The 57671-nt window shown below is 43.9% G+C and carries 46 protein-coding genes and 1 pseudogene (1 of these 47 running past the window's edge); 23 read left to right on the plus strand and 24 right to left on the minus strand.

Going from position 1 to position 57671, the window contains the following annotated elements; all coding sequences use genetic code 11:
- Positions 1 to 158 precede the first annotated feature (158 nt).
- A complete protein-coding gene (locus AACQ75_RS01390; protein ID WP_170889344.1) occupies positions 159 to 1283 on the minus strand; it encodes a VarG family subclass B1-like metallo-beta-lactamase in 1125 nt (374 codons plus the stop codon).
- Between the two features lie 112 nt (positions 1284 to 1395).
- Here AACQ75_RS01390 and AACQ75_RS01395 point away from each other — a divergent pair, with 112 nt between their 5' ends.
- Positions 1396 to 2328 carry a LysR family transcriptional regulator gene (locus tag AACQ75_RS01395; protein ID WP_017044895.1) on the plus strand — a complete coding sequence of 311 codons (933 nt, stop codon included), beginning with the start codon at positions 1396 to 1398 and terminating at the stop codon, positions 2326 to 2328.
- Positions 2329 to 2517: 189 nt separating this feature from the next.
- On the opposite strand, the gene AACQ75_RS01400 is transcribed toward AACQ75_RS01395, so the two are convergent.
- Positions 2518 to 3258 carry an isochorismatase family protein gene (locus tag AACQ75_RS01400; RefSeq protein WP_017044894.1) on the minus strand — a complete coding sequence of 247 codons (741 nt, stop codon included), beginning with the start codon at positions 3256 to 3258 and terminating at the stop codon, positions 2518 to 2520.
- Between the two features lie 10 nt (positions 3259 to 3268).
- Positions 3269 to 5824 (minus strand): hypothetical protein, encoded by a 2556-nt coding sequence (locus AACQ75_RS01405; protein ID WP_170889345.1) that lies wholly within the window; start codon positions 5822 to 5824, stop codon positions 3269 to 3271.
- Positions 5825 to 6393: 569 nt separating this feature from the next.
- On the opposite strand from AACQ75_RS01405, the gene AACQ75_RS01410 reads away from it, so the two are divergent.
- Positions 6394 to 7422 carry a trypsin-like serine protease gene (locus AACQ75_RS01410; protein ID WP_170889346.1) on the plus strand — a complete coding sequence of 343 codons (1029 nt, stop codon included), beginning with the start codon at positions 6394 to 6396 and terminating at the stop codon, positions 7420 to 7422.
- A gap of 95 nt (positions 7423 to 7517) precedes the next feature.
- Here AACQ75_RS01410 and AACQ75_RS01415 read toward each other — a convergent pair whose 3' ends face one another.
- Positions 7518 to 9074, minus strand: a complete 1557-nt coding sequence (locus AACQ75_RS01415) for a methyl-accepting chemotaxis protein (RefSeq protein ID WP_170889347.1) — start codon at positions 9072 to 9074, stop codon at positions 7518 to 7520.
- A gap of 235 nt (positions 9075 to 9309) precedes the next feature.
- Between AACQ75_RS01415 and AACQ75_RS01420 the strand changes: the two genes are divergently transcribed.
- Positions 9310 to 12228, plus strand: coding sequence for an alkaline phosphatase family protein (locus tag AACQ75_RS01420; RefSeq protein WP_170889348.1), 2919 nt, complete (start codon positions 9310 to 9312; stop codon positions 12226 to 12228).
- 96 nt (positions 12229 to 12324) lie between these two features.
- Here AACQ75_RS01420 and AACQ75_RS01425 read toward each other — a convergent pair whose 3' ends face one another.
- Positions 12325 to 12855, minus strand: a complete 531-nt coding sequence (locus tag AACQ75_RS01425) for an RNA methyltransferase (RefSeq protein ID WP_370685849.1) — start codon at positions 12853 to 12855, stop codon at positions 12325 to 12327.
- A 196-nt stretch (positions 12856 to 13051) separates the two neighbouring features.
- Between AACQ75_RS01425 and AACQ75_RS01430 the strand changes: the two genes are divergently transcribed.
- The 5 genes from AACQ75_RS01430 to AACQ75_RS01450 all read left to right on the plus strand — a co-directional run bounded on the left by AACQ75_RS01430 (position 13052) and on the right by AACQ75_RS01450 (position 17449).
- Positions 13052 to 14380, plus strand: coding sequence for an endonuclease/exonuclease/phosphatase family protein (locus tag AACQ75_RS01430; RefSeq protein WP_170889349.1), 1329 nt, complete (start codon positions 13052 to 13054; stop codon positions 14378 to 14380).
- A complete protein-coding gene (locus AACQ75_RS01435; protein WP_249339391.1) occupies positions 14381 to 15328 on the plus strand; it encodes a hypothetical protein in 948 nt (315 codons plus the stop codon).
- Between the two features lie 83 nt (positions 15329 to 15411).
- Positions 15412 to 15933 (plus strand): DUF2058 domain-containing protein, encoded by a 522-nt coding sequence (locus AACQ75_RS01440; RefSeq protein ID WP_026027777.1) that lies wholly within the window; start codon positions 15412 to 15414, stop codon positions 15931 to 15933.
- A gap of 182 nt (positions 15934 to 16115) precedes the next feature.
- Positions 16116 to 17033: a CDF family Co(II)/Ni(II) efflux transporter DmeF gene (dmeF, locus tag AACQ75_RS01445; protein ID WP_170889350.1), complete on the plus strand. Its 918-nt coding sequence runs from the start codon at positions 16116 to 16118 to the stop codon at positions 17031 to 17033.
- Positions 17033 to 17449 (plus strand): MarR family winged helix-turn-helix transcriptional regulator, encoded by a 417-nt coding sequence (locus AACQ75_RS01450; RefSeq protein WP_129533202.1) that lies wholly within the window; start codon positions 17033 to 17035, stop codon positions 17447 to 17449. Before dmeF ends, AACQ75_RS01450 begins: the two co-directional genes overlap by 1 nt.
- A gap of 53 nt (positions 17450 to 17502) precedes the next feature.
- Here the strand turns inward: AACQ75_RS01450 and AACQ75_RS01455 are convergent, their stop codons facing one another.
- Positions 17503 to 18972, minus strand: coding sequence for a serine protease (locus AACQ75_RS01455; protein ID WP_170889351.1), 1470 nt, complete (start codon positions 18970 to 18972; stop codon positions 17503 to 17505).
- Positions 18973 to 19247: 275 nt separating this feature from the next.
- On the opposite strand from AACQ75_RS01455, the gene AACQ75_RS01460 reads away from it, so the two are divergent.
- Both AACQ75_RS01460 and AACQ75_RS01465 read left to right on the plus strand, forming a co-directional pair.
- Positions 19248 to 19799: a YbhB/YbcL family Raf kinase inhibitor-like protein gene (locus AACQ75_RS01460; RefSeq protein ID WP_088729779.1), complete on the plus strand. Its 552-nt coding sequence runs from the start codon at positions 19248 to 19250 to the stop codon at positions 19797 to 19799.
- Positions 19800 to 19813: 14 nt separating this feature from the next.
- On the plus strand, positions 19814 to 20656 hold the full coding sequence (locus AACQ75_RS01465) for a helix-turn-helix transcriptional regulator (protein ID WP_212755064.1): 843 nt from the start codon (positions 19814 to 19816) through the stop codon (positions 20654 to 20656).
- 13 nt (positions 20657 to 20669) lie between these two features.
- On the opposite strand, the gene AACQ75_RS01470 is transcribed toward AACQ75_RS01465, so the two are convergent.
- The 3 genes from AACQ75_RS01470 to AACQ75_RS01480 all read right to left on the minus strand — a co-directional run bounded on the left by AACQ75_RS01470 (position 20670) and on the right by AACQ75_RS01480 (position 26524).
- Entirely contained in the window at positions 20670 to 23510 is a 2841-nt protein-coding gene (locus AACQ75_RS01470) for an FAD-binding and (Fe-S)-binding domain-containing protein (protein WP_445285769.1), read from the minus strand.
- 69 nt (positions 23511 to 23579) lie between these two features.
- Entirely contained in the window at positions 23580 to 24716 is a 1137-nt protein-coding gene (lldD, locus tag AACQ75_RS01475) for an FMN-dependent L-lactate dehydrogenase LldD (RefSeq protein WP_129532960.1), read from the minus strand.
- A 107-nt stretch (positions 24717 to 24823) separates the two neighbouring features.
- Positions 24824 to 26524 carry an L-lactate permease gene (locus tag AACQ75_RS01480; RefSeq protein ID WP_170889353.1) on the minus strand — a complete coding sequence of 567 codons (1701 nt, stop codon included), beginning with the start codon at positions 26522 to 26524 and terminating at the stop codon, positions 24824 to 24826.
- Positions 26525 to 26744: 220 nt separating this feature from the next.
- On the opposite strand from AACQ75_RS01480, the gene AACQ75_RS01485 reads away from it, so the two are divergent.
- Entirely contained in the window at positions 26745 to 27644 is a 900-nt protein-coding gene (locus AACQ75_RS01485) for a LysR family transcriptional regulator (RefSeq protein WP_170889354.1), read from the plus strand.
- 442 nt (positions 27645 to 28086) lie between these two features.
- Here AACQ75_RS01485 and AACQ75_RS01490 read toward each other — a convergent pair whose 3' ends face one another.
- From AACQ75_RS01490 to budA, 4 genes are all read right to left on the minus strand, one after another.
- Positions 28087 to 30255, minus strand: coding sequence for an SEC-C metal-binding domain-containing protein (locus tag AACQ75_RS01490; protein ID WP_170889355.1), 2169 nt, complete (start codon positions 30253 to 30255; stop codon positions 28087 to 28089).
- 501 nt (positions 30256 to 30756) lie between these two features.
- Positions 30757 to 31515: an SDR family NAD(P)-dependent oxidoreductase gene (locus AACQ75_RS01495; protein ID WP_013868131.1), complete on the minus strand. Its 759-nt coding sequence runs from the start codon at positions 31513 to 31515 to the stop codon at positions 30757 to 30759.
- Positions 31512 to 33215 carry an acetolactate synthase AlsS gene (alsS, locus tag AACQ75_RS01500; RefSeq protein WP_170889356.1) on the minus strand — a complete coding sequence of 568 codons (1704 nt, stop codon included), beginning with the start codon at positions 33213 to 33215 and terminating at the stop codon, positions 31512 to 31514. Before alsS ends, AACQ75_RS01495 begins: the two co-directional genes overlap by 4 nt.
- Positions 33216 to 33312: 97 nt before the next feature.
- Positions 33313 to 34110, minus strand: a complete 798-nt coding sequence (budA, locus tag AACQ75_RS01505; protein WP_069212237.1) for an acetolactate decarboxylase — start codon at positions 34108 to 34110, stop codon at positions 33313 to 33315.
- A gap of 85 nt (positions 34111 to 34195) precedes the next feature.
- On the opposite strand from budA, the gene AACQ75_RS01510 reads away from it, so the two are divergent.
- Positions 34196 to 35080 (plus strand): LysR family transcriptional regulator, encoded by an 885-nt coding sequence (locus AACQ75_RS01510; RefSeq protein ID WP_170889357.1) that lies wholly within the window; start codon positions 34196 to 34198, stop codon positions 35078 to 35080.
- A 63-nt stretch (positions 35081 to 35143) separates the two neighbouring features.
- Here the strand turns inward: AACQ75_RS01510 and glpQ are convergent, their stop codons facing one another.
- Together glpQ and glpT are read right to left on the minus strand one after the other, a co-directional pair.
- Positions 35144 to 36205: a glycerophosphodiester phosphodiesterase gene (glpQ, locus tag AACQ75_RS01515; RefSeq protein WP_088733536.1), complete on the minus strand. Its 1062-nt coding sequence runs from the start codon at positions 36203 to 36205 to the stop codon at positions 35144 to 35146.
- 99 nt (positions 36206 to 36304) lie between these two features.
- Positions 36305 to 37681, minus strand: a complete 1377-nt coding sequence (gene glpT / locus AACQ75_RS01520) for a glycerol-3-phosphate transporter (RefSeq protein WP_026027688.1) — start codon at positions 37679 to 37681, stop codon at positions 36305 to 36307.
- Between the two features lie 494 nt (positions 37682 to 38175).
- Here glpT and AACQ75_RS01525 point away from each other — a divergent pair, with 494 nt between their 5' ends.
- Positions 38176 to 39351: a lytic polysaccharide monooxygenase gene (locus tag AACQ75_RS01525; protein ID WP_445285770.1), complete on the plus strand. Its 1176-nt coding sequence runs from the start codon at positions 38176 to 38178 to the stop codon at positions 39349 to 39351.
- A gap of 91 nt (positions 39352 to 39442) precedes the next feature.
- On the opposite strand, the gene AACQ75_RS01530 is transcribed toward AACQ75_RS01525, so the two are convergent.
- Entirely contained in the window at positions 39443 to 39847 is a 405-nt protein-coding gene (locus AACQ75_RS01530; protein WP_047687769.1) for a cystatin domain-containing protein, read from the minus strand.
- A 398-nt stretch (positions 39848 to 40245) separates the two neighbouring features.
- Here AACQ75_RS01530 and ompW point away from each other — a divergent pair, with 398 nt between their 5' ends.
- From ompW to empA, 3 genes are all read left to right on the plus strand, one after another.
- Positions 40246 to 40884, plus strand: a complete 639-nt coding sequence (ompW, locus tag AACQ75_RS01535) for an outer membrane protein OmpW (RefSeq protein WP_088733533.1) — start codon at positions 40246 to 40248, stop codon at positions 40882 to 40884.
- A 163-nt stretch (positions 40885 to 41047) separates the two neighbouring features.
- Positions 41048 to 41191, plus strand: a complete 144-nt coding sequence (locus AACQ75_RS01540; protein WP_019281242.1) for a hypothetical protein — start codon at positions 41048 to 41050, stop codon at positions 41189 to 41191.
- 41 nt (positions 41192 to 41232) lie between these two features.
- Positions 41233 to 43068, plus strand: coding sequence for a zinc metalloprotease EmpA (gene empA, locus AACQ75_RS01545; protein ID WP_170889359.1), 1836 nt, complete (start codon positions 41233 to 41235; stop codon positions 43066 to 43068).
- Between the two features lie 74 nt (positions 43069 to 43142).
- Here empA and AACQ75_RS01550 read toward each other — a convergent pair.
- Positions 43143 to 43462, minus strand: a pseudogene (locus AACQ75_RS01550) (heavy metal-binding domain-containing protein).
- 119 nt (positions 43463 to 43581) lie between these two features.
- Here AACQ75_RS01550 and AACQ75_RS01555 point away from each other — a divergent pair.
- Complete coding sequence (locus AACQ75_RS01555; RefSeq protein WP_249339392.1) at positions 43582 to 44487, plus strand: LysR family transcriptional regulator; 906 nt, start codon at positions 43582 to 43584, stop codon at positions 44485 to 44487.
- Between the two features lie 49 nt (positions 44488 to 44536).
- Here the strand turns inward: AACQ75_RS01555 and AACQ75_RS01560 are convergent, their stop codons facing one another.
- Complete coding sequence (locus AACQ75_RS01560; RefSeq protein ID WP_170889361.1) at positions 44537 to 46543, minus strand: alkyl/aryl-sulfatase; 2007 nt, start codon at positions 46541 to 46543, stop codon at positions 44537 to 44539.
- Positions 46544 to 46767: 224 nt separating this feature from the next.
- Here AACQ75_RS01560 and AACQ75_RS01565 point away from each other — a divergent pair, with 224 nt between their 5' ends.
- On the plus strand, positions 46768 to 47376 hold the full coding sequence (locus AACQ75_RS01565; protein ID WP_170889362.1) for a 2OG-Fe(II) oxygenase: 609 nt from the start codon (positions 46768 to 46770) through the stop codon (positions 47374 to 47376).
- A gap of 51 nt (positions 47377 to 47427) precedes the next feature.
- Here the strand turns inward: AACQ75_RS01565 and AACQ75_RS01570 are convergent, their stop codons facing one another.
- From AACQ75_RS01570 to AACQ75_RS01580, 3 genes are all read right to left on the minus strand, one after another.
- Positions 47428 to 47673, minus strand: a complete 246-nt coding sequence (locus AACQ75_RS01570; protein ID WP_017045964.1) for a Rho-binding antiterminator — start codon at positions 47671 to 47673, stop codon at positions 47428 to 47430.
- Positions 47674 to 47690: 17 nt separating this feature from the next.
- A complete protein-coding gene (gene speG / locus AACQ75_RS01575; RefSeq protein ID WP_013868118.1) occupies positions 47691 to 48212 on the minus strand; it encodes a spermidine N1-acetyltransferase in 522 nt (173 codons plus the stop codon).
- Positions 48213 to 48302: 90 nt separating this feature from the next.
- The gene (locus tag AACQ75_RS01580; RefSeq protein ID WP_170889363.1) at positions 48303 to 49763 is read right to left on the minus strand and encodes an aminotransferase-like domain-containing protein; all 1461 of its coding nucleotides are present in this window, start codon (positions 49761 to 49763) and stop codon (positions 48303 to 48305) included.
- Between the two features lie 97 nt (positions 49764 to 49860).
- On the opposite strand from AACQ75_RS01580, the gene AACQ75_RS01585 reads away from it, so the two are divergent.
- The 5 genes from AACQ75_RS01585 (at position 49861) to pstB (ending at position 54675) form a co-directional block, all read left to right on the plus strand.
- Positions 49861 to 50763, plus strand: coding sequence for a DMT family transporter (locus tag AACQ75_RS01585; RefSeq protein WP_026027683.1), 903 nt, complete (start codon positions 49861 to 49863; stop codon positions 50761 to 50763).
- Between the two features lie 282 nt (positions 50764 to 51045).
- Positions 51046 to 51867, plus strand: a complete 822-nt coding sequence (locus AACQ75_RS01590) for a phosphate ABC transporter substrate-binding protein (RefSeq protein WP_026027935.1) — start codon at positions 51046 to 51048, stop codon at positions 51865 to 51867.
- A 211-nt stretch (positions 51868 to 52078) separates the two neighbouring features.
- Positions 52079 to 53011 carry a phosphate ABC transporter permease subunit PstC gene (gene pstC, locus AACQ75_RS01595; RefSeq protein WP_017045968.1) on the plus strand — a complete coding sequence of 311 codons (933 nt, stop codon included), beginning with the start codon at positions 52079 to 52081 and terminating at the stop codon, positions 53009 to 53011.
- A gap of 5 nt (positions 53012 to 53016) precedes the next feature.
- Positions 53017 to 53880 carry a phosphate ABC transporter permease PstA gene (gene pstA / locus AACQ75_RS01600; RefSeq protein WP_026027681.1) on the plus strand — a complete coding sequence of 288 codons (864 nt, stop codon included), beginning with the start codon at positions 53017 to 53019 and terminating at the stop codon, positions 53878 to 53880.
- A gap of 45 nt (positions 53881 to 53925) precedes the next feature.
- Positions 53926 to 54675, plus strand: coding sequence for a phosphate ABC transporter ATP-binding protein PstB (gene pstB / locus AACQ75_RS01605; protein WP_013868112.1), 750 nt, complete (start codon positions 53926 to 53928; stop codon positions 54673 to 54675).
- Positions 54676 to 54748: 73 nt separating this feature from the next.
- Here pstB and AACQ75_RS01610 read toward each other — a convergent pair whose 3' ends face one another.
- The 3 genes from AACQ75_RS01610 to AACQ75_RS01620 form a co-directional block, all read right to left on the minus strand.
- On the minus strand, positions 54749 to 55849 hold the full coding sequence (locus AACQ75_RS01610; RefSeq protein ID WP_088733527.1) for a GGDEF domain-containing protein: 1101 nt from the start codon (positions 55847 to 55849) through the stop codon (positions 54749 to 54751).
- Positions 55849 to 56316 carry a molybdopterin-dependent oxidoreductase gene (locus AACQ75_RS01615; RefSeq protein WP_170889364.1) on the minus strand — a complete coding sequence of 156 codons (468 nt, stop codon included), beginning with the start codon at positions 56314 to 56316 and terminating at the stop codon, positions 55849 to 55851. The genes AACQ75_RS01610 and AACQ75_RS01615 overlap by 1 nt, the downstream gene beginning before the upstream one ends.
- Positions 56317 to 56517: 201 nt before the next feature.
- Positions 56518 to 57671, minus strand: the 3' portion of a protein-coding gene (locus AACQ75_RS01620; RefSeq protein WP_026027937.1) for a YjiH family protein. 223 nt of this gene lie beyond the right edge of the window; the window shows 1154 of its 1377 coding nt (coding positions 224-1377); its start codon lies beyond the right edge, outside the window; its stop codon occupies positions 56518 to 56520.

Below are 57671 nucleotides of genomic sequence, written 5' to 3' on the forward strand. Positions count from 1 at the left end.
ATCATTAATTATGTTTAGAGCTTGAGAAACATCCATAAAAAAATCCAAGTGCATTAAATACACTTGGATTTTGACAGCTCTGAAGGATCGTTCAACCGATCACTTTGGCCTTAACTGATCGGCATTACTCGTGAGAGGGCTGTTTTATCCGAGTGAAATTAGTGATCGATCATATCAGCCAAAATCATGGCTGCGTGGGTTTCCACCACACCTGAATCGAAACCGTACATGTGGCTATACTTGTTCGCCATTGCGGTATGTACATTGTTAGTGATCTCATCTTGCCAGCGTTTGAACCAAACGAAGTGGTTTCCGTCACTCAAAACTGGAGTGTAGGGCGCGACTTCTAGCTGCTTGCCCACTTCAGTTCTGATGTCCGCAATATATTCCAGCAGATCTTTCACATCCTGTTTTGAACCGATATTGCCATGGCCGCCGTTAATAAAGTCCCACTGTTTGCTGAGTGGTGTGCTCAGAAGGCTTTGTAGATCCTCTTCGTAACCGTGGAAATGTTCTGCTCCCGCGAAATTATAAAACGGCAGTTGATCAGGGTTAATCATGTCTGCAAAATGCAGCACACGATCACTTGGGATGAGAATCATCGTGTTATCCGGTGTATGGCCAGAGCCTTCTGGTGCCATCATTTTTAGCTTCATTGAGCCAAATTTGACTGTTTGAGGTTTTTTCAAATCGTACACCTCATTTGGCGTTGGAACTTTAGGCGTTTTCACACCGTTTTCGCCCACTTCAGCGTGGTGGTTGATCTTGTCTGCAACGGTTTGACTAGCAATAACACGGACATTATCCACCTTTGGATAATTTTTCTTAATCAAGTCAATCAGTTGGTTACCACCACCTACATGATCTAGGTGGTAGTGCGAATACATAATGGTAGTAATTGGTTTGTTGGTGATGGATTTAACTCCTTTAAAAAGAGCATCAATGCGGCCATCGCCTAGCGGATCAATCAACAATACTGAGTCTTCATTAACTACAACCGTAGCGTTGTAATAATTAACCCCGATCCAATAGGTATTTTTGCCCAATTTTTGAACGGTGGCTTTACTCTCATCAAATTGGCGCTCATACAGGTTATTGATTTTCTGTCCCAGTTTCAGAGACTGAGTGGCAGAGGGCTCAACTACGATTTTCGCTGTGTCTTGAACGCTTTCACCAGGAAAAAAAATCGCATGTTGGTTGTCGTGGTCATGGCCTTTCGCATTTACATTAAAAGTAAACAGTGCAGCAGCAATAGGGGCTAAAGCTAGGGTGGATAGTTTCATTTTTTATCTCCTCAATCAGGTGAGGAGAAGATAAATGAAAAACAAACATATCAAAAATGCATGCTTGTTATAGTATATAGATCATTTACGCACGAAATTATTAGGTGATGGTATGGTCGCCCCCGAAATCAATTTGCGCAGCATTGACTTAAATTTATTGACGATTTTAGAAAAGCTATTAATTCATAAGCATATTAGTCAGGCCGCTCAAGTATTAAACATGAGTCAGCCAGCAGTCAGTCGAGCTCTGATGCGCTTGCGTGAACAATTTGGTGATCCATTGCTGGTGAAGGTGAAAAATGAGTACCGTTTGACTGTAAAAGGTGAGCGCCTTTATAGCGAATTGGAAATATCACTCAATACCATTCGTCATATGTTGGTAGATGACGAGTTTGACCCCCAGCAATACTCAGGCGTGTTCACTATAGGGGCGTTGGATTTCGAAATGATGATGATTGTGCCGAAATTGTTGGCGCGTTTTCAACAGCGTGCTCCAAACTTGAAATTACAAATTGTGTCTTACAACTCGTTTATGCCGCTGCATGATTACTTGGAAAAGGTGGCGGATTTATTACTGTATTCCACCGATGAGTCACCCACTAACGTGTTTAAACAGCGTTTATTTAATGATAACTATGCCGTAGTGATGTGTTGCCAGCATAAATGGGCTCTTCAGCCTATGACGTTAGAGCGCTATTGCCAGAGCCGACATCTAATCATCTCCGGTAATGGCTTGGGCAAAACGGATATGGATCATGAGCTGAAAAGACTGGGTTATCAGCGCGAAGTGGTGGCATCTTTGCCACATTTTTCGATGGTGCCGGAGTTATTGATTAACACTGATCTGATTGCCACTTTACCAAGACGTCTGGTCTCTCACCTAGGTAGACGTTATGACATCACGGTGGCCGATTTACCGTTTTACACTGCCGACTTTCGAGTTGAACAATTTTGGCATCTCATTCATCACAATAGCCCAATCCACCAGTGGGTGAGGCAGGAAATAAAAAATATGGTGGATGAAGAAATCGGGGAATCGGTGTGAGGCGACTTTATTGAGCCGCCTCTTTCTTTAGCGGATTCTAACTGGGAATATCGCAATAAATTTGAAGCCTCACACAATCGGCAGCGTAAGACTGCTTGTTAAATATAAGATACAGAGTAGGGCAAAATATAGCGATACTCCACCATATTGCTACTCCTTACTTACTTTAAACAAAGCCAAGTTAAAAACTTAAGCACCACTATAGCAGGCTGCATTGAAATCAAAAGGCTGTTTCTGCTTTCTGAAAATATGAACGTTTGGATCTGTATCAAGACCCAGCTCAGTCCACGTGCTAGAAATACCAGGCTTATTCGCTTTATTAGTAACAATGTCTTCGCTAACCAAAACGTTAATACGCTGCTCTTTTGAGAGAACGTAAGCAGTATGTCGCACACAACAATCACTGTTAAACCCCATGATGACTGCACTATCAATTTGGTTTTGGTTAATAAATTGAATGATTTTACTTTGAGAGCTGGTATCAATTTCAACCGTTTCTTTCACTACATAATGGTATCGTTCAGGTCCAAACTTATACATTTCAGATTTGAGCTTTTTAAAGGTCGGGTTGTGTTCAAGATAACGGCTTCTGTCTCCACCATAGTTATCTCGTAATGAAAAACGGTCAATGTAGTTGATATCAAAGACGTGAAGCTTGTTTTCGTTGGCAAACTTCAACATTTCTATTTGGTTTTTCCAAATTTTTTTATTGCCTGGTGCTTGTGCTGGTAACCAAGGCAACTTTGATGTCGTTTCTTGCATGTCAATCATGAGGATAACGGGTTTATCCCCCCTGTGTATACGAGACAATATGTCATTTTTTAAAGCCCCTACATCTGCCCATGATTGCGTTGAAGAAAGGATTAAGCTGAAGGTAAGCAGGACTCGTGTTGTCAAAAACTTCTTATTCATACTGTGTATTGGTTTCATTGTTTTATTCCTACAAATACTTAGGGTTGTTAGGACTGAGATCACAAGCCACTTTACGGTCACTTTGCTGTTTCACAGCCCATTCAATGGATGCTTGTACTTCCAATTGCTGACTTGTGAGTGATGACATTAATTCATGTATAGGAGCAATCCACTCAAGTAAACTGTCGCTATTTATATCTAATAGTGCTTTTTTGACAGGAGTAAAATTGATGTAGCACTCACGTCCTGGTTGGTTGTTAAGTTGATTTGACGCATTAGCCAGAGCAGAAAATCTTTCACTGAGAACGGATTGAGGATCAAAGAGCGCTCGCAGTGAAGAGTCTAACTTTTGGTCATAATTGTATGGGGGGAGGTGAGAGATTGTATAACGAAGAACATTGCCAGGAAGCTCTTCAGTAAAGAGAACATCATTTGGCATGTCGTTGGCATGTCCGGTAGAGGTGTGCTGCTGGTGGACGATGGCTGCATATCGATGGAAGTCCCCTATCTGAGAGATAAGCCAGTCTGTGCCTTTTTGTTTTGATTGATTTATTGCTTCAATCATCTCTCTTTTTAGGATCTCTTTGGCTATTTGAAGCGAGTTTCCGGAAAGAGAAGCCAAATCCAAAGTTGAGTTTTTTAAGGCTGAAGCCATTAAAGGGGCATGCTTTTCTAAGTCAAAGCTGCCAGGGTGCGCATAGCTCAAAAACTGAGTCAGTTGAATCGCTTGCCACTCGCTTTCTAGGGCTTGAGGAATAAGCTCAGCAAGTTTGATTTCCCTGTATCTTGATACAGAGCTTGAATAATCCGCAAACCACCGACTAATGTCGGATAAAGAGGAGTGTTGAGAGATGTTTTGCCTCTCTAAGTATCCGGCATTCCATCCTTCACAATTATGTGGACACTCATCTTTTATCTGCGCATCGGAACCGAACAACCATTTGTGCACTAAAGCTCTGTCTTTTTTTGCATTATTTTTGGCGGCCTGCTGCTGCGAATAGTGAGTGATTTGTTGTTCAAACCATTGTTCTTCTTGATTCGCATCCCAGCCTATGCTGATCAAATTCAAGATGGCTGCGTCGAACTTTGTATGAAAATTTTGGCGTGGCTGAGAAGTGATTTGGCTGATAACTGCGTCTTTTGCTGGTTCAAATTTTCGTGTTTCAGCCGGTATCCATTCGTATTTTCTACATCCTTGGAAGTTAGGATCACCTGCCAACACTCCAAATGAGGTGCATTTTCTATAGCCTTCATTCAAGACGAGGGTTTTTGTTTTGAGCTCATCAGCCGTTGCTGGACGGTAAAGAACACTACGCGCCATTTCATCGATCGCATATCGGCTAGCTTGATCTTTAAAAAATTGAGTTGATTTTTCTAGAGCACCAGAATCAAACAAACGATCAACGGCTTGTCGGCCATCGATTATTATCTGCTTCTTAAGTGCTGAACTGATGTGCTCAAGATGTTCGCTTGCTGTATTTGCTATCTGCTTCTTGGTCGACAAAACGGTTTTAAAGGCCTGCGTAAACGCCTGTTGATCAATATGCCCAGTACGTAACTCATCTAGACGCTGCACAACACCGCTTAATACACTTTGCTGGCAGAGTTGTAAGTTAGTAAGTGCTCCATTAGCTTCTGAGGTCGATGGAGTGCTTGAAGAGCTATTGGAGTTTGAATTGGTATAAAGAGATGCAATCACTCGGGTTTCTGCATCACAAGCGCTAGTTAAGTCGCTAGGAAACAAGCGCGAGCCATTATGGTCAAACGAAAGAAGCGTATAAACATACTTATGTAACTCTTGATCGAGTGCGCTAATAAGCTCGTTAGACAATTTAGCTTGTGCGTAAACCATTTCCTGATAATGGTATTGATATTTAAGAGTGATATCTTTTGCGTACGCACCGACTATTTCAGTGACTAAATCCGCTTGTTTACTGGCGAGCTCTGCCCAATGTTTCTTGTTTCTTAAATCTTGTTGGGTGGCAATATCGTCGTGTATGTTGAAACTGTAATGTTGACCACTTGAAATGGCATCCCAGCGGTGACTTAATATCACTCGGTCTATTTCTCTTTCGGGTAGTTTGAGTACACCAAACCAATCCACTAGCCCCATAACCGTTGCAAATCGATCATAAGAAGTTTGGGATTCATCTTTAAATGTATTACCTATCTCTTTTGCCCAAAACCCTACCGCCGCAGCATCTCCAATAGGGCCAAGCACTTCAAGAGCGCCGGTGGCGAATTTTGAGCTTGTTCTACCTAGTGTTTGCAGCAGTCTCTTTGCTGCGTCTGCTTCTATGGTAAGTATTGAGCTAGGGCCTAGATCCAGTAAGGAAGAAGATTTTGAATACAGCTCATTAGCTTCAATAATTGAAGGTTTTAATTCAGTGAAGTGTTCTGGTGTGGAAGAAAAAAGTGTGTCAACTGTAATGTCGTCACTAAATAAGGAATAATTATCTTTGCGTAATGCCCTCATGGAGTCGTTATCGAGGATGTTGATTTCATCCCCGATTCGGCAAATCTCAAAGGCAGTAGTGGATGTAGTAAAAAATGCACTTACGAGCAGCAGTTTGGGCAACTTCATATCTCAATCCTTTGTTGACTGTTATTTATTATTAAATTTTGCTGATATGTTTATTAATTCCTAACAAGAATCAAGTCTAGTGAATTATCATAAGTAAGAGTAATTTAATGAATCAATATCACGGAAAGTGAATTATTAATTAGTGTGAAAGAGTGTTTTTCAAAGTGGCTCGATTTTCCAATTAAATAACTCGTAGAGAAATACCGTACGAATGATTTAATTGGAAAATGAACACATGTAATAATTGTGGTCTGACTATATGCACAAATGATATATAGGCTATATCATTTGTGCATTGTTAATATTGATTTTATTCATCTATTTTTTATCGGATATAATAAATATTAGCATAACATAGTTAAGATTGTTTTTACTATCTTTAATTCGTAAAAGCTAATGTACGGTGGTTTAATTACTGTCGTACCGTAAAATAATGAGTTTATATAGCGTAACCATCTTATGAATATCGATAGGTTGCGTGAGTTTTTTTAGTGAAAAGCTATGTAAGCACTGAAGAATTGATTTTTGTCGTTTACTTTAAAAGATCATAAAATTAAGAGGAAATTTAAATGGAAAATAAAAAATATACAAAACCAATATTAATTGGCTTGACCTTGGTGGGAGGAAGCTATTCATTGCCTGCTAGTGCTGTTGAAGGTAATGATGTCTTACCAAGTGATGCGCCATACATGGTTTATTTTAAATATGCGCATTGCTCTGGTACGTTGATTGCGCCAAAAACAGTACTCACCGCACACCATTGTGTCGGACTCGGCGCTCAAAAAGGGAATCATGCGTATCTTTTACATTCAGGATCTCAAGAGGTTGATGAGAATGGCCGTATACCGAACCCAGGTATTAAAGTTAAAATAGTAGAAGCCTATACAGCTGATCACATATTCGAACCTAGTAATGGAATAGGCCGAGATGAATTTGATGATATAGCTATCGTAGAACTTGAAAGCATGCCAGAGGGGGTTACGTTTTTACCTGTCGCAAATCAGTCAATTCCTCTCGGTGCAGAAGTTTTCCCCATCGGTTATTCAACCTCAAGTCTAAAGCGTATGCCAATTCCTGCTATTGTCGCTGCAAAGGAAAATTCTCCAGATTATGAGCGTGAAGTGGATATGGCTCAATGCAATAGTTCTAAATATTTTTCAAACAACTTTTTTACTCAGGAATATTCTCAAATAGATCAAGAAAGTTGTGATTGGGCTGAAACGAGTTATGAATATAGACAAGAACATGGGGTATATAAGCCTAACCGTTATTCTATTACTATTGAAAACCCACCATTAGATTATTCAGATTCTAGATTTGATGTCAATGAATTTGGTACTGTATTAACGAAATATTCTACTTTTAGGGGGGATAGCGGTGGTCCTTTAATTTACCAAGGAAAGGTATATGGTGTTGCCGGTACGGGAGTTAATTCCCATTCTCAGGTGCATAATCAGGCGACATTCTATGCTGGTTTTACCAGACCTGGAGTATTTAATTGGATAGTTGATACAGTGAAAAAAATTCAAAATAAATCTATGGAAAAAAATGTGAGTACGGCAGTGCATGATGCCCCAATTGTATTCCCAATAGATTAGCTATCCCTACAAAATAGAAGCGGTAATAATTTATAAACACTGCTTTTATTTTTTAAACTGACTAGCCCTCGTTAGAGGGCTAGTCAGACATAAAATTATAACCGTCGGAATTGGCGAACTAATGTGCCTTGAGAGCTAAGGTTTACCACTAAATCCTCACATTCATCTCGTGTATCACTGGCCAAAATATTGGTCGCAACACAGACATCACTGATCGATTGAACGCTTGAGTTCATATCTTCAGTCACGCGTGCCATCTCTTCTACGGCGGTGGCAATTTGTTCATTTCTATCCGTAATATCAATCACTTGTGTAAGTAGCATATTGAGTTTATCGCCAGAGACATTAGCACTATTAACACATAATTTAGATAATTGTGCGCCTTCATGCATCGCATTGACAGCTTGGTGGGTGCTGGTTTGAATCAGTGCAATGACATTTTGGATCTCTTTAGTGGACTCATGGCTGCGTTGTGCCAAGGTGCGAACTTCGTCGGCGACGACCGCAAATCCACGGCCTTGCTCGCCAGCCCGAGCAGCTTCAATAGCGGCGTTAAGTGCCAGCAGGTTGGTTTGCTCAGCGACAGATTGGATCACAATTAACACTTGGCCAATGGTTTTTCCGTGGTCTGCCAACTGTGTGACAACCGATGAGGCGCTGTCTAGTTGGGTTGCGAGCTGTTGCATTGCATTCAATGTATCTTTTACCGAATCCATACCTTCTTCGGCGGCCAATTTTGCTTTCTCTGTTGCGTCTGATGCACTTTGCGCATTTTGTGCAATTTCATTCGCGGTAGAGTGCATTTCATTGATCGCGGCGGCAACTTGTTCTGTTTCTCGTGTTTGACCTTCTAAATTGGTCGCAGTTGTTTTGCAGTTTTTTGAAGATGAATTAGCAGCCTCACCAATTTGTTGGTTTGAATCTTGAATGCGTCCCACCACAGCATTGAGTTCGGATTGGCGCATTTTTAACGCAAGTTTGATTTCAGAAATGTCATCAATATGGCCGTTATACACCAATTCCATTAGTGGGTTATCAAATACCTTGCGTGCTTCGGCACTGAGCGATTCTAAGCGACGAGTTAAACTATAGCCAGTAACTACTGACAGTAATAGCATCAATACTAAACCTACGCCGGGAAGGAAAGTATCTGCAACAAAGCTGACACCCGCGATGGGTAATAAAGTTAGGGCTAAGCGCTGCCATAAACGAGTTCGAGGTAGCTTGAGTCGCCTAGGTGTTTTTCCCGCTTTGAGCTGCGCGTAGATTTTTTCTGCGTTAGTGATGTGTTCTCGACTTGGACACAAACGTACCGACTGAAATTCAACCGTTTTACCATTTTCGACTATCGGAGAAGCAAACGCATCAACCCAATAATGATCGCCATTTTTACATCTATTTTTGACGATACCCATCCAAGATTGGCCGCGTTTTAAATGCTCCCACATATCTTTAAACGCTTCTGCTGGCATGTCTGGGTGACGAACTAGGTTATGAGGCTGGTTGATAAGCTCTTCTAATGAGTAGCCCGCCACGTCACAAAACTCTTTACTGGCATAAGTGATATGGCTGCTTGGTTTAGTGACCGATAATAAGTTATAGCTAGGTGGAAACTTGACTTCTTTTTGTGTAACAGGTTGATTGGTGCGCATGAGACGGCCCCCGAATTAAATAAGTAAAAAACGAATTAAGCCAAGTTTCTCTATCGTGTGATGAGAGTTTTATTTATTTTTATTTGCATTATTTATAGAATCGAATCGGTAAAAAGGCAATGAAACTCGTCATTATCGAATAGTCAATTGGTATCATTACTTTTAATATGGATATATGGCCGAGTTATAACGTAAATATGACTTACGGCTTGACCTTACGAGTAAGCTTGCCACAATGTGCGCATGCAATAACTGTAGGGAAAACAGTATGATATTTTATTCTTTTGGGCGGCTAAAACCCATCGCGTTACTCTTAACTTCTTTACTTTCATCAACCTCTTTCGCTGCTATCAGTGATGCGCCTGTGGTTGGCGGGCTGTTCAATTCGGCGCAAATATTGAAAAATCAAATGGCGTCGTCTTTAAGCTATTCAACGCGCTTTGCCCGTGATTCGACCTTATTTACCATCGCCGGGGTAACACTCGATAGCTATATCCTTATGTTGCCTTTAGATGCAAAAACAAAAGCTCGCGTTATTGCACAAATTTCTAACCCAACTTACGCCATCCCGCTGGGCTATTTTTTATATCAATATTATGATCGTTATACGGGGTTAGAAAATGATGATGTATTTAAACAGTATTTAAGTACTGTTTATGACGCAAAGGTTTTAAAGGGATTCGAGCATAGCCTCTACCATTATGGGGAAGAGGTGGTGAGTGAACAAAAAGAAAATATTAAAGATCAAGGGCATCATGAAGGGATTAAAGTGGATGCCCAATTTATTGCGGCCATGGTGACTGTGTATGATGCCTTGGTTGAAATTGGTGAGTGGCAACAGCTTGAGAGATTGCCGGATCACTATCAATATCTGACGTCAAGTGAACCCGATCGATTACTGATTAATAAAATCCAACCGATAGTGATCCAAATTATTAGTCAGGCTGCTAATGGGATGGATGAAGGAGAGATGAAGCAAGCCCTTTTTGGGGTATTAGAAGATGCAAAGCCAGAAAATACAGCACGTGTGAACAACAAAGCAGAGGCAATCACGGTTACTTTGATTGATTTTGTGCGTATGAACGTATTAAAAGGCTACCGCCAATTTGTCTATCAGCAAGAGCGTGAACAAGCACTAAATTCCTGGTTACAAAAAGCATTTGATGATGATCCTCAAGCATTGATTGCGTTTCTCCGCTCTCAGCAACAACGTCGTATGGCAGTGCAGATCACCGTGGATGGTTTGCAACAAGGGCTGATCGAAGGTTTGGTTGACTCAAGTAAGCCATTTATCCGCAAAGCTCACCAAGATCACAACAATCGATTGAGCACTAAGCCTTCTTCAATGGAGGTGGTTCAACCCGAACATCAGCAGCAAGTACGTTTCATGCGGATATTGGCTGAGCAGCCTTATCACGATCCACATTACTTGCCGTTTTTTAAACGCTTGTATCGTGATCATCGCGCTTCTATTACTCAAGTGGGCATTTCATCAACACCAACGATCAGTGTGCGTAATTTACCGATCATAAAAACAGGAGCTAAGGTGTCCGGCCAAGGTGGTACTGGCATACCCAATTTCCACTTTGTTGATCGCCCAACCGACCGAGCTTATTACTTTTTTGGTAATGATGCACTGCAGCTTGATCGCTTACTGGTTAAAAACCAAGTACAAACGATGTTTGATCGCCTCGCTTACCTCAACACCCTCAACTGTAATGCGCAATACGATTGGAATGCTCACACCACTTATGATGGTTTAGTGAATTTAGGGGCGGGTGAGGCACTACGTGATTTTGGTGAAAAGCGGTGTGTGCGTGAGCTGAAAGAGCGCGCGATTGTCGAACGTGAACTTCAACAGTTGCGAGCGACATTAGTTGAAGAGGTCACGCGCTATCAGCAGATAAGCAAGTGGGATTTTTATACTCGCTGGACTCGCCATCAAGTGCTTGCTCACCAGTTGAAACAACTTGCACAAAAAGAACTGAAAGGAATGCCCGACTATGCGCTGATTTATAATCCATGGCCGGATCATTTTGCTCATTTTAGCGGCCCATTCAGCGATGAAGTCATCATGCCAACTGGGGAACTAAACCGCCTCGATTACTGGCTAGCGCAAATAGAAGCAACCTATCAAGACGCGGGAGTATATGACCGCACGTTATGGGGCATGGCTGGCGATCATGGTTTAGCTCCTGTTTATTTCTCCCTCAACCCAGAAAAACAGATCTTTGAGCCGCTAGCTTCACAACTGGGAATAAAACTCAAGGTGAAAAAAATCTCATCGGATGAGGGAGAAGGGCCAAAAATGACGAATGCGATTAACGCGCCGTCAAACAAAGGGATTGATGTGGTCGTCGCTTCCACTGCGGGTGGAAATTTTATGATGGATTTCTTTAATGCAGAAGCTGGATGGGAAGTTCAACCGGTTTATCAAGAGTTGATCCGTTGGCAACCGATCCATTCTAAGCCAGGGCAGCAGGTTGATGTGATCGATGAAACCGTAGCGCGACTTGCTGAAAGCCTAGATTATTTAGTTGTGAGAGAAAAACCATGTGATTTAACGGACTGTTCTGTACGGTTGGTTGGTGAGCGGCAAGGTAAACGAGTGGATGAGTGGATTGAAAAAAAGGGTGATAAACTGCGCTATTTTGCTAAATCAGAACAGCCATTGTTGCTTGGCGTTCAGCAGCTAAATGCTTATTTGTCGCCTGCTTCATCTGACGAGCTAGAACATTATGCACAACTCGTCGAACGTTGCGTTTATCACGCTAAAGCGAATCAAGCTGAGACGTGGTGCTCAAGTGCGCAGTGGCGAGAGTTAACACGTTTTACGCCCCGTCCAGATTCGGTTAATCAGCTCGCTGCTATTTATGAAGACGACCGTGCGGGCACCATTAACCTCTTTCCTAAAGAGGGCGTTGGCTTTAATACTAAAGTTCCGGGGCGTCATGCGGGTGAAAGCTATCTAGAAAAAGATGCTTTTATCGGTTTTTGGGGGAGTCCAATTGGCAATCAAGCCACGCCGCTCGGTTCAGTCGAAAATGGCTCACTTGCGCCCACTCTTTATCACTATTTAACGGGAGACGAAGTTAAAGTTGGTGAAGATGGGTGGGGTTATCCATCGGTTCTTAAACAGTTGGATATTCGCTAGCGAGAGTTAGCCGTTATGACTGCCAATGAAATAAGTGAGCGTTAGGCTCTATTGAGTGAAGAACGTTCGCTTGTTTCATTTGCTTCGATTGCAGCCTTAAGTGGCAGGTTGATCAGCACGTTTAAACTTCAAACGATTTTTCACATCTCGGCTGCTCAGAATACGTTGGCTGTGATCAATATCGAGCTTGGATTTTGCTAAGCGATCATACAGCAGCACATTGACGCTCGCGGCCAAATTCATGCAACCAATTGTTGGGATGTATACAACCTCGCTGGCTTGGTTGACTATCTCTTGTGGAATAGAACCATCTTCAGGGCCAAACACATACAGCGCTTTTTCCGGGTGAATAAACTCGGGCAGTGGTGTAGCCCCTTCTGCCAGTTCAACACAGACGATTTTCATCTCACTTGGCAAGTCCTGCGTGATCTCTACCATCGCGGTGAGCGGGATTTTACTTTGAATGTTTTTTGTGTCGGTTTGAAATTTCACTGCGCGATCATAACGCTCACCACTGTAGCGAACCGCGCACGCTTGGTAGCAACCTGCTGCGCGCATCACACCACCTACGTTGGTTGGGCTTTTAGGGTTACACAAACCAATGATCACTGACATTTCACGTTCCACAAAAAATCCTCTCACAATTTGGGGCGGGCAGTATAACGCTAAAATTTGCCTTGAAAGAAAAAATATCGATAAATCGTTCAATAGTTTTTATATTTTTCGTGACCTTTCTTGGAGTACTCAAACTGTCGTATTTCTTACATCAATATTTCATAGGGGGATGGCTTAATTTATTTTTTCACAGTTAAAGGATGAAAACGTGAAGATTATTAATAAAGTCATGCTATTTGGGTTGTCTCTTGCTGCTCATGCGGTATTGGCGGACACCGATATTTATTTAACCAATAACTCTGCGCTGCCGATGTCTATTACTGTGAAACAGACCGGATCTGATCAGTTGCAACAAGGCAGTGAATGGCAGCAACACAGTGAAACGTTAGGCCCGTGGGAAACCAAAATGGTGCTCAGCTTTAACCGCTGGCAAGGGGTGAAATCTGGCAAAACGTACCAATTTGAAACTATGGTGACTTTGCCGCAAGGGCAGGTTTTCTCTTTACAGCAGAAGATGGAAGGTCATTGGTATAACTCAAGTATTGAGCATGGGGTACAAGCACGAGATATTCCTCTTCAGTGGCAAAATGATCGTGCGGTTCACCGTTATTACTCAACGCAGTTGATTGAACGTCCAACCGAGCTTGCGTTTAAATCCGTCAGCACCACTCGTTACGACGACATTTATTACACCATTACGCCAACGAATACAGAAGAAACACCCGATGCTGAGACCTTAAAAGTGATGACCTATAACGTTTGGGCGTTACCTGTGATTGCTTCAAATATTGCCGAGCGTTTTGCTATCATCCCTCAACATATCAAAGGATATGATGCCGTAATGCTGCAAGAAGTGTTTGCTGCGGGGCGTGATGCCTTTCTTCGAGAGCTGGCAAAAGAGTATCCGTACCAAACGAAAATGCTCGATAAGTCTGGGGTGAATATCCATGACGGCGGAGTGATGATCGTCAGCCGCTACCCAATTGTTAACCAAGGACAATATGTTTTCCCTGATTGCTCGGGAACTGACTGTTTTGCTGATAAAGGGGTGAATTATGCTGAAATCATCAAAAATGGTCAGGCTTATCATCTGTTTGCAACGCATACTGCCTCGTTTGATACCGATACCGCTCGCGATTATCGCCAACGTCAGTTCAGACAGATGCGCAGTTTTGCGCAATCGTTCTCTATTCCCAGCACAGAAACGGTGATTTATGGCGGTGATTTTAACGTGAATAAACGTAAATTTGCCGATGACTATCAAAACATGCTCGCGAATCTTGCGTCAACCGAACCTAGCTACGCAGGCTATACCGAATCAACGTTTGATCCGCGTATCAATGATTTTGCAGGAGAAGCCTTATCCGGTGGTGAAAACGTGGAGTACCTCGATTATGTGGTGGTAAGTCAAGAGTTTGCACAACCAAGCGAACAACAAAACCGCAATACTGTGCTGGTGCCAAGAACCACGGACGAGCGTTTATGGCAGCATTACAATTTATCGGATCACTTTCCGGTTAAAGCTGAGATCCGCTAGATGCGTTGGGTTAGGTTATTGATCTGCGTTGCCTTAGTCGGCAGCGCAAGTTATTGGTGGGTGAAGAGGGATGAGTTTCCCACTATCCAAACACCCCCCAATAGAATTGAGGTTGCATTGCCGGGCACGGTGCGTTTGCCAGAGCAAAGTAGCGTTGCTTTGCTGGCTAATCGCGATCATCAAACCCATGAAGAGTGGACACTCGTTGGTGAAACGCTGCAAACAGAAATAGGCAAAGCGCTGAGAGAGAGAATAGAGCAGTTTTGGCAACAGTGTCGTCAGCAAAATGTGTGCGCTGCGCGGCTACAACAATTACAAACGCAGTTGCCCCATGAACGCTATGAGCTGGTTGCACTCTATTGGCAAAAACAGGCGGAACGTGACGCGTTGCTTGGAATGGAACTCATCAGTCAGGATACGGAATTAGGTGACAAAATGGCTTATGTAAAATCGATTGATCAACAAGTATGGGGGCGACAAGCGGATATCTTGTTTGCTGATCAGTACGCTTATGATGATTTTGTACAGCAACCCAATGACTACGAAGGCATTGCTTCCGTAGAAGAGGCGTTGCAGAGCATTGAACAGCGGCTTACACAGCATCAATATCAATGGGATACCTTTTCATTAAACACAGGTAATGCACGCTATGAACAAGCGATTCGGCTGATCCCTCAACATTTATCGTTAGAACAGCGCTTAGAAGTACAACAAGGTTTAGCCGAACTTTACTTAAATGAACATGAGCGCAGTGAGGTGGCCCATCGCCAAATCGAGCAACAAGCGCAGGCTGCTCAAGTCATTGACTACCAGCAAGCGTTAGCGCAGTTAGAAAAAACGCTCTCAAGCCAGAGAAAGACAGCCTATGCCACCCTTTCGACAGAAGAGTGGGTGCTCTATGCGGCAAAGCAGCGTTATGAGTTTAGAAAAGCATTTTTTGCTCGTTAGGATGAATAAGATAACTACAGCGCTCTTTATTCACTCGCCATGAACCGTTAAACTCACCAGCAAATAACTGACTTGGATTGATCATGGCAACCTTATCTCTACAAGAGCAAATGCTAAAAGCGGGTTTAGTTAACGCCAAAAAACTCAGCAAAGCGAAAAAGAGCTCTAAAAAATCGCGCGTGCAAGCACGTGAAGTGAAAGCGGCAGTAGAAGCGAATAAAGTCGAGCAACAAGAGCGCGACAAGGCACTAAATAAACAGCAAAAAGAGCAGTTGTTGAGCAAAGAAATTCGTGCTCAAGTAAAACAACTGATTGAGATGAATAAGCTGGATCTAAAACACGGTGAAATCAAATACAACTTTGTTGATGGTAAGTTGGTGAAGTCACTTTATGTCGATTCACTGGTTCGTGATCAACTGAGTAAAGGAATCCTGGCTATCGCGCGTTATGAAGATGGCTATGCTGTCATCCCGGGTGTGGTAGCGGATAAAATCTTCATGCGTGATGAAGAGAGCATTATCGAAAATAAAACTGCCGATGAATCTCTACCTGCTGAAGATGATCCGTACGCGGATTTCGTAGTCCCTGATGATTTGATGTGGTAATTCCTTCCAGCTCTCCTTCTCAACGGAGGAGGGCTCTCGTTCTCCCTTCCTACCTCTACTTTCCACTTAGCCTATTTCCCCCAATGGTTTCGGTACTAATAGACAGAGTTTGTTGACAATGTTTGATAATCAAACTAAATTTAAATCAAATATTTTGATCATCAAACTAAGTGAGTGGGATTTTGCAGTTTACTACCGAGCATCGTCATAACTTTATCGCTAGCGCAGACCAAAATGAGAAACGCACGTTTTACGTTCTTTTGCTCACGCTTGTCACCATGGTAGCGGAGATCATTTCTGGTACTATTTTCGGTTCGATGGCTTTACTTGCCGATGGTTGGCATATGGGTACTCATGCGGCTGCTTTCTGCATTACGCTGTTTGCTTACCGTTATGCTAGAAAGCATGCACACAGTGAGAAGTTCTCATTTGGTACAGGTAAAGTGAGTGTGTTGGGAGGCTACACCAGTGCGATTGCATTAGGTATTGTGGCGTTGCTGATGGTGGTGGAATCGGTTCATCGTTTATTCAATCCCGAAGCGATTCAATTTAATGAAGCGATTATTGTCGCCATCCTTGGCTTGCTGGTGAACTTAGTGAGCATGCTATTGTTGCATGATAACCATCACCACCATCATAGTGACCATGACCATGACCATGACCATGACCATGACCATGACCATCACGATCACAATTTACGAGCTGCCTATTTGCATGTTCTTGCCGATGCCTTGACTTCTCTTCTGGCGATTGTGGCGCTCTTGTTTGGAAAATATTATGGCTGGAACTGGTTAGATTCTGTTGTAGGCATCGTCGGCGCTGCCGTGATTGCTAAGTGGACAATAGCTCTTATCAAGCAGACTAGCCCCATTTTATTAGATGAAAGCATCGAGCAACCCTATCGACGTTTAATTGAAGAAGAGCTAGCCGCATTTGCGGTGATTAAAGATCTCCATATTTGGAAAATCAGTGGTCATCACTACTCAGCTGCGATTATCTTAGAATCTCATGTTGATAAAACCGTGGCAGAATATAAACAAATACTGGCGAAGTTTGATAAAATCCACCACCTTACCCTTGAAGTTCACCCGATGGCATGATGAGTAATATCGAAAAACTGAATCAACAATTAACGGAATTTTACGACAAGATGTCCTCATGGGAGCAATCTGTGGTGCGAGACACCGGCTACTCTCTGGCGCAGATCCACACCATCGAGGTGTTAGGTATTCATGGCGCGCTGAGAATGAAAGAGTTAGCGCAAAAGCTCGGTATCACAACTGGTACGCTCACCGTTCAAATAGAGAAGTTAGTGAATGCTAAGTTGATTGAACGCGGCGCGCACCCAGATGACAGAAGATCGATTGTCGTGACTTTAACCGCGGAAGGTCAGAAAATTCATCGCCAGCATAATCAGTTGCATGTGGAGTTAGTGAAAGATCTGACGAGGCACTTGGATGTAAACGAAGAAACAGTATTACTCAACAGCCTGCTAAAAATGAACCAAGAGTTTTAAACTATGACCAACCACTTGCGACTTGCAAGTGGTTGGTCAGCTAATTTTCTGTTTTATTCTACCTGTAATGTTACATCAGAAAAATTCGAGTATGCATCGATCATGATATGCAGATCCTCAGAATTTTGCTCGGCTAAGCATTGCTCATTACTTCCTGATTGGTAAGGCCGACAATCAAAGACTCTTTTGGTCGGTGGATTGCCTGAAAGGGTATAGAGATCGGCATCGCCTTGCCCAGAGGTTATCGAAATTTTTACCGCTGCTTGGCGTTCTGATGCAGGTAAAATGAATCGTTTTTGTTGGCCTTTGCTCAAGGTGATGCCAGTAATGCTTTGCCCACGTTGGATGACGCCATCTTGCGGAGGTGGAGTGCCTCCTTTTTTCCCTACGGGCAACTGGTTATCAAAAAATGGTGCAACTTGAGGCCAGATTTTGCTGATTTTGACCCCTTGGTTTTCACATCCCCCAAAGTGGTGTAGTGCAATGACTTTATGGCTCTCAGAGGCCAATACAGGTGAACCAGAAGAGCCGCCAATAGTGTCACAAAAATACCCTGTGTCGGTATTGGCACCGCGACCATTGGTAGAGGCTATATCAATTTGGCACATGCCAGAGCCATTTTGATCGCTTTCTATCGCCAACTCTTTGGGGTTACCAGCGCCGTGTTGTGGAATATAAATACCCGTGCCGTAGCTGGGCTCTGAATTGTCTAAGCCTAAGTAACTAAATTGTCCTAGCTGCTCGAAATTAGCCACCGTGAATAATGTGTAGTCCAAGGTATAATCGGTGCTTAATAACTGATCGCCCATGACTTTTACTGTGGTATCCAAGCTACCGCCGCAAGTCGTGCGTTGGTAATTAAACCATACTTCAGTATTTTTTAGTTCAGAGGCTGTTGATACACAGTGGTTATTGGTGATCATGTGATTATTGGGCCCGACACGCCAAGCCGTGCATAAGCTACGGCCATCAATCAGTAGCCTTGCTACGGCGCTACTCCACGCCACTTTTTCAGGGTGTGAGTCGCTCCAACAAGCAACATCTTTTCTTTCATTGATGCCACAGGTTGAAAACAACCCAGAGTTATCAGCGGCTAGGTTCGGTTGTGATAACGTGGCACTTTCATTCCCTGCCATAAAATAGTCAATTGAGATCTGTGCTTGGTCAGGGTGTTCGCCGGTTTTCCACTCCACGATAACGCTATCCCCATTAATTGAGCGGGCAAATAAAGGCCCGTTCTCTGAACTGTTGTAGGTGATACTTTCATTGCTGTGTGGAGAGCGTAGTGTGACGCTTCCCCCTTTGCTGAGTTGAAACTTATCAAAGTGGACCTTAATAAAGCTGGCTCCCGGCGAATGGATTGGATAGTGAGTGGTTAGAGATTGATGGGTTGTTAAAGAATGCGGATGGATTACTTTATCCGCAATGGTGGGGAGTGATTCTTTTTCTATTGAAGCAGTCGCTTGAGTAGAACTCAACACCACTGCTGCTATTAAGCCAAGTAGACGTATTGATAATTGCATTTTGATCTCCTCTATGTGGCAATAAATGCCTCATAAAGCATATGAGCCTATGAGAGTATTGGCTCAAAAATAGTCTCGATATGTGTGTAAACTTAATTGTGCGTAATATTGTCAATAGCAGTCCTCTCCAGTAGTATCTCGATAATGGTAGAGGAATGGGGCAAACAAAAAGTATCACTTTTCAATCTTTAAAGCGTTAAAATGATACGTTCTGTCGGATGTTGCATGGGTGATGCTGCTAGACTTGTTCATGAACTTATTCATAGGAGAAAACAATGAACTCGACGATTTTTAGCTCGGCCATCGTCACCACGACGTTAACCACCAGCTTATTATTTACAGGGATGGCAAACGCTCTGCAACTCAGTAGCCGTGATATCCAAGAAGGCCACCCGATGGCAAAAACCTTTGAATTTTCAGGCTGGGGTTGTGCTGGGGAGAATCTTTCGCCGCACTTAATTTGGACCGATGCACCTCAAGGAACCAAAAGCTTTGCTATTACGGTTTTTGATCCAGATGCTCCGACAGGAAGTGGCTTTTGGCATTGGATTGCGCTGGATATTCCAGCGACAGTGAGTGAGCTAGCACGTGGGGTTGAAGTCAAAAAGCTCGGTGCAATAGAAACACGTATCGATTATGGCAGCGTTGGTTTTGGTGGTGCTTGTCCGCCAGAAGGGCACGGAATGCACCGTTACCAGTTTACGGTATGGGCTCTCCCGACGGAAAAACTTAATTTGGCGGCCGATGTATCACCTGCGGTGGTTGGTTTTACCCTCAATAGTTTGGCGTTAGAAAAAGCGACGCTGACTGCAACCTATACACGCTAATTCATGGGGGAGTGATGAATCACCAATACCAAGTCACCACCTTTCGAGCCGCTCAGCAACAAAGGCTGAGAAATGTGAGGATTCACTCTCCAAGCTTGATTCAGATCCAATCTGGCAGTAAAAAACTGTTTCATAAAGAAGAGGCCACTAATCTATCGAGCACTTCGTTATTATTGTGTGAGGCCTCAGCTTCGCTCAGTTTCGAAAATTTACCAGAACACGGTTACTTCTCTTCAAGGCTGTTCAGTTTCACCTACCGCCCGACCGAGGCGATGCTTGCGTTAAGCGCAAGTCATGATCGCCCAGTTATGTGGCCTGTGATTTCAACCAGCCCTTCACTGAAAAGTTCGCTCAATGCGCTCGCCTCGTTCGATCTTTCGTTAATCAGCCAAGAAACCCAAGCCTATCTACTGATGGTGTTATACCAACAATTGGCTGAGCAAGGTGCACTGCATTGGCTCTTTGAGAGTAATTCTCTACCCTTTGAGCAGAAGCTGAGAAACTACCTCGCCCAGTCACCAGAAGAAGAACATCCACTTGAGCGGGTAGCAACGTACTTTGCTATGAGCCGCGCGACCTTAATTCGACGCTTAAAGCAACATGGCACCCGTTATCGTGAGGTTTTGGCTGAAGTGCGTGTGAATCACGCGCTGAACTTAATGCAAAATGGCCAACGAAATATAGCGATATTGGCACAGTGTTGCGGCTACCAATCGGAACAGCGATTTAATCAACGCTTTCGCAGTCAGTTTGGTTTAAGCCCCAAAGCGTATTTACAAACTCTTGGTATGCGAGGTAAAGGTACGCCAGATAAAGAGACAAAAAAACAGCCCATTTTATCCAATGAGCTATTTTAAGATTGAGAGTAGATCAAAGCGGTTTAGACACTTCATCAACCAAATACAAAATGGATTGATATGGAATACCGCTGTGGTGTGATAGGCCAATTTCACAGGTACGGCTATTACTGAATCCGCGTTCGCAGTGAGCAGGGACTTGCTCTTTGAGCGGATGAACAGCCGCCGCATTCAGTTCTGGCGTGGTAAAGCCTTTATCGCCCGCCCAGCCGCAGCATTGAATATGCTCTGGCACAATCACCGTGCTGACGCAGGTTTGGGTCAATTTGAGCATGTCGGCTTCCAATCCCATTTTGCGTGCACTGCAGGTGATATGCAGCATCACAGTCTCTTCTTTGGCTTTGATCGCTAAAGAATCCAACAGATACCTATTGACAAAACCGACGGGTTCTAAGATCTCCAGTGGTTTGGTAAATTGTTCAATACTGCGTTTTGCACACGGGCTGGTATCCATCAATACCGGATATCGCCCTTGTTGGCTAGCTTGCCATAACGCGGCTTCTAACTGCTGCGCTTTTGACTGCGCAAGCTCATTCATTCCCTTGCTGTCATAGGGCATACCACAACATTGGCTGTTGAGCTCGTTAGGTAGGATCACCTCATATCCTGCTTTGTTAAGCAGCGATAAGGTCACTTCGGTTAATGGCCGCTGATCGCCCGCGCTGTTTTGTTGGCCCATATTTCGGCTTGCACAAGAGGGTAGATAGACGACTTTTTTCTCACGGCGCGGCAGGTTTTCTACCGCAATGGCTAAGTTCTGATGATTGGCTTGCGGCAGTTGTGGATACCAAATAGGCGTTTTGCCTTTGCTGAGTTTACGCAAGCCGTTGGTTGCGCCGTCGATTAACTTCTCGCCCAGCCATTTGCTCGCCAATTGGTTGGCACTGAGGCCGATTTTAGCCACGGCTGTGGTGGCGGCAAAGTGATCCGCCGTCCATGTAGCAATGGGGATGAATTTTTGGTATTTCGCGGTGCGCAGCTTTTTCACTAAATCACCAGTGTTGATGCCAACAGGGCAGCGCTCAGCGCATAAGCCAGTTGCGGCGCAGGTGTCTAATCCTTGGTATTCAAAGACTTTTTCAAGCTCAGAAGCTTCTACCGTTTCACCTTGTGCGCGTCGACGTTGCAGCTCGCGGTACAAGACGATTCGTTGACGGGGCGAGAGTGATAGTGTGCGAGACGGACAAACAGGTTCGCAAAACCCGCATTCGATGCAGCGATCGACCAAGGCATCAGCTGCTGGCATTGGCTTTAGGTTAGCTAAGTGGGAACGCGGATCATCGTTGATTATAACGCCGGGGTTGAGCAAGCCTTGTGGGTCAAACAGGGTTTTGATTTGTTGCATTAAGGTGTAACCGTCTTTGCCCCATTCCAATTCCACATACGGTGCCATGTTACGGCCCGTGCCGTGCTCGGCTTTGAGTGAGCCTTGATATTTCACGGCCACTAGCTCGGCCACGTCATCCATAAATGCGCCGTAGCGGTCGATCTCGCTTTGGCTATCAAAGCCTTGTGTAAAGACAAAATGCAAGTTGCCTTCCAGAGCGTGGCCGAAGATGATGGCTTCGTGATAGTGGTAGTGATCAAACAAAGCCTGCAAATCGCGCACACCACTGGCAAGGCTTTCTACCGGAAACGCCACATCTTCAATGATGACGGTTGTCCCCACTTCGCGCACTGCGCCCACGGCAGGAAACATCCCTTTGCGAATGCCCCATAAGGTTGCCACCGTTTTGGTATCAGAGGTGAATGGTACGGATTCGATGATCTGGTAGTCGCTTAGTGCTGCCATCACGGCGCTGCATTGTGAATGAAGGGCCGCGTGATCGCTGGCGTGAGACTCAATTAGCAGCGCCGCGGCTTCTAGATCCAATTGCGCAATAAATGCGGGCATGCCAGCTTTGTCAGCGACAGAGCGCATCGCGCGTCCATCCATCATTTCCACTGCCGCAACTGGGGTTTTGGACAGGGTCGTAACCGCTTGGCTAGCCTGCTCAATATCAGCAAAGACAAGCAGCGCCGAGGCTTTGTGCGCGTGCTCAATGACGGTGTTGTAGGTGATGTCGGCAATAAAACCGAGTGTGCCTTCTGACCCAATCATCAAATGTTCAATGATTTCAATCGGATCAGAGTAATCAACGAGAGCATTTAGGGCGTAGCCAGTGGTGTTTTTTAGGCGATATTTGTGGTGAATAAGCTTTGATAGTGTGTGATTTTGCGCCGTTTGTGCATGAAGTTGAGCAATACCTTCAATCAATTCGGGTTTAGCGATTTTGAATGCAGCGATGCTTTCTGGGTTTGCGGTGTCGAGCACGGAACCGTCTGCGAAGACGATCTTCATACTATCGACAGTGCGGTAAGAATTTTGCGCGGTGCCGCAGCACATACCACTGGCGTTATTGGCGGCGATTCCACCAATTTTGCAGGTGTTAATTGAGGCTGGATCTGGGCCGATTTTGCGTTGAAAAGGGGCAAGGTATTTGTTGGCATCGGCTCCGATGACCCCCGGTTGTAGGGTGATTTTTTTGCCCTCATCGTGAATGCTATGGCCTCGCCAGTCATCGGTTAAGGCGATCAAAACCGAATCAGAAACTGCCTGACCAGATAAACTGGTGCCAGCGGCGCGAAACGTGCAGTGAACGCCAAGCTCGCGGCAGCTTTTAATGGCAAAAATGACCTCATCAAGGCTTTGTAAGCGCAGCACAATTTTCGGCACCAAGCGATAGAAACTGGCATCAGTGCCATAAGCAAGGCGTTTTGCCTGCTGCGTGATGATGCGCTCAGGGTCGATGCGCGTAGCGAGTTGCGTTTCCAGTTGACGATAGGTGGCGTCTGAAAGAGTGCTGGCCATCATTGTTTCCCATTTTAAATTGAGGTTGTGGATAGGTTAACGTGCGGCTACCGTTGGTTTGTCATCATGAGATTAAAGTTTGACTAACGAGTCTCGTGACAAATCGGTAATGGTTTTCGCTCCGGTTAAGGTCATGGCAACGCGCATCTCTTTTTCATATAAATCGAGCAAATTTTCAACGCCGCTTTGACCTTGCGCCGCCAATGCATAAACAAACGAGCGACCCAGCAGCGTACAGTCCGCGCCCAGTGCCAGCATGCGTACTACATCAAGCCCAGTGCGAATTCCCGAATCGACCAGAATTTTCAGGTCGCCCTTCACCGCATCAGCAATCGCAGGTAAGGCTTTGGCGGTTGACAATACCCCATCAAGCTGGCGACCACCGTGGTTGGATACGATAATGCCATCAGCGCCAAATCGCACCGCGTCTTTGGCATCTTCTGTATCTAGAATACCTTTAATGATCATCGGGCCGTCCCAAAAGTCGCGGATCCACTCTAAATCTTTCCATGAAATGGAAGGATCAAAATTCTCACCAAGCCAACCAATGTAGTCTTCCAATTTAGTCGGCGTGCCACGGTAGGCAGAAATATTGCCTAAATCGTGTGGTTTACCGAGCAAGCCAACATCCCACGCCCAGCTTGGGTGTTTCATCGCTTGAAATACTCGGCGCATCGCCGCATTAGGGCCGCTCATGCCAGAATGCATATCGCGGTAACGCGCGCCGGGAACGGGCATATCCACGGTAAACACGAGGTTTTTTACCCCCGCGGCTTTGGCGCGCTCCAACACATTTTTCATAAAGCCGCGATCTTTAAGCACGTAGAGTTGAAACCAAATTGGTCGAGCCAGCGCCGTTGATACTTCTTCGATCGGGCAAACCGATACGGTAGACAGTGTAAAAGGAATGCCTTTATTTTCAGCCGCGCGCGCTGCTTGCACTTCGCCGCGCCGCGCGTACATACCAGTTAAACCAACAGGGGCAAGAGCAATCGGCATTGCAAGCTGTTCGCCAAACAGTTGTGTTTCTAAACTGAGCTCTGACATGTCATTAAGTACGCGTTGGCGCAGTGCGATGTCAGCTAAATCCGCGGTATTGCGTGTGAGCGTGTGCTCACCGTATGAGCCACCATCAATATAATGAAACAGAAAAGGAGGCAATTTCGCTTTCGCGGCAGCGCGATAGTCGGTGGAGGCTGAAATAATCATAGATTGAATCCTAATTTGTGCAGAGCCGCCGCCTAGCGAGCTCTGCATTTATTACACAAGATTAATGGTTATAAAAACCAAGTTGATACCAAATCACATCACCAAACTTAGGGTTGTTGGGTCATTAGTACGTCGGTCATGTTAAAGCCGTAAATCACCACTAAACCGATAAGGCCTGTCATCACAAGGTAGTAGAAAGTCGGGATAATGGTTTTGCGCAGCGTAGCTCCTTCTTGGCCCAATAAACCGACCGTTGCTGATGCCGCGACGACGTTGTGAATCGCAATCATATTGCCCGCCGCTGCGCCAACAGCTTGTAGCGCAATGATCATCACACTGGAGATAGAGAGTGTTTGCGCCACTTCAAACTGGAACTGGCTGAACATCATGTTCGACACTGTATTTGAGCCGGCGATGAACGCCCCAAGTGCGCCAACGGTGGCACTTAATGCAGGGAAGGCATCACCGACTAAACCCGCGGCAAAATTGGCGGTAGTGACAGGCATGCTCGCAAGCTCTGCGCCATTGACGCCAGAGTTAATAAAAATACGCACCATAGGGATAGTGAATACCAACACAAAGCCCGCGCCGATCAGCGTTTTGCTTGATTCACCGAATGCTTTGATGAGCGGTGTGGCACTGCGTGACTGCAATATTACTGCCAGTAACGCGACAAAAACCAAGATGCCACCGGGAAGATAAAGCGGTTGAATGGCCGTGCTGACGCCCGTTTCAGCCAGAATGTTGTTAAAGGATAGGCTTACTCCAGCCAGCAGTGACTTAAATTCGCTGCTCACACGGCTTGCCACAAGGATAACCGCGAGCAGAACATAGGGAGTCCAAGCTAATGCAAGGCCCATCGGTTTAGCTTTGATCTCCTCAATATCAATTTTTAATGAGCCTAACCACTCTGCGGGCCACGATTTCTCTTCTGGAAAATCCCATTGTGATTTTGGTACTAAAAAGCCTTTTTTCGCGGCCGTGACAACCAGTGCCAAGCTGATCAAGCCACCGATTAATGAGGGAAATTCTGGGCCAAGAAAGACGCCCGTTAGCGCGTAAGGCACAGTAAAAGCCAAGCCAGAGAAAATCGCAAAAGGCAAAATATCTAACCCTTCGGTCCAGCTTTTGTTCTTACCGAAAAAGCGTGTCAACATCATCGCCATTAATACTGGCATCAATGTACCGACTATCGCATGGGTGATGGCGACACTGGCGGTGATTTGCTGTAAATACACATCCCAACTTGAACCGTTGCTGATCAGCGTTTCGGTGATGTTGTGCGTATCTAACCCCTTGTTTACCCCAACAATAATGGGCGTTCCCACTGCGCCGAAAGAGACAGGAGTGGATTGGATCATCATCCCCATCAATACGGCAGCCAACGCCGGAAAGCCAATCGCAACCAGCAACGGAGCCGCGATAGCCGCCGGTGTACCAAAACCAGAAGCGCCTTCAATAAAAGAGCCAAAACACCACGCAATGATAATGGCTTGCACACGGCGATCAGCCGAAACATCCGTAAAACCGTTACGAATGGTGGTGATAGCACCAGTGTGTTTTAAGGTGTTGAGTAGGAAGATTGCGCCAAACACAATCCAGAGCACGGAAATCGTGATACCGAACCCTTGCAAAACAGAAGCGAGCACGCGGTTTGCCGACATATCCCAAAAGGTGAGGGCGATGGCCACAGTTAATGCAAAGGCCACGGGCATCGCCTTTTTCGCAGGCCAGTTGAGCCCGACTAAAAGAATCGCTGCTACCACAATGGGGGAGAAGGCCACTAGTGCCAGTAAGGTTTCGTTCATTGGATACTTCCTCGTAAAGTGTGCTCTTCGTACTAACTCTAAATAGTAGGATAGTTGAAGAGCAGACATCCTGTAGGGGCTACAGACCTTTCGGCCACGTCGGGTAGCTAAATTATTATATTTGTGATGTTTTTGTTAATTCTGGGTGAATTTACTCCTTTATTTTTTATGGATATAGGGAAATAATGAAAATAATTAATTCCAAAATTGACATAATAAGATGCGAGCAGACGACCTAATATTGTTTTCACAAGTGATGGAACTGGGAAGTTTTAGTAAAGTAGCAGAACAGAATAGCCTTACAAATTCAGTAGTTAGTAAAAGAATGGCGCGTTTAGAAGAAGAGTTAGGCGTGCAGCTATTATATCGAACTACGCGTAAATTAACTCTGACTGAAGCGGGCAAGGCACTGTTACAGGGTGCGAAAAATGTGAAGCTTGCCACTCAAGAAGCCGTCGATGCGGTGGCTGGGTTTGGTGAAAATATCAGCGGCCACATCAAAATGTCGGTACCCACCATATCAGGCGATCTAATATTGGCCGACGCGGTTGCGGAATTTTGCAATTTACACCCCGGCTTAACGGTAGACATGTCACTTGATAACCGTTTTGTTGATTTAGTAGAAGGAGGTTTTGACCTAGTGATCCGCACTGGTTATTTGGAAGATTCAAGCTTAATTGCGCGGCATATTTTAGACTCACAGTGGGTTGTGTGCGCTTCTCCCTCTTATATTGCGAAAAATGGAAAACCGTTAAAACCGGAAGATTTAGTCAACCACAACTGCTTTCAATATGCCTACCAAACCACAGGCGCTAGCGAGTGGGAATTTAAAGGTCGCAAAGGAAACTACATTGTCACAGTCTCGGGCTGCTTTTCTACGGATAATGCCACGGCACTGAGAAAAGCGGCTTTAGGCGGCCACGGCATTGCTTATGTACCGCGCTGTTTGGTTTATCATGATTTTCGGAACGGCCAGCTAGTGGATGTTTTCCCGGAACAAGTGGGCAAAAAACTGGGTATATATGCCGTGTATCCCTTTACTCGCCAACCCCCGAATAAAGTCCGCTTGCTGATAGAGCACATCCGCGCCCGCTATTTGACTATTTCACACTATTTTTGAGTGTGACTTATGTAAAGCATGTCTCCAGTTTATTTTGTAAAGGATGTCTTCGGTCTGTATACCGTTCTGTTCCTCCCCCTTTTAGGGGTAGGTTAGGAGGGGGTACTGCCAGCAACCAAGAAACACCCCACTCTAACCCTCCCCTTGAAGGGGAGGGAATCAGTTTCGTGATCGTTGAGAGTGTGCCATTTATTATGATTGGTATGGCTTACTAAAACACTTTTGCCCCATTATTTGGTAGACCTCTTACTCATTCACATCCTGTTCATGGGCTTTTCCTCTACCAAAGTTTATCCATTCTTCTAGTGGTGTTAGTTTGTAAATCCCCGTGTTGTATCATGGGGGTATATTCCACGTAACCTTATGCCGTTAACGGGGCTCAGATAAAAGAAAACCGCACCTTTCGGGTGGTTAGTTTAAAGCAAGTATATTTAGATGCCTTTTATCTACCGCAGCATCTCTTATACTTATTCCCACTACCACAGGGACACCTATCATTTCTGCCAATTTTAAATTTCATTTTCTTTTGAATATCTGACGGAGAGATTTTCTTTGTGTTATTTTTTATCTCTTTAGGTATTGCTTTTTCCATATCCTCATCATATGCCCATGGAAAATCTACTCCTCCCATGAATACTGGATATTTAGTAATAGCATCAAAAAGAACACCAAACCACTTATCAAATTTACATGAGTATTTCTTCATGTTCATGTGAGCCAACATTCGATTAGCTTCGTGCTCTAAGTCCATTTTATTCTTACATAAATCCACATGTACCGTTACACCGTATTCGTCCATAAGCAACGAAAAATCGTGTAGTTTGGAATCTTGAATACATTTGTACGAACAACCGTCTACTGCTTTATTGAAATCATTGATGGCCTTACTGGAAAATTTGAGCAATTCCAAACCAAAATTAATAACTCCCCTATCATCGCCTTTATCAATCACAGATATTAACCTTGAGAAAGGAGTGTTCACATGATAAGTGAGAATTCCCTCTGGTGTCTTTTTCCCTCCCCAGTAAGGTATTCTTCTAGACATTATTGCGTGATCTAAATCTCCACATATACTTTCATCTAAGCATGCGAATGTATAATCAGATGAAAGCCACAAATTATCCTTTAGATGATGAGATAAAATTGTCAATTCAGAGCTTGCAACAAAATCATTAAAATAACCAGCTCGTCTATCTATATAGCTAATGAAGTAAAGTGGAGTGTTTAAGAATTCACTCATCACATCCAAGAAAAATATATCCATTACAAAAGGTTTCTTGATAAGTTCAAGGTCACTATCAAGAGTTAACATGTTTAGCGACTGAAATGTTAATGATGGGTAATGTTCTGATGTAATGGCAATAGGATAGAAACAATCAATATCTAAGTTGAGTTCAATTTTTTGATTATTTTCGTCCTTTAATATGACGTTTTTGGAGTGCAAAGCTTTAGCACACTTCACAGCTTGGTCATATGCATTTTGTACTGCTGCTACAAAATCCCGCTTAGCCGCATCCCCATCACCTTGTCTAGCTGGAAGAGTTAAAGCCTTTGACTTTGCTTGAAATATTAATGCTTTGTTTCCAAATAAAACTAAGACATCTATTTCGCTTATTCTAGTTTTTGAGTCTCTATATATTTCAATGTTGCTAAATACATTTTTTTCACCGAATACCTTCTTAAGGTATTTTATGGTCATTTTTTCTACATATTCACCACGATGTTTTTCTGCCTGTTTCAAATATTTCTTATCAGTATCACGAATCCAGAAAATTGGAGATTCATATAGATTTTCTAATAAACTATAGCTGTTAAATATATAGTAATTATCATTAAAATTAATTATTGGTCGTAATTTAACATCATTCAAATCAGTAACGTTATTGAAGTTAGTGTTATTTGTTGAGCATGTAAAGCACTCTATAAATGAAGATAGTTCTGATTTTTCAAAATCAATTTTTTTACTTATAGCATCAATGTCTATTCTGAATATTTCAAGTAAGTCTTCATAGTTGGTTACTTTCTTGTAAAACCTACTTGCTTTTTCATTAATGTTTTCTTTTATTATGTTAACTATATTAACTGCATTTCTAACTGTGAATCCCTTGTTTTTAAGAATCCACTCTTCATCCTGTACATATTTTTCAATAGACAGATCGTTATATTGAAAATCATAAGCACTGTCAGCAGAATAAAATGTGGATTCACGGATAGAAGCTGGTGAACTCATAAATCTTTCACCAAAACCTTTAGATGAATCCATATCTGAAAATAATGCTTCAATAGCACTAGGGTTAAATAGCATGCTGTTATGAAGTTCTTCAAGAAGACTATCTGAATCATTTGCTAATTTATCTATTTCTTCTTGCGTTATGGCTAACTTCGTTAATGGTTTTTTAACCATTAAACCTAACAATGTATTGATTTCATTCTTGCACAACTTATTTTTAGAAAACCAATGGCTAAAATTCTCAGCAATACTCCTCCCAGGAGAAGTCACAAGAAAGTTGTCCCTAAAACAAAGGGATGCAACTGCGTATATATAGCCGTTTGATTTACAAATTTCTTCTAGTTGACTAAAGACATCTTGCTCTGCTCTATGCTTTATCATTATCACACCTTTTTCCTAGCCTATGAGTACGAGATTATAGTTTCTTGAACTTCACTATTTAGTGAAGGATCTCATGTTTAGTGGAGTGTCTTGTCTTGCAATTTTTAGTAGATAGGAAGTGGTCTTAAGCTCCAACTCGCTTTGAATCGCCAACAGAGCAACGCCTAACTGACAAATTTGACTTACAAAAAATTATTAATGAATTGCTAATATTCAATTTTTCGTAACGCATTTTTGTCCAATTATATGCTCTAGAGTGGAAGCTGATACCGTTCTGTTCCTCCCCCTTTAAGGGGGAGGTTAGGAGGGGGTGCTGCCAGCAACCAAGAAACACTCCACCCTAACCCTCCCCAATTAGTTTCGTGTTTGTTGGAGTTGTACTAATTGTGGAAAAGGAGGCCTTTTAGGGCTGAAAGGTTTATGGGGCTTGTTTTGAATTATGCGGTTTTAAAATATCAGCCAGCACGGAAAATGGTTTAGGTACTGGCTGAATTTTCGTGGTTAAACGATTTTAGGTTGGCCGTCGGAAGCGGTAGCGCCACCATCGACGGGTAAATTGACACCATTGATAAACGATGCATCGTCGCTGGCTAAAAAGGCCACTGCGGCGGCAATTTCGCTCGGTTCTGCGGCGCGTCCTAGTGCGATGCGCTCGTTAAATTTATCTCTAATCTCTTGCGACCAACCATTGGTCATATTGGTTTTAACTAAGCTTGGGCACACGGCGTTAATTCGCACGCCAGCGGCACCGTGGTCTAACGCCATGGCGCGAGTGAGGTTAACTACCGCGCCTTTACTGGCGCAGTAAAATGCGGCACCCCAGTCGCCACCTAAGCCAGAGACTGAAGCGGTGTTGACTATGGTCCCCTGCGTTTTTAGCAGTTCAGGTAAGGCAAATTTAGAGCAATACACTACGCCATCAATATTCACCGCTGATATTTTCTTCCAATCTTCAACGCTGCTTTCTAAGACGGAGCCGGGGATGTGGATGCCCGCATTGTTGACTAAAATGTCGAGCTTACCGAAGCGTGATACGGCGTTATCGATCATGGCTTTTACTTTTTTAGGATCGGAGACGTCAATCACTTGCGCCGCGACGCGTGTTGAGTCAAAAGCTTCGATGGCGGTGGCGAGTTGCTCTTCATTCCAGTCGGCCAGTACTACATTGGCCCCTTCATCATATAAACGCTGTGCTATCGCAAAGCCGATGCCGTTGGCGGCACCCGTGACTAAAGCGACTTTATGGGTTAAACCATTCATATTGTTTCTCCTTCGATATGCTCAAAAATTGGATCTCGATTTTCTTGTGTTCTGGGTAGCATCAACTTGTAGTTGTCGCTGTAATCAACGGGGATAGCGATGACAGCAGGTCCTTGAGTTTCCATGGCTTGATGCAGCATAGGCATCAGTTGATGACGTTCGGTCACGGCAAAGCCTTGCGCGCCAAATGATTCGGCATACGCTTTAAAGTCTATCGGGCCAAATTTTATTCCGGATGGGCGTTGATACTTTTTCATCTCTTGTATCTCGACCATGTTGTAGGCGTTATCGACCCAGATGATATGTACAATGTTGCATTTTAGGCGGACGGCAGTTTCTAACTCCATGCTTGATTGCATGAAGCCGCCATCACCAGAAACAGACACCACTTTGGTACTGGGTTTAAGCAGGTTTGCACCAATCGCCCAAGGTAGGGCAACGCCCATAGTTTGCTGACCATTGGAGATCAGCATTTGACGGGCGCGAAAACAGCTTAAATAACGCGCAATCCAGATATGGAAGCTGCCCATATCCAGACACAAAGTGGTGTCTGGGGTAATAATGGATTGCATCGCTTTGATTAAGGTTAATGGATGAAACCCATGCTGAGATTGACGAGTAGGGTAGGATTTTATTATCTGCCGCTGTTGCGCCACTTCCTCTAAAATCGATAAGGCTTTGGGAGAGAGGCGTGCGAAATTGGTGACACAATCGGTCATATCATCCAGTGATTGAACGATGTTGCCGACAATTTCCACGCAAGGTTGGTAATTGAGCTGATACTCTGCTGGTTCAATGTCTAAGTGGATGATTGGGGACTGTTTTGCGTTCCAAAGCTCTGGGTCGTACTCGATAGGGTTAAAACCAATAGTGACAATCAGGTCAGCATCTTGCAGCAATACATCTCCGGGCTGATTGTTAAATAAACCTACGCGGCCAGCGAAATGGTGATAATAGTTAATATCAACTGCCCCAGCGGCTTGATAGGTTCCGACTACAGGCAGTTGAGTGGTGCGCAAAAAACGGCTGATGGCTTGAGCATTTTCAGCGCGACTGGCGTGTAAGCCGAGTAAGACGACGCAGCGCTGTGACTGCTCGATTCGGGTAATGGCTTCTTCGATCGCTTCTGGGTTGGCTTGGCTTGAATGAACATTACGTGATGGAACAATAATATCGGTGAGAGTGTGGTCGGATAACACATCTTGGGGAATGCTAACGAAACATGCCCCCGGTCGGCCTGATTCTGCCGTGCGAAAGGCATTTGCCATCACTTCGCTGGCGGCATCAACATGTTGAATTTCTGCACTGGATTTTGTGATAGAGCGGAAAATACTGACGGTATCCATACTCTGGTGCGTTTGCTTTTGTTGATCTGCTCGTTTGACCGCGCCGCCGATAGCGACAAGCGGGTCACCTTCTGAATTGGCAGTGGCAACCCCTGAAACCAAGTTGCCACAGCCCGGGCCTGAGGTCACCATGGTGACTCCGGCTTTGCCAGTTAAACGGCCGATGACGCCGGCCATAAAGGCCGCATTGGCTTCGTGACGCACTGGGATCATTTGAATATTGGTGTCTTCAATGGCGTCAAATAACCGATCAATTTTGGCCCCCGGAATGCCAAAAATATAGCGGACATCCAAAGATTCCAGCTGTTGAGCGATTAATTGAGCGCCGTTTCTAGTGGTAGGTTTTGTATTCATTTTTATACCCTTATTGTTGACTGACGTTGACACTTCTTCACGAAGTGGTGCTATCTGGCGGCTTTTTTCAATTCAATTCTTTTTCTCCTGTTCAGCGCTATTTTTCCGCTTTTTCAATCGCGGTTCGGATGTCATTGGGAGCTAGGTTGGCTTTAAGGAAATCTAGCGAAGTTGGGGTATCAATTACCAAGCGCGATACTTTGCCAATTTGCAAAAAGCCCGACGAAATAGAGTAGTCCTGTATGTGGCCGCCGCCTTTTCTATCTTCGGTAATGAAATGTTCGTGATACCCCGGAACGTTAATACCTGTGGTGTACTGCGGGCTTCTAAAACCGGCGATAACGCCTTGTTTGAAGGTGAAATTAAATGTGGGCTGCTCTTTTACAACATCTAACATTGGGCGAAATGGGCGAGTTTGACGCGGCACGGTACGCGTTCTGACAAACTGATATAAACCGTCAATGCGTACTGCGCAGAAAATATTGTCACTGGGTACTAGCTCATCAATCAGATGATGAACGTCAGCACGAGACATTTTAGAGGTGATGGGAACTTCAACATCAGGAGTAAAAAAAGTCATGACGGCGAAGGGAGTTTGCTGCGCTAAGTGTGCGGGGTTAGCCGAACCATCGGCTTTTAATTGGAAAACTTCTTTATCAAACGCAATGAGCTCACCGTCTAATTGATTGAATGTGCCCAAGCCAAAATCGCCATGTTGCAGCAGTTGTTCAACCGTTGTTGCGCCTTCATAAACGCCAGCAATCAACGCACTCATCAACGAAGTTTGGTAAATCTCTCCATCCCCCGTTACATGATGATATTCAGCAAACTCTTTTGCTACATCGAGAGAACAAGCACAAAGCGGAGTGTAGAATCCACGCATGAGAATAACCATTTATGCAATAAAGTGTATATTTAGATTGACTTCTCCACGTGGCTAAATCCAATATAAATAAGATTTATTTCTATATGGAAAAGATATGGAGTTTCGCTATCTCAAGTATTTTGTGGCGGTGGCACAAACTCGCCATTTCACACGAGCGGCTGAAGTGTTAGGTATTGCTCAACCACCGTTGAGTCAGCAGATAAAGAAATTGGAGCATGAGCTCGGTACGCTGTTATTCAAGCGTTTACCACGTGGGGTAGAGCTGACCGAGGCTGGGCAAATGTTTTATGTTGATGCGGTCACCATCTTAAATGATGTGGATCGAGCGAAGGCGAAAGTAAAACAGCTGGCGCGTGGAGAAAAAAATGAAGTGCGGATGGGCTTTGCTACTTCGGTTGCGATGAATACCCAAATATTATCCCGAGTGCGGGAGATAAGGGACAATTTTTCAAACGTGAATCTCACTGCGGTTGAGCAAGCGATGCCAGAGTTGGTTGAGCAGTTGAAAGCTAAGCAGTTGGATATAGCATTGGTGCGTTTACCTTGTTATGCCAGTGAGTCTTTACAGCGGGTGGTTTTATTTGAAGAGCCTTTTGTCGCGGTGATCCCTTTAGGGCATCCATTGGCTGGAAAAGATCGCCTTACTTTAGCTCAGTTAAAAAATGAGTACGTTTTGTTGTTTCCTCGTGAAACGGGGCCAGCATTGCATGATGGTATGAAAGCGCTGTTTGACGATGTGGGCATCCGTGTCGATCAACGTTTTTCGGCTCCACAGTTGAGGTCTATGGTTGCAATGGCTCAAGCAGGATTTGGCGTAGCTGTTGTACCCCAATCACTGGCTGAACATATCGATGATTCTGCCGTGATCACTCCCATCGAGGAGATGCCTTTTAACAGCCAAATTGCGGTGCTTTGGGAAGCCAGTAACTTAAATAAGCATGTGCTTAAGGTGGTGAAGGCATTAAGTCACCAAAAATAACATCCCCAGCATGATGATACTGGGGATGAAGCGTGCCAAAGTGGTAAGGTTAATCACGCTTACTTAGCGAGTTGAATGCAAAAACTCCACTGCTTTATCAGGATAGTCCGTAAATAAACCATCCACTTTTACAGTGTTGTAGAACACATCGAGCATCCCATCAAAGCTGTCGGCATAAGGTGCAATGCGATCGGGCTCTGCGCGGAAGGTATAAGGGTGAACGATCAACCCTGCGGTTTTAGCGGCTTTCATCAATGGCTTGATGATGATGTTTTCTTTGGTTGAAGCGTCGTCAACCAACATAGGTTTCCACGGGCCAATGCCATCGGCGTAGGTAGCGACTTGCTTCATGCCGTTTGCTTCGAACATCCAATCATAGCTGTATGGCTGTGCTTGGTCGCCATCATAGATCATGGTCTCATTCCAATCGGTGTAGGCCATCAATTGAACCAGTTTGAGGTCCATGTTCATTGCTGGAAGCAGTTCATCATTAATGCGCTTTAGCTCGATAGGATCAAAACATTGCAAGTAAACGTTTGACTCTTGACTGTCGTAACCATATTCCTTCAGCATTTTCAGTACCGCTTTACTGATGTCTTTACCTTCATGGCGGTGGAACCAAGGCGCTTTGATTTCTGGATAAATACCAATATCGTAACCGAGCGTTTTGTTCAGCCCTTGGATCAGCTCGATCTCTTCCGCTAAGGTTGGGACGGTGAAGTCTGATTTCCAAAGAGGGAAACGGTTGGGGAAACCAGCGGTTTTATTGCCTTTGTCATCGATATTAAAACCTTCAGTTACGCGCAGGCTTTTGATCTCTGCCAGCGTAAAATCGATGGCGTAATAGCGGCCATCACCACGTGCACGGTCAGGGAAACGCTCTGCAACGTCAGTGACGCGGTCAAGATAGTGATCGTGAAGAACCACCAATTGGTCATCCTTGGTCATCACGACATCTTGTTCAATAAAATCAGGCTTCATGCCGTAAGCAAGCGCTTTGGCTTCAAGGGTATGTTCAGGCAGATAACCGGAAGCGCCGCGATGCGCTATCACCAATGGTTCTGCTTGAACCCACGCCGAGCTGGCTAAAGTAGCCATGGAAAGTGCGAGTAGTGTCAGTTTCATATTGTTATCCTTAAAAATTCCCCCTGACGTTGCAGGGGGAGAGTTTTGATTCAAAGTGAACAGTGCGTAACGTAAATTCAACACATTTAGGTGTCAGATTTATGATTGTGTTGACGCTTTTTCTTCCGCAAGTCTGTCTTTTTCTTTATGGTGAGCACGCTCGCCAATGTAGGCATACAGCAGACAAAGGATAGAAATACCGCACGAAGCGACTAGGATCATAAAGCCGCCATCCCAACCAAAGTGGTCAACGGTGTAACCCAATACCGCATTTGCCGCTACTGCGCCGCCGAGATAACCAAACAAACCTGTTAAACCTGCTGCGGTACCTGCTGCTTTTTTCGGAGCCAGTTCCAGTGCGTATAAACCAATCAGCATTACTGGGCCATAAATTAAGAAACCAATCGCAACAAGAGCCGCCATGTCGATACCTGGGTTACCAGCAGGGTTAAACCAGTAAATGAGTACCGCAAAAGTAACGAGAACCATGAATAAGATGCCCGCAGGTGCACGACGGCCTTTGAATACTTTGTCGGATATCCAACCACACAATAGCGTTCCCGGAATACCTGCCCACTCATACAAGAAGTACGCCCAAGAAGATTTATCAACGGTGAACTCTTTAGCTTCTTTCAAATAAACAGGAGCCCAGTCCAATACGCCATAACGAATGAGATACACAAAAGCGTTGGCAATAGCGATAGACCACAACAATTTGTTAGAGAAAACGTACTTAAAGAAGATTTCCTTCGCGGTCATCTCATTCTCATGAGATTTATCGTAGTCGTCTGGGTAGTCATCTTTATACTCTTCAATCGGTGGTAAACCACAAGATTGCGGCGTATCGCGCAGTGTCATCCAAATGAAAATGGCAACTAAGGTCGCAAAAAAGGCAGGAACGTAAAATGCGGCGCGCCAGTCATCGTTAAATGCCCAAAGACCAAACAAGAAAAGGGGACCAATTAAGCCACCGCCGACGTTGTGGGCTACGTTCCATACAGAAACAATTTCCCCACGTTCTTTACGTGACCACCAGTGAACCATGGTACGGCCACAAGCAGGCCAGCCCATACCTTGGAACCAACCGTTTAAGAACAGCAAAATAAACATCGCAGTAATGCTGCCTGTTGCCCACGGCATAAAACCGAAACAGAACATTACTAACGCAGACATTAAAAGGCCTGCACTTAAGAAGTAGCGTGGGTTAGAGCGGTCAGAAACACTCCCCATTAAAAATTTAGATAGGCCATAAGCAATCGATACGGCGGCAAGAGCTACCCCGAGATCACCGCGGCTAAAACCTTGGTCAATCAAATAAGGCATCGCCAAACTAAAGTTCTTACGAACAAGGTAGTAGCCTGCGTAGCCGAAGAAAATACTGATGAATAACTGCCAGCGCAAGCGGCTATAAGTGCTATCGAGCCGCTCAGTAGCGAGCCTCTCGATATGCGCTTGGGGTTTAAAGATACCAAACATAGTTGACCTCATTAATGTAGTGCGATGGTTCTAAAGCTCGAACGATAAAAAATGTTTCATTCGAAAGAGAACGGCATTGTCGTGTGCAACTAAATGTATTTCTGTGACAAATGTTACAAGGGAATTAATTTGTGCATAAAAACAAATGATTAGTTTTCATTTTTTCATGGTTAGTGCCATTAAATTGAGATGTAATCGTTTTCATTTTTGTTCGCGAGATGTTTGTTTTTGGTTGTTTTGTCGTCAATTGAATCGCAGATAAGGAAAGTTGGCAAAAATTGTTAAACCATGAAGTCACTCGAAACTCACTGTGAGTTCAATGACTCATATCCTTTTTGATTGGAAAGAGAGTGGCAAAATAAGCAAATAGTCCAGTATTCCTACCCAGATTTGACACTGCCTATTGATAATTCTTGCTAGCTTTGATTGGCAATTTATGTGTTACAGAGTGTCGTTCTGTGGCATTGATGTTAATAATACAAAAAGGAAGAATGATGAATAATATTAATAAAGTCAGTGTTTTGGGTTTGCTTTCATTGAGCGGATTGCTTTCTGCTCATGCACAAGCTCATGGTTGGGTTGAATTTCCGAGCGCGCGGCAAAATACCTGTTACCTAGATGGTGGTTTCTGGAGTAATACGATCCCTAATGCAGCATGCCAAGCGGCTTTTGATCAGTCTGGAGCTTATCCTTTTGTACAACGCAATGAAGTGGCGGCCAATGTGGCAAATTATCGTGATATGGCTCATGTTCAAGCTGTTGTTCGCGACGGCTTGTTGTGTTCCGCAGGCAGCAACGCGAAAGCAGGGTTAGATGTTGCTTCACCTCATTGGCAAAAAACGGCCGTGAATTTAGACGCTAATCAACAAATCGAATTAGTCTTTAATGCTACCGCGCCACATAACCCCTCTTATTGGGAGTTTTATCTCTCTAAACCGACTTATACCGGTGAGGCCCCATTAACTTGGGATGATCTGGATCTTATTGATACCAAAGGTAATATCACCGTGGGGACGGATAAAAAATATCGCATCAAGATTACCCTGCCTGCCGATAGAAGTGGTGATGCTGTGCTTTATACTCGCTGGCAGCGTATTGATGCCGCGGGCGAAGGTTTTTATAACTGCAGTGATATTAGTTTTAGCGGTGGTGGATCAAACCCAACGGATCCGACAGACCCATCAGAACCTGCGCAGAATCTCAGCGATCTTGGTGGTTATCTTTCACAAGGTTTCGGTCCTGTTGAATCTGGCGATACGGTTCGTTTGCGTACCTTCGATGCCAATGGCAATGAAACGACCGATATCAGCTTAGCGATTTCAGCCAATAATACAGCAACGTGGCCAGCGGAAATGGCAGGTCAGTTTAACCAAGTGAAAAAAGGGGAGTGGTTTATTGGGATTTGGCATCAAGAAATGAATCACTATATGTACGATAGTCAGAATCTGTATGCTAATCGTGTATTTGCTCCAAACGCGACTTATAGTTATCAGCTTTCTTTGCTAAAAGAGGAAACGCCACAGCCACCTGTCTCCGATAATGCTTGGAATGCGACTAAAATTTATACGTCCGGTGATGTCGTTATGCACAATCAGCAAACTTGGACCGCGCAGTGGTGGACAAACAATGAAGAGCCCGGAACTACGGGTGAATGGGGTGTATGGCGATAGTATTAAATAGCTATAGTATCGAGTAGCAAAAAGAGGCCATGGCCTCTTTTTGCTCTCTAACTCTGGTTTAATAATGGCTTATGAGATGAGGTTATTCACACAATTTGCCTTGTTTTGCTGGTTGGGTTAACGAGTAATCACCTTCTAAACTGCGATAGATTATCGCATTCCAAATGCTGCCATCCGCCATTTCAAACTCAATGGCATAATTCACCCCGTTAACCACTTGTGAACGGACATCGATAATGTCTTTTAATTGTGCATTGCTCTCCATTTGTGCTAAAGCGCTCTTCAACGCTTCTTTAGCTTCGTCGGTAATTTTTGTCGCTTGCCAACCTCCCGGCATCAACTCACTTGCACAGATGGGTGACGGTACGGCATCTGTTTCCGTCACCATCACGGTGGGCTCTAGAGCCTTAGTACTTTCTGTTTGTGTTTGTTGATCACACCCCGCTAACGCGAGCAAACCAAATAGAGGTAAAAGAAATCGTTTCATTGAGTTGTCCTTTGTTTTTAGAAAAGCAGAAAGGGTTAATCTGAGGAGTTCATATTAACAATTGTGGTGTGAGGAGTCCGTCAAGCTCTGTTAGGTGCGTGATAAATTATGATGATATTTTCTGACAATAAAACGTTATTACTATTTCTTACCAATATTGTCAGTTTTTAACCATAAATAATAAAGCCATTTCAACGTTAGGCTAGGTGTGATGCACATAAAAAACGCATTACATGACTGTGTGTTTTTATGCCTAGAAAAGTGATCAAGGTTGCAGAGTTGTAAGCTGATCGGCGATAAATTTTACAAATTGATTTCCATCAAAAAAGTATGGTTTTTATGTGCTACTGTGCGCGCAAATAAAAACTATTACCCCGCCCTACAAAAAGGAAATCACAATGAAAAAAACACTTTGCGGCCTTGCCGTGCTTTCTGCTCTTGTTTCTACGAATGTTTTTGCCCACAAAGAAGGTGACTTTATTGTGCGTGCCGGTCTTGCCGCTGTGGTGCCCAATGATAGCAGCGATGGTATTTTAGGCTCAAATGAAGAGCTTGCTGTGGACTCAAACGTTCAGCTTGGCTTAACAATAGGCTATATGATCACCAACAATATTAGCTTTGAAGTGTTAGCGGCTACACCTTTTAGCCATACTATTTCAACCAATCTTTTGAACTTAGGTGACATTGCTGAAACAAAACATCTACCGCCGACTTTTATGTTGCAATACTACTTTGGTGAAGCGTCATCGAAATTCCGTCCTTATGTTGGAGCGGGCATTAACTACACCATGTTCTTCGATGAAGGTTTTAATGGAAAAAATACCGATTTAACGGATCTCAAACTCAAAGATTCTTGGGGCCTAGCGGCCAATGCAGGATTTGATTATATGCTCAACGAACAGTGGTTTTTGAATGCATCAGTTTGGTATGCCGATATTGAAACTGAAGCGACTTATAAGTATCAAGGTGTCGAGCAGAGAACTGATGTGACCATTGATCCTTGGGTATTTATGATAGGCGCTGGTTATAAGTTTTAGTGGTAGCAAGGTGATTAATAGAAGGCAGCGAGCGCTGCCTTTTTCAATTTCAAGCAAAAATTATATTGATAGTTATGTGCACTATTAAATGTACACATAATTATCATTTATGTTTATCTCGTTAATATATAAGTTAATTATTGTAATAAATCTTCGAGTTATTTTGGCTATTGTCTTTTTTGTGACCATTTTATTTGACGCTCGTTTTGCACTATTTTTCCGTGCTACTGGCGAAGTTGGTTTTCTTGATCCATTTTCAATGAGCGAATCATTCGCAGTCACGTCGCTGGTGGTTGATTGGATGTAAGTCGTCAGCGGATGCTAATAATAACTCTCTAGGATTGAGAAATGAAAAAAGTACAACGTCAAATGAAGTGGCTATTCCTCGCAGCCTCTATCAGCGCAGCACTACCAGTATCAGCCGCGAAAATGGTGCAGGTTGATGATCCAAGTCTACTAGAACAAACTTTATCCATGCAGGCTCGCAGTATTGTGCCAACACAAAATGGCTTTCAGGTGGTAAAAAGCGTCACTCTACCTAATGGTAAAGTCAAAGTTCGTTACCAGCAGATGTATCATGGTTTACCGGTCTTTAATACGTCAGTCGTAGCAACGCAAACTGAGAAAGGTATCGGCCAAGTTTACGGCATGATGGCGCAGCAAATTGATTCTGATGTGGTAAGTACTTCACCACAAGTTGAACAAAAGCAAGCGGTTAGTATTGCACTTACGCATTACCAACAACAAAACCCGTCACTAACGAGTGCGGATCTTGTTACAGAAAACGAGCGTGCTCAATTGATGGTGCGTTTGGACGAAAACCAAATGGCTCAAATGGTTTATTTAGTCGACTTCTTTGTTGCAACCAATGAGCCTGCACGGCCATTTTTCTTTATTGATGCGAATTCTGGTGACGTATTACAAACTTGGGAAGGGTTAAACCATGCAGAGGCGACGGGTACTGGACCTGGTGGAAATCAGAAGACAGGTTTTTATCAGTACGGAACAGATTTCCCAGGGTTAGTGATAAATAAAGTAGGCAACACCTGCAGCATGATGAATAGCGCTGTAAAAACCGTGGATATGAAGCATGCGACATCGGGTGGTTCAACGTTCAGCTATTCATGTACCGACGCGAGTAATTACAACGATTACAAAGCGATTAATGGCGCTTATTCACCGCTTAATGACGCACACTACTTTGGCAAAGTGGTGTTCGATATGTACAAAGACTGGATGAACACCACTCCATTAACCTTCCAGCTAACTATGCGTGTGCATTATGATAGCAACTATGAAAACGCCTTCTGGAACGGATCGTCCATGACCTTTGGTGATGGCCAAAATACATTTTATCCATTAGTGGATATCAACGTCAGTGCGCATGAAGTAAGCCATGGTTTTACCGAGCAGAACTCAGGACTTGTTTACCAAAATATGTCTGGTGGTATCAATGAAGCGTTCTCTGATATTGCTGGGGAAGCAGCTGAATTTTATATGAAAGGCAGCGTTGACTGGGTGGTCGGGAGCGACATTTTCAAATCTTCCGGTGGCTTACGTTATTTTGATCAACCGTCAAAAGATGGCCGTTCTATCGATCACGCTTCTCAATACTACAATGGATTAAATGTTCACTATTCAAGTGGTGTGTTTAATCGCGCGTATTATTTGCTAGCCAACAAAGCCAATTGGTCGGTTCGTAAAGGTTTTGAAGTGTTCACCGTCGCTAACCAGTTATATTGGACAGCAAACAGTACCTTTGACCAAGGTGGATGTGGCGTCGCAAAAGCGGCACAAGACTTAGGTTATAACAAAGCGGATGTGGTTGATGCCTTTAACCAAGTGGGCGTAAATGCTAGCTGTGGCGTAGTGCCTCCAACGGAGAATGTGCTAGAAAAAGGCAAACCAGTAATAGGGTTACAAGGTACGCGAAGCTCCGAAGCCTTCTATACCTTTACGGTCGCAAGCTCAACCAGCGCTAAAGTTTCGATCAGTTTGGGCTCAGGTGATGCTGATTTGTATGTCAAAGCCGGCAGCAAACCAACCACTTCTTCGTGGGATTGTCGCCCTTACAAATCGGGCAACAATGAACAGTGCACAATTTCTGCAACACCAGGAACCACCTACCATGTGATGCTCAAAGGCTATAGTAACTACAGTGGTGTAACCCTGCGGTTAGATTAATCACTCTACTTTATTTGACTTTCAAGTAGTTAAGGTTATAAAGGGGCAGATCTTCGCCCCTTTTACTCGTTTGGTCATTCCACAATCACGGCCGTTCCACTGACTGATACCATCAGCATACCGTTGGTCTTTCCAAATGTTTCATAATCAAGGTCAACACCGATAACTGCATTTGCGCCTAATTCTTTAGCTCGAGCCTCCAACTCTTCTAGTGCAATCATCCTTGCTTTTTGTAGTTCCTGTTCATAGGTGGCAGATCGTCCACCGACAATATCGCGTATTCCTGCGAAAATATCTTTAAAAATATTGGCACCTAAAATAGCTTCGCCTGTAATTATGCCGCAGTAACGTACGATTTTTTTCCTTCAATTGTCGGAGTGGTGGTGATGTACATAAAATGTCTCTCCTAGAGATAGGTGTGAATATCGCTCGATGCATGATTGGCTATTTCCAATCTAAAATCCAGAGATTACTATGGGTGAACTTTATGTAAACACAACTCTGGTTGGTGTAATGAAAGTACAACGAAAATTTGATCTCAACCTACTAAGAGTTTTTATTTCAGCCTATCAGACGGAGTCGGTAACCAAAGCGGCCGAGCAATTAGATTTAACTCAATCAGCAGTGAGCAACGCTTTAGCTCGTCTAAAAGAGCAGGTAGGAGGCGATCTCTTTATCCGAACAGGAAGAGGGATTAAACCGACACGTTTTGCTCAAGATTTGTATCAAAGTATCCAATCTCCATTAATGGAAGTGGAATCAATGCTGCAAGGCATCAACCAGTTTGATCCTAAAACATCGACTCGCCGATTTTTAGTCTATTGCCATGAGGCACAAATTCATGTGTTGCGGCAACGATTGGATCAGTCATTGATAGACATGAGTATTGATGTGGTATTGATGGAGCCGCCATCTAATGAAGAGCGTTTGTATGAAGAACTGCAGCTAGAAAAAGTCGATTTAGTGATCGATGTCGAAGCGCCTCAGAGTAAAATATTTCGATCAACTCTCCTAAAAGAAGATCATTTGTGCTGTGTTGTTCGTAAAGGTCATTCTCGGTTATTCAAGCAAGCTTTAAGCAAGGTCGAATACTTACAAGAAAAACATGTATTGTTGAAAATGCGTCGTTCACAGCTCCCTTTTCTCGATTGGTTTGTGAAAGAAGTGGTGCCTGTGCGGCAGGTATACAGTCAACATTCGTCGTTAATTGGTATGTTAGCGGCTGTCTCTTATAGTGATGCAGTTGCGGTTGTGCCGGTGACGTTTGCACAGCAGTACCAGCACGTCTTTCAATTGAACATTCTTCCGTTTCCCTTTGAAGACCAACTTCTTCACTCACATATGGTTTGGTTGAGTAAAATGAATTTGAATCCAGCTAACCAGTGGTTGAGGCATTTAATTTCCGCACTATCACAATAAAAAAAGCAGCCGAGATTAGGCTGCTTTATCATATTAAGCGTAATTTAAATCAAGGTGTTACAATGCCGAAATTGCTGTCGAACGTGTCAAGGATACTAATAAATTTGTCAAACTTCGTCTGGTCTGAGACAGTGAATTTACCGCCTTTTACTGCGTCTGGTAACGACGTTGTGCCTGTCAGAAGCTGAACAAAGGTCTCATGTGAGAAGCTTAACGTAATATCAGCTTGGTCAAATTGACGATTTTGATAAGTTTTTAATACCGCGTTTGATAGCTTCAATGCATATTGACCATTTGTCGTTTGATCATCACCTTTCACTTTGATGTTAACCGTCATATTCATGTTACTAGCAAGGTCTGGTTTTACACGAACCGCTAATGATTCTAATACAGAATATACTGGCATATTGGCAACAATCGCTGTTGTATCTGGGGTCGCCGCTGGTGTGAAACCGTGGCGTAGCTCTTTAGCGCCGATCAGGTAGTAATTACGCCAAGGGCCAGATTCGGCTTGGTAGCCCAGTTGTTCCATAGCATCAGCTTCTAAGTAGCGAGCGTCCATATTCTCTGGGTTTGAAAATGTCACGTTGTTCAGCAAGGTGGCAGCCCAGCGGTACTCGCCATTTTTAATCGCTTGTTTGGCGATTTCGATAACCTTATCTTCACCACCAATGGCTTCAACGTATTTTGCTCCTTGCTCCGATGGTGTGAGTGGGTTTAAGTTGGCTGGGTTGCCGTCCCACCATGCGCCGAAATAAAAGTCATAAGTGGCACGAGCGTTGTGCGACACTGTGCCGTAGTAACCACGGTTATACCAAGCTTTATCAAGTGATTCTGGCAGCGTGATGGATGCTGAAATTTCGTTAGGTGTGTAACCTTGGTTGGCTAAACGTAGCGTTTGATCGTGAACAAATTTGTACATGTCGCGTGTTTTTTCAAGCTGCTCGGTGATGTTGTTCGTTCCCCAAGTCGGCCAGTGGTGAGAACCAATCATCACATCAGACTTAGCTGCAAACATTTCTAACGACTCATCTACATAAGCCACCCATGCATTGGCGTCACGAGTTCGCGCGCCGCGTAATGTAGAGATGTTATGAATGGTATGGGTCATCACTTCAGATGCCATTAAGACGCGGTGTTTAGGGAAGTAGAATATAAACTCTGAAGGTGCTTCGGAACCATTTGCCATTTGGAATTCGACTTCAACACCATCAATTTGATGAATTTCACCCGTATCCAAAACTTCCATAGTTTGCTCTACAATGCCTGGTTTACCAGTTGACGTTGTTTTACCCAATCCCCCATCAACTTTACCAGTAGGACCGGCTTCGACCATATTGCCATACATGTAGCTAGCACGGCGGCTCATGGCATTACCCGCTAGCACATTTTCTGAAATTGAATGTTCAAAGAAATCTTTTGGAGCAATAACGGGAACCTTACCGCTTTCAATATCTTTCTTATTCGTGACTCCCCAAATGCCGCCAAAGTGGTCTATATGAGAATGAGTAAATACCACCGCTGAAACTGGTGCATCTTCAACGTGTTGACGTAACAGCTCAATCCCCGCTTTAGCGGTTTCTTCCGACAGCAGAGGGTCTATTACTATCCAACCGTGCTCACCGCGGACAAAGGTCATCACAGACAAATCAAAGCCACGGATTTGGTATATATCCTCTTTAACCTTGAATAAACCATGCTGATTATTGAGTTTAGCCATGCGTTGTAAAGAAGGGTTAATAGTATCAATGTTGTGGTCGGTATTGACAAAATCGAACTTAGTAAAATCCCATACAACATTGCCGTTTTTGTCTTTAATCGTACTTTCTGGCCATGTCGCAATGAAGCCGCGAGTCGCATCTTCAAAATCACGGGTATTGGCAAAGTCCAGGTAGTTTGCTAATTGGGCATTTTTTTCGACAGTAAATTCACTTGCTGATTTAACGTTAGGGCTAGGCACAGTTAATGATAATGAGCTAGTTGATTGTATGTTTGCTCCTGCAGTAGCCAGTGTACTTATTATGGTAAAGGATAGCGGGAGGAGTCGTAGATTCATGATGGCCTCTCTATAGTTAATGTAATATCGGTGCAGAGTCATCATAGTGAAAAACGAGGCATTAAATCATTATAGGAAGCTAATGATCTAATATTTACATTATAAATATCATGGGTCGTTTGGGCTTCCACAAATTCGCCTTGTCTTAAGCATCGAAACACCGATTTGTTGTTATGGCTTGCTATCGATATAACCACAGCACTTTTGTTATATGTAGTGTGAAAATGTCGTTAGATAAATTGATGGACGCAATTGCCGATCAAGGTTGGTACATATGGGATGACTTTTTAACACCAGAGCAAACCAAAAACCTACGAGCGTGTACGCCACCGCAGTTACAAGTGGCGCGAATTGGCAGGCACGATGCCTTGCAATTAGAGGTTGAAATACGCAACGATAAAATCCAGTGGATTGAAAACAGCATGGGCCTGCCTGTGCAAGACTATTTGCAACGTATGGAGCAAATTCGGCAAGAGGTTAACCGCCACTTTTTTCTTGGGCTATTTGAATACGAAGCTCATTTTGCCAAATATGAAATAGGGGCATTCTACCAAAAACACCTCGATGCCTTTACAGGTAACGCCAGCCGCAAACTGACGACGGTATTTTATATGAATGATCGGTGGTGTGGTACTGATGCAGGTGAGTTGGTTATTTACGATGTTGAAGATCAGTATCTCGCGACGGTTGCGCCGATAGCGGGGCGTTTACTGGTCTTTTTATCCGAACGTTTTCCGCATGAAGTACAACCTACCAATGCTGAGCGTTTCAGCATCGCTGGGTGGTTTCGCATTAATGGCGTGACAGGCAACAAGCTCGATATTGCCAGTTAACGCAAAAAAGCTAATAAGTAAGCGTGGCTTTTGTGCTGCCACGCTCTTTTATCAGTCAAATTTGATCAGGGTAAAATGAGGATGTGAGCTTAATGCCTCCATCATCAATAAGGCATTGGTTTCAATTAAGTGTTCACTTTGCTCATTTTTCAACACAATGCACTCTTGTTGGTGTTCATTGCGCAGAGTGTCCATCGCGGTACCTGAATAGGTAAGACCATTTTTTAAGGTGAGCTTGACGGGCAAATGAAACAAACACGCGAGCTCAATGTAATCATATTGACTGCAAGTGACCATTATTCACTCCTATGACGTTACGCGGGCTTATTAAGATACGCGTTTTGCAAAATGTACATGCGCTTTACGTCACGATATTGGCCATTAATGAAGAATTCTTCAACTAAGTGCCCTTCCTCAACAAAGCCGGCTTTTTGGTATAAATGGATGGCTTTTTCGTTTTCCGTCGACACATGCAGGTAGATTTTGTGTAGGTTCAAAATGGTGAAAGAGTAGTCTAAGGCTTTGTTGATCAAGGTTTGTGCAAACCCTTTTCCTTGGTGCTCTGGCGTGATGATGATCTGAAACTCTCCACTGCGGTGAATGTAATCAATTTCAATTAATTCAACGAGACCGATCAGTTCCTTATCTCGGTTCTCAACCACAAACCGACGCTCGGCGTTATCGTGAATGTGCTTGTTGTACAGCTCTTCCAGCTCATCAAAAGATTCATAAGGCTCTTCAAACCAGTAAGACATAATGTTGCGGTTGTTATTGAGATCATGGATAAAGCGTAAGTCACCGCGCTCTAACGCTCTTAATGATAATTGATTATTCATAGCAAACCTTCATTGAACTAAGGCATTCATCTTATGCCGACTTTGTTGCAATACAAGTGGTTAGTCAGCAATTTTTTAAAATGCGTATGCTTACGTCTTGTGATCTGATGCCGCGAGATGAATCAGTTCGGTCAGTTTGTTTATGCTTTCCTGCCATGCCATGTTGTCTTCAAAGTTCGCTACACTGAAACGGATACAGTGTTGGAATTGTCCCTGCGTTGCAAAAAGATGCCCCGGCAGGAGGCTGATTTTGTTTTGCAGGCCACGTTGATAAAGCTCAAAACTATCGATGAATGACGGAAGTGTCAGCCAGCATAAAAATGAACCTTCAGGTCGGCTTAATTGAAACTGCCCTTGCAGCGACGGGTAGTGATTGAGCGAGGTGGTGAGCAATTTGGCAAAGCGCTGCTGGTTCAGTTGGTAAGTGCGGCGCATTTTGGCTAGATGTTGACGATACTTACCACTTTCGAGAAATTCCGCTACGGCTGATTGGATTAAATTCAAGCTGCCCATATTCTCGCTGAGCAATATCTTTTCTATTTGTGCTTGATACTTTCCCGCGATGATCCAACCGATCCTCAGCCGTGAATCCAAGGTTTTGGAGAGCGAATTGATGTAAATAACGCGGCCTTTGCCATCCAGCATCTTCAAGCAAGGTATCGGCTTTTGAAAATACAGGCCACCAAACACATCATCTTCAATAATTGGTGTATCACCACTGACAGCCAAAAGCTGTTTACGTTTTTCCAGAGGCATTTGTGAACCGATTGGGTTGTTAAAATTCGGCGTGACGAGAATCGCCTTAATCGGCCATTGAGATAGCGCTTGTTCGAGGGCGCTGATGTCGATGCCTTCGACACTATGGCTGGGGATCTCCACCACTTTTAAGCCTAATGATTCAAGCAACAGCAGCGTGCCAAAATAACAAGGTGACTCAACGGCCACAATGTCTTCGCGCTTGGTTAATGCACGAAATGCGAGGCTGATGGCCTGCTGACCGCCATGCGTAATGGCGATTTCTTGTGCTTTGATTTGTAGGCCCAAATCTTGCGATATTTTTAGCAGTTGTTTGACTAAATGGCTATTACCTGGCGGTAGCTGATAGTGGCTAGGAATGTGCGTTTGCTGGCGGCTGTGGCGGCCAATTTCTGCATACAAACTACGAATCGCGGCGCCTTGCGTATTAGGATGCGCTGAACCTGCGGGCATGTGATGTTTCACTGTGGGTTGAACCAAAATTGATTTAGATAAAGAGAGCAGGTCAATGCTATTGGGTTGTGGCAGCGGAATTTCCAAAGGGGTTACAGCACCTTGGACTCGATAGCCTGAACGAGGCTGAGAGTAGACGACATTCATCGCTTCTAACTCTTGATAAGCACGAATAACGGTATTTTTGCTGACAGACAATTGTTCGCATAGCTGGCGAATGGAAGGCATTTTATCGTGTGCGTGGAATAAACCATCGTCGATGGTCTGCTTAAGATGACGTTTTACCTCAGTATATTTAGGTTCAGTATATTTAGGATCCGTGTTTTTAAGCTTACTTTTCATTCTGTACCCACTAAATTATTCAAATCTGTGCCTTTTACGCATAACTGTACCCAAATAAAGTAGCAGCATAGAATCGATTGTGGCTAGGAATTTTGTGATGTTTGTAAGAATGATCCCGTTCTTGTTTGTCGTGCTATGGGCATCTGGTTTCGTTGGCGCAAGGTTTGGCTTAATGTATGCGGAACCTGCCACGCTGCTCACGCTGCGCATGGTGGCGAACGTGGTGCTTTTTATTGGTTTGCTGTTATTGCTCAAAAGGCGCATTCCGCGTGGTCGCCATTTGTGGCATTCCTGTATAACGGGCGTGTTGATTCATGGTTGCTATTTGGGCGGAACCTACCAAGCGATTTCTTGGGGAATGCCAGCAGGTTTAAGTGCTCTGCTGGTGGGGACGCAACCCATTTTGACTGCGCTGCTGCTGGTTTTTATGAGTACAGAGCGCTTTAATCTGGCGCAGTGGTTAGGGTTAGCTCTTGGGTTTTCTGGGATAAGTCTCGTTTTGATGGGTAACATTGAGTGGCAATCGGAAGTACACAAATGGCCTGCCATTAGTTTGTGTTTGTTATCTCTGCTCGGCATCACGCTCGGTACCTTATATCAGAAAAAATTTTGCCAAGGTGTGGATATGATTGGCAGCGCTACCGTGCAATATGTGGCTGCGTTATGCCTATTTTTACCTTGGGCTTGGAGCTTTGAAACCATGCAAGTGCAATGGACGCCGACCTTTATCATGACACTGGTATGGCTGGTTGTGGTGCTGTCATGTGTCTCTATTTTATTGCTGTTGTATATGGTTGAACACGGTGCGGCCTCAAGTGTGGCTTCGGTGTTTTATCTTGTACCACCAACCACCGCCATTCAAGCATGGCTTGCTTTTGATGAATCATTGGATGGGTTTGGTGTTGCGGGCTTCTGCCTTGCCGTTACGGCTGTTTATCTGGTGGTGAAAAAGCCGAATCTGCTGAGAAAATTGGCGAAACCGGTATTTGAGCGTTCATAAAATTCACCCCTATAAACCGAACTTAGAATGGGGTGCTCTGCTGGTGGTTGGGTAATCAATGGATAATTTCTGACTCGCGGCGGCACCTAATGACTTTGCCAATTTTTTCAGATTGATCTTAAGTGATGCACTCAAAAATGCGCTGCCCTTCCTCTGTTTTCCTAAAATATTTTACTGTGTCATCTAGTTTTAAACTAAGTGAAACACAACTGTCATATTTGCGTCCTAAAGTGAGTTTCGTTCAATACACAACGGCAATAAAGCCTCTTAAGGATATTTGTGATGAAAAAGACAGTAATCGGTGCAATCGCTCTTTTAGGTGCATTGGCAGTTAACCCAGTTTTTGCAAAAGAAACCATTTCTGCTGTTGGCTCTAGCAGCGTAACGCCATTGATGGAAGTTTTCTCTGAAACATATATGAAGAAAAACGCGGACGTGTTTATTGAGGTTCAAGGCCCAGGTTCTTCGGCGGGTATTAAAGCCGCTAAGAACGGCAGTGCGGATATTGGTATGTCTTCACGTGGCCTAAAAAGCTCAGAAAAAGAAGCATCATTAGTTGAAGAAAAGATCGCGCTTGATGGTATAGCGGTGGTTGTGCATCCAAGCAATAAAGTAAAAGGGTTGAGTGCTGAACAAGTCTCTGCCGTTTACCGAGGCGAGATCACGAATTGGAAAGATGTCGGTGGTGAAGACAAACCTATCGTTGCAATTACTCGCGATACCGCATCAGGGACTCGTGGTGCATTCGAAGAGATTATGAAACTGACAAAAAAAATCTCAGACAAGACGGTATCTGCTATCTCTCAACGAGCTCAAGTAGCTAACGGTAACGGCAGTTTGAAAACTATGGTTGCGTCTAACCCTTATTCCATCGGTTACATCTCTCTTGGCACCGTTGATAACACGGTTCATGCCTTAGCGGTAGACGGTACTGATGCATCGGTAGATAACGTGAAAAATGGTTCATACAAAGTGGCTCGTCCTTTCCTTGTACTGTACAAAAAAGGCCAACCATCCGCTCAAACGCAACAGTTCCTTGATTGGATGCTAACGCCTGAAGCTCAAAAACTCGTTGCAGAACATCACTATATCGCAGTGAACTAATTGACTCTCCCATTCGACTTGAAGTTGCAGCGGCGTTGTTTCGTCCAGCCCAATCACATGCTTTATCCATGTGGATGGGAATTCACTGACTTGCTGTTTAGTCGCCACTTCAAGTTGTTTGGGGAAATAACTTTAAAAGTTTGCTTAGCCCATCGTTGGGGCTGAGCCTTTTCTATCCACGTCGATTCCATCGAATAGTGAGATTGATACTATGACCATCGCAACAAATAGTGAAAAGCTTATGAACAACGTTTCTACGCAAGCTTCCAAACGTGCACTTCGTGCTAAAAAGCGTGTGGACTGGAAAGAGCGCATTTTCCACGGGTTGTTTCTTACCAGTGCCATTATTGGCATTGTGTCTCTTGCCATCATTGCCTACTTCATTTTCCGCGAAAGTATTCCCGCATTTCAAGAAGTGGGTATCTCGGGTATCGTCCTTGGACAAGATTGGTTGCCGCCAGCTCTGTATGGTGTGGCAACTATGATTGTCGCTTCTGTGGTTTCAACGTTTGGTGCGGTTATCGTTGGTGTGCCTGTGGGCGTACTCACCGCTATCTTTATTGCCGAAGTCGCACCAAAACGTGTCGCGAATATCATTCGCCCAGCCGTTGAATTGCTCGCTGGTATTCCTTCCGTGGTCTATGGTTTCTTTGGTCTTGTGATTATTGTTCCTTTGATTCAGGACATTTTCCAAGTTCCTGCGGGCAATACCATTCTCGCGGGCATTATTGTGCTTGGTGTCATGATCTTACCTACGGTGATTACCGTGTCCGAGACTTCTATTCGCGCAGTCCCTCATGCGTACAAAGAAGGTTCTTTGGCATTAGGTGCATCCAGTATTTTTACCATCTTCAAATTGCTGGTACCGGCAGCTCGCTCCGGAATTATGACCGGCGTCATCTTAGGAATTGGGCGTGCGCTCGGTGAAACCATGGCCATTATTATGGTGATGGGCAACGCGCCAGCGATGCCTGAAGGTATTTTAGACTCAGCACGCACGCTGACAGCCAATATTGCGATTGAAATGTCTTACGCAAGTGGTGTTCATGCCAGTGCGCTTTATGCAACAGGCGTTGTGCTATTGGCATTCATCATGATCTTGAATGCCACATTGCTCTATTTAAACCGTGAGAGAGCGAGATAATAGTGATGGATACAGTAAAACTAAAACGTGCCCGCCAGCTAAAAGATAACGTATTGAAAATATCTATTTGGATTGCGGCCGCTGTAACAGTCGGCTTCCTATTTTGGATTATCTGGTACATCCTTTCTAACGGGCTACAACACGTAGATTGGAATTTCGTTACTGACGATTACACCCGTACTGGCAATGAACACGGGATCTTCCCGATGATCATATCGACGATTTATATGGTGATCGCTTCTATTTCGGTGGCCGCCCCGTTGGGTATTATGACGGCGATTTATCTTACCGAATACGCCAAAATCGGTAGCCGCTTGGTGAAAGTGATCCGCTTTTGTACCGAATCTTTGGCGGGGATCCCCTCCATTATCTTTGGTCTATTTGGCATGACCTTCTTTGTGGTGATTCTAGGCTTAGGCTTCTCTATTTTGTCGGGAGCGCTAACGCTCAGCATTTTGATTTTGCCTGTGATCATTCGGACCACAGAAGAAGCGTTGATGGCCGTCCCCCAAACTTATCGCGAAGGTTCTTATGGTCTTGGAGCCTCAAAAATATACACCATTTGGCGTCTGATTTTGCCAAGTGCAATGCCCGGCATCCTTACGTCAATTATTTTGAGTATTGGTCGTGTTATTGGCGAGTCGGCCCCTGTGTTTTTAACCGCAGGAATGGTGGCACGTATTCCTGATTCATTGCTCGATTCAGGCCGCACCCTAACCGTTCACCTTTACAAGCTCACAACAGAGCTGTTCACGGTTGAAGAGTGGAATCAAGCCTACGGCACAGCAACCGTGCTGATTGTGGTTGTGCTACTGATCAACATGGTGACGAAGCTAATCGCAAGACGATTTAATACCGCTTCTTATTAAGCAGAGCGTTGGGCGCGATTTACAGAATTTTGAGAGATAACAAGAATGAACAAATTTAATATTGAAAACCTAGACCTTTTTTATGGCGATAACCAAGCGCTAAAATCAATCAACCTGCCTATTCCAACTCGTCAAGTGACAGCGCTGATTGGCCCTTCTGGCTGCGGGAAATCGACTTTATTACGCTGTTTGAACCGAATGAATGACCTCATTGAAGGCGTGACTATCACCGGTAAATTGGCGATGGATGGGCAAGATATTTACGGCAATATTGATGTTGCAGATCTGCGTATCAAAGTGGGAATGGTGTTCCAAAAACCAAATCCGTTCCCAATGAGTATTTATGAAAACGTGGCGTATGGGTTACGCGCACAAGGGATTAAAGATAAAAAGCACATCGATGAAGTGGTTGAGCGCTCATTGCGCGGCGCTGCGTTGTGGAATGAAGTAAAAGATCGCTTGAAGTCGCATGCGTTTGGTCTCTCTGGTGGTCAACAACAGCGTTTGTGCATCGCACGTACGATAGCGATGGAGCCGGATGTGATTTTGATGGATGAACCAACGTCCGCCCTTGACCCGATTGCAACACACAAAATTGAAGAATTGATGGAAGAGCTGAAAAAGAATTACACCATCGTTATTGTCACGCACTCAATGCAGCAAGCGCGTCGTATTTCTGATCGCACGGCGTTTTTCTTAATGGGGGAATTGGTTGAACACAATGATACACAAGTGATTTTCAACAATCCTAAAGATGATAGAACCATGGGATATGTCAATGGCGATTTCGGCTAGTCACTTATTGCAGCGACTAACCTGGAATAATATCGGACTCATTATAACTATAAAGCGATGGTAACTTTGCCCCTCATACAGAGGGGCTTTTTTGTAGAAACTTCATTGCATACATATTCTTATCCGCAATATGTATTAATTGATTAATATTGGCTGAATCTTTAGGAAAAGAGGCAATACCGATACTGGTTGAAAGTTTTGCTCCCACTCCATTATCCACGAAGAAATTCTCTTTAAAACACGCTTTAATGTGGCGTTGCATAATGCTCAGTTCCATCGCATCTACGCTATGGATGATTAGGGCAAACTCATCTCCCCCCATACGAAATACCGAATAATCAAAGGTTGGAATCGAATGTGTTAAGCGAAATGCTACTTGCTGCAATACACTGTCCCCTGCTTTATGACCATTTTGGTCGTTAATGGGCTTAAAGCCATTTAAGTCGAGAAGAAAGAGAGAGAAGGGGTTGTTGGTAGAAATTTGATTCAGCTCTTCAAACATAGCAAGGCGGTTAGCAAGCCCAGTTAGAGGGTCAGTTAACGCTAAGGTACGCTGAGCAACCGCTTCTTTATGAAAAATATAGCTAACTAAGCCAATGCAACCTAGCATCAAGAACATCAGCAGAAATTGTACCTGTGTTAGCCTATTTGCTTTTTCTTTTTGCTCGAGATAGATAGGGCTTTGCAGTTGAAAGTTTTGGTTTACATAGCCGATAATCTGGTCGTAAATCAAGCGAGCATGTTTTTCAAATACAGCCAATGACTTTTGATCTTTAACGGCCAGCAATAAGCTTTCTAATATTTTGAAATCATCAAAGTTGTTCTTAAAGAAATGCTGGGAATCCGTTCTCCCCATAAAATTATCCGATTCCTTACTCGTTAGAATCAAGTCAAAACGGCTCCAAATCAGCTCATACTGCAGCCAAGTGTGCGCTCTCTTCTCCTTTGACTCTAGGTAATAAGGAATCGAAGCAACCAGCTCAGAATACTCTTTGGTGAGCTGGAATAAATACCAAGTTGCATAGTTACGTTGGTCGGTATAGGAGTTGGCTAAAGAGCGTGTGGTCGAAAGTATATACAAATTAGCGACGATCAAGGCGACTGACAGGACAATCAACAGTGTTTTTGCTCGGTATAGCAACGGGTGTAAAGTGCTGTATTTTGTAAAATTCATTATTTACCGTGAATCAATAGTTTTTCTAACTGCCACACCATCTGGGTGTAATAAATGTCATTGTCTATTTGTGGATATTTATCTAGATTGTAGATCAGCCAAAACGGCCCCTTGTTTCTTATTTTCATTTCATCGCCATTCATGTGATAAGCAATAATGGGTTCATAGCGAGTTAAGCTTTCAATTGCAATATTAGCGGCGTAATCATTAATGGCCAAAAATGATACAGAAGAAACCTGTCCAACTTGCAAATAATTAATTAAATCAATAACTTTAAAACCAGTGAAAGTATTTTCTTTTGGTAACCAAGGAAGCTGAGTCGTGAAGGTTTCACGAGGCAGTCTCTCTGCCAATTGTGCAAGAGAATAAGTAACCCGATCTTGGTTTGTGAGGGTAATAGTTAAGCTTGCAGCATGAACAAATAAGCTGAAAAAAATAAGTGGTAAAGCGGTTATCCATCTCATCATAAACTACCTTATTTACTTCTGCTTTTTTCTTAGAGCATAGGCTAAAAGTATAAGGTGATAATTTAATCAATGAAATTATTTTCTATTTATATTTCTGTTAATTTGGTCGAATCAATCTTTAGTTTAGAACAAAAAAATCCCCACATAAGTGGGGACTTGCATATTGAAATGTTATTAGTGCCGTTACTGCTGCATTGTTTACTAAAAAATGAGATGTGCTACACCCGCTATCACTGGCAGTGTAATGAGCGTACGCAGAATAAATATGACAAACAGCTCAAGTATGTTGACAGGAATTTTGCTGCCTAACATTAATGCACCCACTTCTGACATATAGATCAACTGAGTCACTGACATGGCCGCAATCACGAAACGTGTCATTTCATTATCAATGGAAGCTGCAAGAATCGCGGGAATAAACATATCCGCAAAACCGACCACAATGGTTTGAGATGCTTGAACAGCCTCAGGTACACCAAGTAATTCTAGAAAAGGAATAAACGGTTGGCCCAATACAGAAAATACAGAGGTGTATTCTGCAACAATCAGAGCCAGAGTACCCAAGCCCATCACGACAGGTAGCACACCAAACACCATATCAACAGCGTTACGCATGCCTTCAGCGAAGATCGATTTTGCAGATTTAACTTGGCTTGCTTTCGCCAGTGCTAATTCCATCCCCCATGAGAACGAGGTATGGCCGCTTGGAACTGCATCGGCATCTTTAGCTGGAGAGGTACCATCAATATAAGTGTTCTTTTTGAAACTTAATGGTGGCAGGCGAGGAATGATGATCGCTGCAACAAAGCCTGCAAGGCAAATCGTGCCATAAAAAGGTAGGAACAGATGCTCTAGCTTAACTTGCGCAATAACGACTAAGCTGAAGGTAATTGAAACGGCAGAAAACGTTGTACCAACAATAGCGGCTTCACGCTGTGTGTAGAATTTGCTTTCGTACTGTTTGCTGGTCAGCAAAATACCGACACTACCGTCGCCCAACCAAGAAGCCATGCAGTCGATTGCGCTACGGCCTGGAAGGTTGAAAACTGGACGCATGATTCTGCTTAATAAACTACCAAATAGCTCCAGTAGCCCGAAGTTAAGCAGTAAAGGCAGCAAAAGCCCTGCAAAAATAAATACAGAAAATAAAGTGGGTAATAAACCCTCAAGAACCATACCGCCAGTGTTTTCTTCCCAGATAGCCTTAGGGCCGATTTGGAAAAACGTCATGATGACGGCGATACCACCAAATACACGGACGGCTAACCAAAGAGCAGATGGATTAAAAAGCCCATTTAAGAAAGGACTCTTTGTAATGAATGCAGGTTGAAAAATTTTACATAAAATGGAAGCTG

It is taken from the genome of Vibrio sp. B1-2, assembly GCF_963888445.1.
GTDB lineage: Bacteria > Pseudomonadota > Gammaproteobacteria > Enterobacterales > Vibrionaceae > Vibrio > Vibrio anguillarum.

Coding starts and splice junctions, on each gene's coding strand:
- AACQ75_RS01395 (WP_017044895.1), top strand. CDS start 1,396: ATGGTCGCCCCCGAAATCAATTTGCGCAGCATTGACTTAAATTTATTG.
- AACQ75_RS01455 (WP_170889351.1), bottom strand. CDS start 18,972: ATGCAATTATCAATACGTCTACTTGGCTTAATAGCAGCAGTGGTGTTG.
- AACQ75_RS01440 (WP_026027777.1), top strand. CDS start 15,412: ATGGCAACCTTATCTCTACAAGAGCAAATGCTAAAAGCGGGTTTAGTT.
- AACQ75_RS01450 (WP_129533202.1), top strand. CDS start 17,033: ATGAGTAATATCGAAAAACTGAATCAACAATTAACGGAATTTTACGAC.
- AACQ75_RS01415 (WP_170889347.1), bottom strand. CDS start 9,074: ATGCGCACCAATCAACCTGTTACACAAAAAGAAGTCAAGTTTCCACCT.
- AACQ75_RS01555 (WP_249339392.1), top strand. CDS start 43,582: ATGAAAGTACAACGAAAATTTGATCTCAACCTACTAAGAGTTTTTATT.
- AACQ75_RS01525 (WP_445285770.1), top strand. CDS start 38,176: ATGAATAATATTAATAAAGTCAGTGTTTTGGGTTTGCTTTCATTGAGC.
- AACQ75_RS01390 (WP_170889344.1), bottom strand. CDS start 1,283: ATGAAACTATCCACCCTAGCTTTAGCCCCTATTGCTGCTGCACTGTTT.
- AACQ75_RS01615 (WP_170889364.1), bottom strand. CDS start 56,316: ATGATGAGATGGATAACCGCTTTACCACTTATTTTTTTCAGCTTATTT.
- AACQ75_RS01405 (WP_170889345.1), bottom strand. CDS start 5,824: ATGAAGTTGCCCAAACTGCTGCTCGTAAGTGCATTTTTTACTACATCC.
- AACQ75_RS01610 (WP_088733527.1), bottom strand. CDS start 55,849: ATGAATTTTACAAAATACAGCACTTTACACCCGTTGCTATACCGAGCA.
- AACQ75_RS01410 (WP_170889346.1), top strand. CDS start 6,394: ATGGAAAATAAAAAATATACAAAACCAATATTAATTGGCTTGACCTTG.
- AACQ75_RS01590 (WP_026027935.1), top strand. CDS start 51,046: ATGAAAAAGACAGTAATCGGTGCAATCGCTCTTTTAGGTGCATTGGCA.
- AACQ75_RS01510 (WP_170889357.1), top strand. CDS start 34,196: ATGGAGTTTCGCTATCTCAAGTATTTTGTGGCGGTGGCACAAACTCGC.
- AACQ75_RS01530 (WP_047687769.1), bottom strand. CDS start 39,847: ATGAAACGATTTCTTTTACCTCTATTTGGTTTGCTCGCGTTAGCGGGG.
- AACQ75_RS01560 (WP_170889361.1), bottom strand. CDS start 46,543: ATGAATCTACGACTCCTCCCGCTATCCTTTACCATAATAAGTACACTG.
- ompW (WP_088733533.1), top strand. CDS start 40,246: ATGAAAAAAACACTTTGCGGCCTTGCCGTGCTTTCTGCTCTTGTTTCT.
- empA (WP_170889359.1), top strand. CDS start 41,233: ATGAAAAAAGTACAACGTCAAATGAAGTGGCTATTCCTCGCAGCCTCT.
- glpQ (WP_088733536.1), bottom strand. CDS start 36,205: ATGAAACTGACACTACTCGCACTTTCCATGGCTACTTTAGCCAGCTCG.
- AACQ75_RS01495 (WP_013868131.1), bottom strand. CDS start 31,515: ATGAATGGTTTAACCCATAAAGTCGCTTTAGTCACGGGTGCCGCCAAC.
- pstC (WP_017045968.1), top strand. CDS start 52,079: ATGACCATCGCAACAAATAGTGAAAAGCTTATGAACAACGTTTCTACG.
- pstA (WP_026027681.1), top strand. CDS start 53,017: ATGGATACAGTAAAACTAAAACGTGCCCGCCAGCTAAAAGATAACGTA.
- AACQ75_RS01480 (WP_170889353.1), bottom strand. CDS start 26,524: ATGAACGAAACCTTACTGGCACTAGTGGCCTTCTCCCCCATTGTGGTA.
- AACQ75_RS01435 (WP_249339391.1), top strand. CDS start 14,381: ATGCGTTGGGTTAGGTTATTGATCTGCGTTGCCTTAGTCGGCAGCGCA.
- AACQ75_RS01490 (WP_170889355.1), bottom strand. CDS start 30,255: ATGATAAAGCATAGAGCAGAGCAAGATGTCTTTAGTCAACTAGAAGAA.
- glpT (WP_026027688.1), bottom strand. CDS start 37,681: ATGTTTGGTATCTTTAAACCCCAAGCGCATATCGAGAGGCTCGCTACT.
- AACQ75_RS01485 (WP_170889354.1), top strand. CDS start 26,745: ATGCGAGCAGACGACCTAATATTGTTTTCACAAGTGATGGAACTGGGA.
- AACQ75_RS01400 (WP_017044894.1), bottom strand. CDS start 3,258: ATGAAACCAATACACAGTATGAATAAGAAGTTTTTGACAACACGAGTC.
- AACQ75_RS01580 (WP_170889363.1), bottom strand. CDS start 49,763: ATGAAAAGTAAGCTTAAAAACACGGATCCTAAATATACTGAACCTAAA.
- budA (WP_069212237.1), bottom strand. CDS start 34,110: ATGGTTATTCTCATGCGTGGATTCTACACTCCGCTTTGTGCTTGTTCT.
- AACQ75_RS01470 (WP_445285769.1), bottom strand. CDS start 23,510: ATGATGGCCAGCACTCTTTCAGACGCCACCTATCGTCAACTGGAAACG.
- pstB (WP_013868112.1), top strand. CDS start 53,926: ATGAACAAATTTAATATTGAAAACCTAGACCTTTTTTATGGCGATAAC.
- AACQ75_RS01460 (WP_088729779.1), top strand. CDS start 19,248: ATGAACTCGACGATTTTTAGCTCGGCCATCGTCACCACGACGTTAACC.
- lldD (WP_129532960.1), bottom strand. CDS start 24,716: ATGATTATTTCAGCCTCCACCGACTATCGCGCTGCCGCGAAAGCGAAA.
- AACQ75_RS01465 (WP_212755064.1), top strand. CDS start 19,814: ATGAATCACCAATACCAAGTCACCACCTTTCGAGCCGCTCAGCAACAA.
- speG (WP_013868118.1), bottom strand. CDS start 48,212: ATGAATAATCAATTATCATTAAGAGCGTTAGAGCGCGGTGACTTACGC.
- AACQ75_RS01420 (WP_170889348.1), top strand. CDS start 9,310: ATGTGCGCATGCAATAACTGTAGGGAAAACAGTATGATATTTTATTCT.
- AACQ75_RS01585 (WP_026027683.1), top strand. CDS start 49,861: ATGTTTGTAAGAATGATCCCGTTCTTGTTTGTCGTGCTATGGGCATCT.
- alsS (WP_170889356.1), bottom strand. CDS start 33,215: ATGAATACAAAACCTACCACTAGAAACGGCGCTCAATTAATCGCTCAA.
- AACQ75_RS01570 (WP_017045964.1), bottom strand. CDS start 47,673: ATGGTCACTTGCAGTCAATATGATTACATTGAGCTCGCGTGTTTGTTT.
- AACQ75_RS01565 (WP_170889362.1), top strand. CDS start 46,768: ATGTCGTTAGATAAATTGATGGACGCAATTGCCGATCAAGGTTGGTAC.